Here is a 57,671-nt window from a genome sequence, read left to right as displayed (position 1 = left end):
GCTGGGCTGTTTTGTGATTACTGCTGAGTAAAATATATAGCCCCGGCTAGACCGGGGATTTCTTTGAGTAACGCTCTTCTAATCTTTTAGCCGAATTTAAAACACTATCCCTCTCTTCAGGGAAGAACGCAGAGTAAACATCGGCCGCAATTTTCATTAAAAAAACATAATCGAATACAGAAACACTTGAGGTCTCCACCTCCCCCAAAAAGAAACTAACCTCATTAAATTCTTCAGGATCATCCCAATCCTGATCAAGAGAATAGAAATACCCTTCGCCCACAGAGAAGCCGAAACCCTTCGAAGCCTCATAGATAAACGCCGGAAAATTGGTCCTCCCCCTCTCTATAGATGCCTCTATTAGCTCGTAGAGGTCTTCATAATCCAGGCCGGTGGAAGCGAATGATTTCTTGAGCTTCTCAAGCCAAAATAAAATAGTCATCAATTTGTCCTGGGCGGCATAGTGATGAAGGAGTTTGTTATTTTTCCAGTCTTGCTATTACGTGTCACCTGGAAGTAATAACCATGAATTTTAATACTAGCCTCTCTCAAGGCTGGATTAGTTTGGAAAACAGACTCAGTCTGGACTGCCGCACGACTAGACATATCAGCCACCTTACTGTCCGACAGAACCTTTGAATCGTAAGTTGGTTTCGTGGACAGCGATTTATACCCACCAATCAATTCACCCTTTGTATTAGTTCTAGGCAACCGATAGCTGTATTCAACAACCCCTGGGAAACGACTATCCGTGATTTTGTTGGAAATCTTCGCACCGGTTATCTCAACCGACTCCATGAATGCATCATTGTTGTGGGCACCAGAAATCGTACCCGCCTTACTGTTTCGCACGCCGATCTGGGCGTTATGACCGAGAACTGACTCGTTAAAGTTCTTCGGAAGTGTAGATGCTGCTTGCTCACCAGCCGTAGCAGTTCCTTTTGCACAGCTGGTAGCTTTGCCTAGTATCAGCACCGCCGCCAATTTTACTACATCATCCCGCGAAGCACCTTTATCGACAAGGCTGATGATCCCTGGCACATCCACCGGCGCCAAAGTCGAGCCGAGCAAGCCATCCTGACGTGCCCGCTCAATGATTGCCTCCTCACTTAACCCTTGCCCTCTCCACTCCGCAAACAGCTCACTCTTTCTGATCGCCTTCACATACCGATTGGCAACAACGCCCATAGGCGACCAGTCGCTGCCCGACAGCGCATAGACATCAAGGAAGCTCGCGTCGGCGTCGCTCTTCTGCGCGTCCACTCCCCCCTCATCATCGCAAAGGGCGTATTGGCTAGGTAGACCGAAAGTCGTCAGGCTGGGTACAGAAAGACTACAGAAAGGTGCAACTTGAGTGCTAACGGGTGTAGGAAGGGTGCAAGAAGGCGACAAAAAGGGGGCAGATAGGGTGCAAAAACACCGGCGCAAGGCCGGTGTCGAGGGTGTCAGATACTCCACGTCGGCGATAGGGTCATCCCCGGCATCAAGCTACGCGGCTACTGGCTGCAACGGGCCGGGTTCGAGGTCAACGAACGGATACGCATCAGGGTCATGCAGGGCTGTTTGGGATTACGACGGAGTGAAAACAAATCCCCCGGCAGTACCGGGGATTTTTTATATCACGTCTTTTGAAATAAATGATTTGACACTACCTCTATCAGCTTGCAAAAGCTGATCAGCCTCAATTAACTCGCGCAGCTTTATAACAACCGCCCTATCCGCATAGAACCCTCCCTGGCCGACCCAGGATAAAGCCAAACCAATCCAATACTCAGATTTGCTATCCAAACCCGCCAAAATTACACTTGGATAAGCAAATTCATCCCCAAGTATTGATCTGGCTTTCTTGTAGGGTATTTCAAGCAAGCTAACGACCCTCCAGAAATCTTCAGCTCCTTTAAGGTAGAAAGATTGACTCGCTCCCGCTATCCGCCATTCACCACTCACGTCACGAGACAGTTTAAGGCCATTTTCTAAGATATATTCCATCTGATCAGATCCCTGGCCTATGCTCAACCTTTACTCCGTACTTACTCATAGTCAGCTCAAACAAACTACGAACTTCTGGCACCCAGCTCTTCCAATAATAGCCACTAAACTCGTTAGTTATAAAATCTCCGCTCTTCCCGCGCCTAAACATACCGCCAACCGCAGCACTATCAGAGGCTTTAATTTAGTCTACAAGCTGCTGATGAGGAGACAGACCTGGGCGGAGGTCAGTCGGCTTACCAACAACAAAGGTTTGCGTCTTAGTATAAAAGACGAACTCTATAGAGCCAGTTTTAGTGCTGGGCTAATAGTTCTAAATGGCGTTAGAAGACAGTGAGCCAGGCTCCAAGCCTAAAACGCCCGGTGCAGGGCCAGAGCCCTTCCAGGTCGCAGCAGGTAAATTCGCAGTTCCTTTTGCACCGAAGCATTATCGATTATGGACAATATTCGACCGTATACCCCCCCTAGCTCTTGCTGTAATTTTTGGGCCAGTTGCTTCCCCTCAGCTATATGCCGTAGTTCCGCCTCAGGCGAGCTAAATCCAGAATCGGGCGGGTAGTCGCTGTTGAATGTCGCCTGATATTCACTGTCCCAGGCACTGATTTCGGCCCTCAGCTCTTGAGAAATGGGCACATCGTCAACATCAATGTGCCCCATAGCATCCGGCTCCGGGCAGAATATCGGTCCAGTCAAATATTCATTCGCTAGTCTCAATTTGATCATGGCAATGGTTTCCAACTACTGACCGGATTCGCTCGAACCACGAAACCGTTTGAGCCAACCCCAATGGCGATATTTTGCTCAACACCATTATGTGTGATGCGTTAAACATTGGCCGAGCCATTTGTGCCAACAATTTTTCCACGCTCAAGAGCACTCATTACAACTGTCGGAATCTCGTCGCGTAATATTCCTTTGTTGACGAAATCGACTTCGTGCCGTTTGTAGATATGTTGCAACCCGGCAGCATCGCTGCCAGTTTCAAGCCATACGGTCCGACCATCTGGTAATTTTCGAATGTCGACAACGCTTTCAGGAGTGATCTTGGTACCTGCAGGCAAACCAGAAATTAACTCGTCTCTCGCCAGAGTCGAATTTAGAGCCCCTTTTGCACCGCTGGTAGCTTTGCCTAGTATCAGCACCGCCGCAAATTTTACTACATCATCCCGCGAAGCACCTTTATCGACAAGGCTGATGATCCCTGGCACATCCACCGGCGACAAAGTCGAGCCGAGCAAGCCATCCTGACGTGCCCGCTCAATGATTGCCTCCTCACTTAACCCTTGCCCTCTCCACTCCGCAAACAGCTCACTCTCTCTGATCGCCTTCACATACCGATTGGCAACAACGCCCATAGGCGACCAGTCGCTGCCCGACAGCGCATAGACATCAAGGAAGCTCGCGTCGGCGTCGCTCTTCTGCGCGTCCACTACCCCCCTCATCATCGCAATGGCGTAATCCGTTACCAGAAGGTCGTATTCCGCTTTGCTCAGCCTGCCGCTCTGGTACAGCTCAACAAGCTTTTCCCCAGCCTGTTTCTCCTGCTGCCGGTATTCATCACGAATACCAACCTCGCAGTTGCCATTTCCTCCACAGGCTTTATACCGCTCGTGCAACTCATCAATGCTGCCAATACCAGCAGCCTTGAGCTTCTCGTACAACGCCCGGCTGGCTGCATCCAGCCGTTCAACGCCGTGCTTTTTAGTGATTACAGCGGAGTGAAACAAATAGCCCCGGCAGTGCCGGGGCTATTTTATTCTTCATCAATCCAAACTTTCTTAATCCAAATCGCCAAGTTTGGCCAGCTCTCACCAGAAGAACCATCATGGGACCAAAATCTTACTTCTCCAAGTTTCGTAAGGCAGTAGTAGTTACCATTATCCTCACAAAAAGGAAGCCAATCACGAGGAACGCCTAGCCTCCACGCCTCATTCGCGTTAGTAATTAATTCTCTCGGGCTATCTCTATCAAATGTAACCCTAAGGGAATCCTTCCCGTTCAAGAGACTATCGCTTGCCTCCTTCAGAAAATATCTATAATCCTCCGGAAAGATAAAGCCCAACTCTTTCTCATACGAATCCAAGAGTTCATCACTTGGCAACACCTGAGCATTGGGTAATGGCAATCGTAATTTCTTTAACTCTATGACAACGGAATTTATATCAGAAATCATATATCACCAAATCGATTAAAAATCAGATGCCCTAGCTTTCCAATAGCCTTTCTTCCACTTCTCGAACTGCGCCCTGTTAATTCCAGATGGAATATCTGAGCCAGAGTTTATATGAATAACCGCTGTATTCTTCTGATGGAAGCTCTGAGTCACTTCCGCAATAGGACCATCCTGAGTCTGCAACATATGATGGAGGTTTATTTTCTTCCCATCTGTTCCATACGGTGCCAATCCATTCTCCATAAGCTGCTTATTGGTTAATCCAGTTTGCGAATCAACCCTACCTGGGTCAATCAAGTCATTCCGCTGATAAACCTTATTCCCGTTGTACGGGATTGGCTCTTGAGACCAATATTTTCTCTGCTGCCCAAAGTAAGTGCCGGCCTCTTTTTCAAGGCTTGCAGTTGCTTTTGCACCGCTGATAGCTTTGCCTAGTATCAGCACCGCCGCAAATTTTACTACATCATCCCGCGAAGCACCTTTATCGACAAGGCTGATGATCCCTGGCACATCCACCGGCGACAAAGTCGAGCCGAGCAAGCCATCCTGACGTGCCCGCTCAATGATTGCCTCCTCACTTAACCCTTGCCCTCTCCACTCCGCAAACAGCTCACTCTCTCTGATCGCCTTCACATACCGATTGGCAACAACGCCCATAGGCGACCAGTCGCTGCCCGACAGCGCATAGACATCAAGGAAGCTCGCGTCGGCGTCGCTCTTCTGCGCGTCCACTACCCCCCTCATCATCGCAATGGCGTAATCCGTTACCAGAAGGTCGTATTCCGCTTTGCTCAGCCTGCCGCTCTGGTACAGCTCAACAAGCTTTTCCCCAGCCTGTTTCTCCTGCTGCCGGTATTCATCACGAATACCAACCTCGCAGTTGCCATTTCCTCCACAGGCTTTATACCGCTCGTGCAACTCATCAATGCTGCCAATACCAGCAGCCTTGAGCTTCTCGTACAACGCCCGGCTGGCTGCATCCAGCCGTTCAACGCCGTACTTGTTCGCCAGCAGGTTGTTTTCAACCGCGTTACGCCCCGCACCAGCACCTGCGACCGCCCCAGCGCTATTACCTTCCACCAGGCCACCCGAAAGCCCGGCTGCCAGCGTCGACAGCGCAGAAACGGTCTGTTTCTGTTCTTCGCTGAGCGAGTTGCTGTCGCTGGTGCCATACAACTGCTGAGTGATCAGGCGGGCAACCAGCTCGCCGCCGGCCGCACCCGCTGCACCGGCCGCCGCCGAGTTGCCCTGCGCCTGGGCGACAACGGCACCCAACACTGCATGGGCCATGACGTTGAGTGCTTTATTGTCGCCAGTGGATTTCTTGATTACCTGCGCGAGGTATGGTGCCGATGCGCCTGCCAGCGCAGAACCGATATCACCGCCTGCCAGACCTTGCAGTGCCGCTGTCACAGCCTGGGTCACGCGCTGGTAATCACCACTGGTGCCGTACTTACCCATGATGCGCTGGTAAGCCTCAGTGGCGACCAGTTGTTCCTGGTACGCCTTGACCGCGTCATCGCTTGCCCCTTTACCCGGCGCCGGGATGCCGCGTGCATCAAGTTCCGCACGCGCCTCCTTGTCGGCCTTCAGCTGCCCCTCGGTACGGACGATGTCCGATACCTGTGTGCCGATTTCACCAATCAGCTGCACCTGCTGCAGCCGCCGCTGTTCCTTCTCCTTGTCGAAGATCGGGCTGATGCTGTCGTTGGCATGCTCGACGTCGTGACTGAGGCTGGCCACATCCTGCTGCTGCCGGCCCGGGTCACGGATTTCCAGTGTGCCCTCGGAAACGGCCGAAGCCGTGGTGCCGCTGGCACTGCCGCTGTGGTTGTAGGCGATCAACGTGCCGCTTGGCATGTTGCTGGTGAACCTGTCAGTGCCACCGTTGCCACCGCTGATGCTGGCACTGGCCATCTGGCTCTTGAACTCCGCCTTGTTGGCGATAGCGCTCCAGCCCAGGGTGCCGGTGCTCAGGCGGTTCTTGTCGGCATCGGCGGTACTGGCAATGACGCTGCCGTCGAGCTGGGTGTGCTTGCCGACATCGACCTGATAACCGCCCTTGCCAGCGAACAGACCGGTCTGCTCCTGCACGCTCTGGTACTTGGAATCGAGCTTGGTCTTGCTGACGCTGAGACTGCCGCTCGCCCCGCCGGTACCGATGATGGTGACGCTCAGCCCACCGCTGACGTTGCTCTGCTTGGACTTGTAGTTGTCGGTGTCCTGCAGGCTTTGTAGCGTCAGGTCACGCCCCACGTCGGCGGTGATCTTCGCAGCGTTGACCTGCGCGCCTTTGAGCGCGGTATCCCGCCCGCTGCGCAGGGTCGCCTCATTACCGGCATCGAGGGTGGTTTCGGTCCAGGTCGTGCCGTTGCCTTTCTCGTTGCCGGCGCCCTTGTTGGCGTTGGCAAAGATGCTGAGGCCAACACCGTCGGGACCACCACCGATACTGGCGCCAATAGCGCCGCCGCTGCTGCTGTTCTTGCCATCGAGCTTTTGCGTATTGGCCGCAGCCTCAAGATGGATGTCGCGTTCAGCGGACAACAGCAGGTCGTTGCCGGCCTTCAGTTGACTGCCTTGGACCCGGATGTCGCCGCCGCTGCCGGCCCCGTTGCCGGTGGCCACAATGCTCAGGTCGTTGCCACTGGTCAGGCTGCTGCCCTGGCTGACGGTCTGCTCCTGGGTCTGCCGCGAGCTCGACTTTTGCCCGCCCAGCGATACGGCGATGCCCACGAACTCGCTAGCATTAGCCGCCGTCATGCCGCCGTTCTGCTGGGCAGCCTGCCAGGCCTGAACACCGGTCAGGCCGGCCTTGATGCCCTGAAGGGCAGAAAGCCGGCTGTCCTCTTCCCGGGTCGCTTGCTTGGTAATCTGGTAAGCGGTGTCGATGGCACTGCCAACCGTACCGGACAGCGCCAGGGTCAGGCCGCTGCTCTTGCTCTTGGAGGTCTGCTCGCTGCTGTTGTGGTTTTCGGCAGCAGTGATCTCGACGTTCTGCCCGACCAGGGTGATGTCCTTGCCGGCGATAACCTCCGACCCCTTGATGCCGAGGTCCTTGCCCGCCTCGATGGTGACATTGCCCAGCACACTGCCTATGGTGCTGGCCTTGGCGTTCTCACTGGTGCTGGTCGAGGTTTTTTCCAGGCTGGTCGAGCCCAACGTGAAGCCGATGCCACCGCTGCTGAGCAGGCCCGACTTCTTCTTCGAACTCGCATGGCTCTGCTCGAACGTTTCGGTCGCGCTGTCGATCTGCACGTTGCGGCCCGCCAGCAGGCTGGTGTCGTTGGTCGACACGATGCTGCTGCCCGACACGCCGATATCCTGCCCGGCGCGAACGACCACCGTGTCACCACTGACCGACGAGCCTTGCTGAGTGATGGCCGTCGAACTGTCGATGCGGGTCTTCTGGCTGCTGGATAGCCCGGAGTGGCTGGTCTTGGTCTTGCGGTAGTAGCTGTAGTCGCTGTTCTCCTGCGCGACCAGCTGCACATCGCCGCCGGCGTAAAGGTATGCCTCATCGCCTGCAGTCACGCGGCTGGCGCTCAGGGCAAGGTCGTCTCCGGCCTTCAATGCCACATTGCCGCCAGCCACCACAGTGCTGCCCACCTGCTGGACATGGTCCTCCTGGCTGGTGACTTTCCGGGTCTTGCTCGCCGAGTGCTGCTCGTTGGCGGCCGCTGCCAGCTGCAGATCGCCCGTCGCCGCCATCGCCACATCCCGCTTGGCCTCGATTGCACTGGCCACTGCGCTGATATCGCGCCCGGCGCTGACAATCAGGTCACGCCCGGCCTGCACGCTCGAGCCGTTCTGGGTCACGCTGCTGTCGGTGTGGCGTACGCCGCGGTCGTTGACCACGACCTGCTCGACCGAGGTCAGCTTCACATCGCGACCAGCCTTCAGGCTGGTGTCGGCAGCGCTGCTGAGCACGCCGCCGTGGTTGCTCAGGTCGCGCCCGGCGTTGATCGCCAGGTTGTTCGCGGCCTCCACGCGGGCGGCGTTATCGACGAAGTCGCGCTGCTGGGCGTAGCTGCCGTTGCTGCTCTGGTGCGAGGTCAGGGTGCGTTCGTTGATCACGTCCTGTACGGCGGACAGGCTGACGTCCCGCCCGGCGATGATGCCGCCGGCCTTGTTCACCAGGTTGTTGCCAGCCAGCAGGTCGAGGCGGTTGCCAGCCTCGACCAGGCCGCTGTTGACCAGGTTGTTGCCGGCCTTGGCCGAGAGGCTGTTGCTGGCGCGCAGGGTGCCGACGTTGTCGAGGTTCTGGCCGGCGATCAGGTTGACATCGTTGCCGGCGATCAGCGCGCCGTTGGGGGCCAGGCGGTTGTTGCCGTGCGCCAGGTAGAGCACCGGCACCAGCACCTGCTCGCCGTTCACCTCGGCGCTTTCCAGCCAGACGATGTCATGGGTCAGCGCCGCCATCTGTTCGGAGGTGAGGCTCACGCCCACTGCCAGGTTGAGCTGTTGCTTGCTCTGGATGGCATTGTCCATCAGGTACTTGAACAGCTGTTCGTCAGTGTTCTGGCCATCGATGTAGCGTTGCCCGGTACGGGCGAGCACGGCCTGCTGGATCAGTTTCTGCTCGTAGAAGCCATCGCCCAGGCGCTTGGCGCTTTCGTCCGGGTTGTAGCCAAGGTTCGCCAGCAGGTAGTCGGAACTCATGAACTGCTTGAGGTCGGTGAGCACCGGGTTGGTTTCGATCAGGTACTTGTGCGGGTTGCTGCGCATGCTGCTGTCGGGCAGGCCTTGTACGCGCTCGAGGGTGAGCGGGCCCTGGCCATTGAGCGTGGAGGCCTGGCTGATGCCATCGTCCACGGCCGAGCGACCTGGCAGCGCGGGGCCGCCCACGTTGCCAGGCAGGCTGGTGTCGACGACGCTGGCATTGCCGGCGACGTTCGCCTGCGTGCGGTCGGCAGTGTTCAGGGTGGTGCCGCTAGCGGTTGCCTGGTCGGCAGCACCGATGCTGAGCGTACGCCCTTGGGCCAGCGGCAACGGCTGCTGGCGCTGCGCCACACTCAGGCTCGCGCCGCCCATGCTCCAGCTTTGCGGGCCGCTGGCGGGTGTGCTGCCCGCCTCGCTGCTCAGGCGGAACAGGCCGTTCTGCCCGCTGGGCAGGCTGAAACCGGGCAGCGCCAGCGGGTTGACCTGCTGCTGGGCCAGGTCTGGCGGCAACTGCTGGTTGAGGGTGATGCGGGTGGAGAATGCCGTGCCAGGTGCCGTGGTATCGGTACGCGCACCGCTGCCGATGTAGGCGTAGCCTGGGCGCACGACGCTGTTGTCGATGCCATTGCCGGCGTTGATGCTCACTGCGCCATTGGCCTGCATCACGGCGGCGTAGCTCTGGTCGCCAGCCGCCAGTTTGCGGGTGCTGCCCAGGCTCACCAGCTCCGCTTCGGTCATGCCGATGAACCTGGCCAGGTCGGCTTGCAGGCCGCCCAGGTTGTCAGGGTTGTAACCGGGGCTTTCATACCAGTATTTGCTGGTGATCGAGCTGGCGAGCTGGTACCAGGCACCGGCGTTGCGGGTGCGCTCGGAACGGAAAATGCGCGTGGTTTCGGTCTCGCCGGTTTCCACACCGCTGTTGGTCAGGCTGCCGACCGTGGCTACCAGGTTGCCAGCAGCGCCGATGGTGCTGCTGCTGTTGAGCAAGTCACCGCCGTGGATGGTCAGGTTGCCGCCGGTGGTGATGCTGGAGGCGGCGCTGGCGTCGATCACCTCGAACTTGTCACGCTGGACGATTTCCCACACGTGGTTGCGCTTGCCACCGCAGTCGCCGGCGTTATAGCCCTCGATGCAGGCCACCTCGCCGACGCGGGCCGTGTAGATGCCCTTGTCCTCGGTCTGCAGGACCGCCCGCACGTTGTGAATGGTGCTCGCCGCCAGGCTCATCGACAGGTCGCTCTGCAGCGAGCCGGAACGGTTGACGATGCTGCTGGCCAGGCCACCCTGGCCGTCGCGGTCGATGGTCAGGCTGCCCAGGCTGTAGACGTCGGCATAGCTGTTGCTCAGGCTGGCGACCCGCAGGCCCATGTCCTTGCCGCTGAAGATCAGGCCGTGGTCGCTGTTGACCAGGGCGCCAGTGGTCACGCTCAGTGCTTCGCCAGCACCCAGGGTACCCTGGTTGTTGACGCCGCCCGCGCCGAGGTTGAGCCCGCCAGCAGAGGTCAGGCGCCCGGCATTGTTCAGCTGCCCGGCTACCGAGACGCTGGTGGCGCCACCGCCGGCAATGCTGCCGGCGCTGCCCAGGTTCACCTGTGCGGCGCTGAGGCCGAGGGTGCCACGGCTGCTCAGGCGGCCATTGCCGGCATAGGTGCCGCCAAGGTTGAGGCTGAGGCTGCCGTCACTGGCGATCAGGCCGTCGTTGCGCCAGTCGCTGCCGCTGCCGACCAGCGCTTCGCTGGCCAGCAACTGGCCGTTGGCGGTCTGGCTGAAGTTGCCGACATTGAGCGTCAGGCGCCCGGCCTGGATGACGTTGCTATTGCTCCAGCTGCCAGCGTTGAGGGTCAGGCCGCCGCGGGTGACGATACTGCCGCCGGCGCCGGTGACGTTGGCGGTGCTGATGTCGAAGTTGCCACTGCCGACGTGCAGCAGGCTGCCGCCGGCGTTGAGGAAACTGCCAACGTCGAGGCCGAGGTCACTGTTTGCGGTTTCCAGGCTGCCGTTGCGGTTGTCGAATTGCCCACCAAGCTGCAGGCGGGTAGCACCGCCGCTGCCCAGGGCGCGCAGCTGGCCGGTCTGGTTGTCGAGGCTGGCCGCCTTGATCGCCAGGGTGCTGTCACTTTCGATGATGCCCAGGCGGTTGTTCAGTGCACCGCTGAGGTCGAGGTCGATGCGTTGGCCGGCGATCTGGCCATCGTTGTCGCCGCTGTTGTCGAAATTGCCACCGCTGACCTTGACCAGCCCCTGGGCGTAGAGGCCACCGTTGCGATTGTCGAAATCGCCGGTGGTGACCAGGGCGTCGCCGGCCTGTGCCGCAATCCGCCCGCCATAGTTGTCGATGCCCCCCTGCACCTTGAGGTCTAGGGCCTGGGCCTGGGTGATGCCACCCTGGCGGTTGTTGGCCTGGTCGTAACCGTTGCTCAGCACACCGCGCAGGTCGGCGGCCAACGTGCCGTGCAGGCTGGACAGCACGCCGCCACGGTTGTTCAGGTTGCCGGCGCTGACATCGAGGTCGCCAGCGTCGGCGAGGATGCGGCCACTCTGGTTGTCGATATCCCCGCTGGCCAGGCGCAAGGCGCCCTGGCTCTGCAGGGTGCCCTTGGCATTGTCCAGGCTGGCGGCGCGCACATCGGCACCGCCGTTCTGGCTGTAGATCAGGCCATCGGCGCTGTTCAGCAGTTGGCCGTCAACGGCCAGGGTCAGCTGCTGGTTGGCGGCCAGGGTGCCACGGTTGCGGTTGTCCAGGCTGGCGGCGAACAGGCTCAGCAGGCCCTGGCTGGCGATCTGCCCAGCCTGGTTGTCGATCTGCGTGGCATTGTCGATGCGCAGGGGGCCGGCGCTGGCGAGCTTGCCGTGGTTGTTGCCAAGGGCACCGAGCAGCTTGAGGGTAACGGCGGCGTTGCCGATCAGGCTGCCGGCGCTGTTGTCCAGGCTGCCGGCATTCACTTCGAGCGCCTGCCCGGCACTGATGCTGCCGCTGCCATTGCCCAGGGCCATGGCGTTCAGGGTCAGGGCCGCGGCGCTGTCGATCAAGCCACCCTGGGCGTTGTTCAGCAGGCCGCTGACGGTCAGGCGCTGCCCACCCGCACTGGAAAGGATGCCGGCGCCACTGTTGTCCAGGTTCGCCGCTGTCACGTTCAAGGCTTGCTGGCTGACCAAGGCGCCACCGGCGCTGTTCAGCACGTCGCCGCTGACTTGGGCGTCCAGCGCGCCGTTGCGGCTGGACAAGGTGCCCTGCTGGCGATTGTCCAGGCTGCCCAGGTTGACACCCAGGCCCTGCCAGCCCGAAACCAGCCCGCCCTGGTTGTTCAGGTGCCGGGCGGTAACATTCAGTTGGCCACTGCTGATCAGTTTGCCGGCGCTGTTGTCCAGGTTGCGGCCGGCCAGGCCGAGGTCTTGGCGGGTGGAAATCTCACCACTGCGGTTGCTCAGGTCGCGCAGGTGATCGAGGGTCAGCGCACCGGCGGTGGTGATCAGGCCACTGTCGTTGTTCAGGTCGCCCGTGGCACTGCCGAAGTCGACACGAATGGCGTTGCCCAGCAGCGAGCCCGCCTGGTTATCCACGGAACGGGCGGCGATAGCCAGCAGGCCGGCGGCGCTGATCAGGCCTTGCTGGCCATTGCTCAGGCCATCGGCCAGTTGCAGGCCGAGGTCGCCACGGCTGGTCAGCGTGCCGCCGCTGTTGTCCAGGCTGGCAGCGCGGGCATCGAGCGACGCGGCGGCGATCAGGCCCTTGATGTTGCCCAGGGCCTGGTCGATGCGCAGCATGAGCGACTGGTTGCTCAGTACCTTGCCGTTGCTGTTGTCCAGGCTGCGGGCCGCCAGGGTGAAGGCCTGCGCCGAGGAGATTTCGCCGCCCTGGTTGTTCACCCCGTCAAGGTTCTTGAGCACCAGCAACGGTGCGTTGAGCAGGCCTTGGCGGTTGTCCAGCAGGCCATGGTTAAGGTCGAGGGTCAGCGCGCTGTTGCTGAACAATTGGCCGCCTTGCTGATCAAGGCCGCTGGCGTTGATGTCGAGCGCGCCGTCACTGGCGATGCGCCCGGCGTCGCGGTTGTCCAACTGCCCGGTGACCAGGCCCAGGCTGGCGCCGCTGTCGATACGGCCTTGGCGGCTGTTATCGAGGCTGTTGGCGCGAAGGGTGGCTGGCCCTTTGGCACTGATGGTGCCCTGGTCGCTGTTGCCAACCTGGGCCGCGCTGAGGTGCAGCGCGGCATCGGTGACCAGTTCGCCAGCCTGGTTGAGCACGTTGCCGGTGTGCTTGAGGGTCAAGTCACCGGCACTGGTAACACTCCCGGCGCGGTTGTCGAGCTGGTTGCTCGCCAGGCCAAGGGTGCCCTCGGCGCTGATCAGGCCCTGGCGGTTGTCCAGCGTGCCTTGCAGCGTTGCATCGAGAGCCTTGTGGCTGAGCAGCAGGCCGCCGGCGTTGTCCAGGCTATTGCCGGTCAAGCCCAGGCCGGCCTTGCCCGAGAGCACACCCTTGCTGCGGTTGATCACTTGCGCGACGGCCATCTGCAGCTTGCCATCGGCCAGCACCTTGCCGCCCTCACTGTTGTCCAGGCGTTCGCCGCCCAGGGTCACGTTCGCCTTGCTGGACAGCTCGCCGCCGCGGTTGTCCACGGCCTTGACCTGCACTTCGAGGCCTTGGCTCGCGCCCACCAGGCCAGCCTGGCGGTTGTCCAGTACCTCACCGCCGAGCTTGAGCGTGGTGGCGGCAACCAGCACGCCCGCCTGGTTGTCGAGCTTGCCGACCCGGGCCTGCAACGCGCCACCTGCCGACACCTGCCCCTGCTGGTTGACCAGGCTGGCGGCCTGCAGCTCCAGTTGCTGGTCGGCGATCAACGTACCGCCCTGGTTGAGCAGCTCACCGTCTACCGCCACGAGCTGGCCGGCACGGCTGCTGATCAGGCCTTGGCTGTTGTCCAGGCTGCCGCTGTGCAGGCCCAGGCCATCGGCCGATACCAGGCCCTTGAGGTTGTTCAGCAACTGCTCGATGCGCAGGGTCAGGCCCTGCTCGGCAATCAGCCGGCCATGGCTGTTGTCCAGGCTGCGCGCGGCCACGGTGAAGGCCTGGGCGCTGGAGATCTCGCCCTGTTGGTTATCCACCTCGGCAAGGTTGTTCAGCACCAGCAAGGGGGCGTTGATCAGGCCCTGGCGGTTGCGCAGCTGGCCGTGGTTCAGGTCGAGGGTCAAGGCACTTTTGCTGAACAGCTGGCCACCGTCCTGGGCCAGCCCGGTAATGCTGGCGACCAGGGCCTTTTCACTGGCGATGCGGCCGCCCTGGCCGTTGTTGAGCTGGCCGGTTTTCAGGTCGAGGCGATCACCGCTGAGCAGCTGTGCGCCTTGGCCGTTGTCGAAGGTCCCGGTGTCGAGCCTGGCCGCGCCCTTGCTGCTGAGCAGGCCGGCCGCGCCGTTATCGAGACTGCCGCTGGTGAGGGCCAACCCGGCGTCGGTGGTGATCGAGCCGCTGCGGTTGCGCAGTGCGCCTGCGCTGGTCAGGGTCAGGTCGGCTGCGCTGGAGAGCTTGCCACTGCTGTTGTCCAGGCTACTGACCGTGGCGCCCAGGCGCCCTTCGGCAGTGATCAGCCCCTGCTGGTTGGCCAGCCCGCCCGCCAAGCCAATGTCCAGGTCGCCGCCACTGACCAGGCGCCCGAGGCTGTTGTCCAGTTGCTGGCCAACGAGGGTCAGCGGGCCCGCAGCAGACAGCAGGCCCAGGTTACGGTTGATCAGCTCGGCCATCTGCAGTTGCAGGTTGCTACCGGCAAGGACCTTGCCACTGTCGCTGTTGTCCAGACGGCTGCCTTGCAGCGTCACGCCTTTGCTGGTGGAGATCTCCCCGCCACGGTTGTCGATGTCGGCAACATTCAGCTGCAACGCGCTGGTACCGCCGACCAGGCCGTTGCTGCGGTTGTCGAGGCTGGTGCCGGTGAGCAGCAGGTCGCCCTGCGCGACCAGTTCGCCACCCTGGTTGATGATGCGGCCAAGCTGGGCCACCAGCGCGCGCTGGCTGGAAACCCTGCCGCCGCTGTTGTCCAGGCTGGCGCCCTCCAGGCGAAGCGGCCCGGCGGCGCTGAGCAGGCCGCCACGGTTGTCCAGCTGCGTGCCCTTGTAGCTGAACGCCGCCAGGCTGTTCAGCAGCCCTTGCTGGCGATTGTCCAGCTGGTCGACCTCCAGCCGCGCCTCCTGGCCGGCGCGCAGTTTGCCGGTGCGGTTGTCGAGTTTACCGGCGTGCAGGTCGAGGCCACCCTTGACGTTGATCTCGCCTTGCTGGTTGTCCAGCAGCCCGGCGACCCGCGCAGCCAGGCCAGCGTCGCCAACCAGGCTGCCGCCCTGGCGGTTGTCGAGGCTGCCGGCCTGCAGGTCGATCGCCCCGCCAGAGCCGAGCAAGCCCTGGCGATTGTCCAAGGCATTGTCCAGGGCCACCTGCAGCGCGCCATCAGCACTCACCTGCCCTGCCTGGTTGTCCAGGCTGCCGCCCTTGAGGCTGGTGGTGCCGACGCTGGAAATCTCGCCGGCCTGGTTGTTGCTGGCACCTGCCACCTGCAGTGCCAGGTTGGCACGACTGGTCAGGGTACCTTGATGGTTGTCCAGGCTGGCAGCACGTACCTCGACGCCGCTTGCAGAAACCAGGCCGCCTGTATTGTTCAGCGCCTGTTCCAGCTGCACGGTCAGGTTCTGGTTGCCGAGCAGTTTGCCGAGGCTGTTGTCGAGGCTGCGGGCCACCAGTGCAAAGGCCTGGGCGCTGGAAATCTCGCCCTGGCGGTTATCCACGCTGTCGAGATTCGCCAGGGTCAGGCGCGGCGCATTGATCAGGCCGCCCTGGTTGTTCAGCTGGCCCTTGTTCAGGTCCAGGCTCAGTTCGCTGGCACTGGTCAGGCGGCCGCCATTGTGCTGGTCGAGCCCGGTGACACTGGCACGCAGCGCCTGGTTGCTGGCGATGCGTCCGCCATCACTGTTGTTCACCTGGCCAGCCTCGAGGCTGAGGGTCTGCAGGCTGGTGAGCTGGCCGCCACGGTTATCCACCGCAGCATTGGCCGTCAGGCCAAGGTGCTGGCCGGCGCGCAACGTGCCGGCGGTATTGTCCAGCTGGCCGACCTTGGCGTTCACGGTCGCGCCGTCGATCAGCCCGCCCTGGCCATTGAGCAGGCCGGTAGCGGTGAAGTCGGCCTGGCCGCCGGCCACCAGCCTGCCGGCATTGCGGTTGTCGAGGGTGGCGGCGCTGGCGCTCAGCTGCCGCTGGGCAGCGAGGGTGCCACCCTGGTTGTTCAGGCTTTGCCGCGCCGTGACATTCAGGTCGCGGCTGGCCACCACGGTGTGACCATGGTTGTCCACCTGCGCGGCGTTCAGGCGCAGGTCGCCGGTGGTATTGCGGCTATTGTCGGCGTTGACGCCCGCTTCGATGATGCCCTGGTTGCTCAGGCGGCCACCGCTGTCGAGGCTGATGCGCTGCCCGGCAGCAAGGGCCTGTCGGTTGTTCAGGTCGCCCTGGGTGCGCACCTGCAGTGCATTGCCGGCATACACCGTGCCCTGGGCATCGAGCTGGTCGGCCTTGATCGCCACCGAGCCGTTGGCTGCAGTGGCCTCGGCCAGGCGCAGCTGGCCGTTGGCATCGAGCTGGATGTCGCCGCCGCTGGCAATCAGCTTGCCGTCCAGCTTCACCCCCACGCCGGCCTCGGTGCCCACCAGTTTGATGGTGTTGGCGTACATGCCGCCCAATGCCGAGGAGTCAATGGCCAACTGCAGAGCCTGAGCCGGGTCGGCGCTACGGGCAGTGGCGGCCAGGCTGTGTGCATCCACGTCGTTGCTGCCGGCCACCAGCGCCAGCTGGCGGGCCTGGATCTCGGCGTTGATCCTGGCGCTGCGGGTAATGATTTCGAATTGGTCGACGTTGCTGGCGTTGAGCCCGGCACCTTCGATGGCGACACTGCCCTGTTCCACCTGGTAGCGCTGCAGTTGCCCGTTCTCGATTACCGGCTTGCCGGTGGTCAGCGTGGCCTTCGGCGTGTTGATGAAACCGCAGCCGTTGCAGGTGACGCCATAAGGGTTGGCGACGATGACATGGGCCGAGCGCCCGGCCACCTCGGTGTAGCCCTTGAGCTGGCTCGGGTTGCCACCATTGACCTCGTTGAGGATGGTGCTCGCCGCACGGCCGCCGAGGTTGCTGTTGCCGAGAATGATCCCGCCCAGCTGGGTGGCCTGGGTGCGGCCGGTGGCGTTGTTGAGGATGACGCCTTGCTGGCCGACGTTGTAGTCACTGAACTTGTTGTGCGACAGCCCGGCAGCGCTGGGCGCAGCGATATTGACGATGGGCACGCCGTTGCCGGCCTGGCCGAGTTGGGTGCCGCTGCCGTTGACCACGATGCCGTCGGCCATGGCCACCAGCGGCTGCCAGAACATCATGTTGGCCAGCATGAAAGCCAGCCCACGCTTGGACAGGCCCCAGAAGGTCTGGCGTGGTTGCAGGGCAGCCGAAGGCTGGCGGACCAGGAAGGCGAATTGACGAACGTCCATGTCGGTACTCGGGAAAAACGGTATTAAAGGAAGAAGTCCAGGCGGAAGTAGACCGGCGTTTCCCGCGCTTCGATGGCGGCGGGGCGCTCGAGCGAGTGGGCGAAGGTCACGCTGGCGGACAGGTGCTTGCCGCGGGCGAACAGCTCGACTGCATCACTGGACAGCCGGCCGCTTTGCCCGCTGTTGTAGCGATCATGGCGGATGGCACCGACGTCGTAGGCCAGGCCCAGGCCATACTCGGTCAGCACCGGCCGCAACCAGTCCCAGGCCACCGGCCGGCTCCAGCGCACATCGTTGCGCCAGTAGTAGCCACTGTCGCCATTGAGGCTCTGGTCCTTGTAACCACGGATCGACGACTGGCTGCCCAGGCTCATGCGTTGCGGGCTGAACAGCAGGTCTTCGCTGCGTTGGCCGGTGACCAGGCTGCTGAACACCAGCTGCTCACCCCATAGCGTGAACGGCTGCAGGTAGCTGACCGTGGCGGTGTACTTGCGGTAGCGGGCGTTGGGCTGGCGCTTGCCGCTACTGCTGCGCTGGTCTTCACGCTGGGCATCGAGGGCGCCGATGCCGTCCTGCATGCCCAGGTCGAAGTTGACGAAGGCGTTGCCGAGACGTCGCCCGTGGTTGATGCCAAATTGCGCTTCACTCAGGCGGTTGCTGCTGGTGTCCAGCTTGCTGTCTTCGATGAAGTTGTTGGTGCGCAGGTAACTCAGGCCGGTGTTGAGCGAGGTCTTGCTTTGGGCATCGCGGTGGATCACCCGTTCCAGGCGCAACTGGTGGTTCTGGCTGTCACCGGTCTGCTTGAAATTGAACCCCGAAGCCTCGCCCAGCGAGCGGTACTCGCTCTGGCTATAGCTGTAGCTGAGGTTCCACCAGCCGAACGGCAGGTTGTAGTAGAGCATGGCGCTGTGCGAGGTTTTCTGGTGGTCGCTGATGGCATCGTGGCTGCCACGCAGCATCAGCTGGTCGGCCAGGCCCAACGGGCTGTCCCATTCCAGGCTGCTGCCCCACTGCTGCTCACCGGTACTGCGCTGGCCGTCGTTGCTGCGCGACAGGCCCACGCGCCAAGGCTTTTGTGGGCTATTGCGCACGACCACCTCGCTGCCACCCACCGCTTTGCCCGGGGTCAACTCCATTTGCGCCTGATTGGAAGGCAGGCGGTTGAGCTGATCGACCATTTGCTCGATCTGGCGCAGGTCCAGCAGGTCGCCAACCCGGCCAGGAAAGCTCATGCCCAGTTCGCGCACCGACAGCTTGCTGCCTGCTGCCGGTTTCAGGCCTTCCAGGCGCCCCTCCACCACGATGACTCTCAGGTGGCCGCTGGACAGGTCCTGCTGGGGCAGGTAGGCGCGGCTGGTGACCAGGCCTTTGCCAATGTAGAGGTCGGTGATGTCCTTGAGCAGCGCGTTCAGCTGCGCGACACCCAGGCACTGGCCGAGATAGGGTTTGAGCAGGCGCTCGCGCTCCGAGGAAGACAGCGCATCGGCGCCGTCCAGCACGATATCGCTGATCGGAAAACATCGGCTGTCGACGGGCTTGGCCGGCGCGGCCGTTTCGGCGCCTTTGCCAGGCAGCTCCTTCAACTGTTCCAGACGCCGTTGCTGCTCTTCCAGCAGGCGGTTCTGGCGCTCACGAATCAGGTCCTGGTCGCCGGGTGTGCCCATCGGCGCTGCACTGGCGGCACCCACGAAAATGGCCAACAGGGCGCATGCGAGCCGGCCGACGGCACGCGGGCTCAGGGAGGGGGAAAGCATGTTCGATCCTTCGAAAGCAAAGCGGTAGGGCAAAAACGGCCGATGATGCTATTAGGCCTTTAATCTGATATCAACCAGACATCGACGCATGGCATGACTTTCCTGTTCCAGGGTTTTACCTGCAGCCGCAAGCCGTTCGAGCCGGTAAGATGAGCAACCTTTTGAAAAAATGCGGGTTCCCATGTCCCACGACGCACCCATAGGCCCGGGCCGGCCCAAGGACCTGGCCAAGCGCGAGGCGATTCTCGAGGCAGCCAAGGCGCTGTTTCTCAGCCTTGGTTATGCCAACACCAGCATGGATGCGGTCGCTGCGGCGGCAGGTGTTTCAAAACTCACCGTGTACAGCCACTTCACCGACAAGCAGACCCTGTTCTGCTCGGCGGTCATGGCCACTTGTCAGTTGCAGCTGCCCGACCTGCTGTTCGAATACCCCGAGGGGGCAGCAGTGGAAGAGGTGTTGTTGACTATCGCCCGCGGTTTCCAGGCGCTGGTCAGCAGCGATGAAGCCGTGAAGCTGTGCCGCCTGATCATGGCCCAGGGCAGCCTGGACCCCAGCTTCGGCGAGTATTTCTATGAGGCCGGGCCCAAGCGCGTACTGGCCGGGATGGAAGCGCTGCTGCGCGGGGCGCATGAGCGCGGGCTGCTACGTGTCGACAACCCGCGGCGCGCGGCAGAGCATTTCTTCTGCCTGGTCAAGGGCGCGCCGGACTACCGCTTGCTGCTGGGCTGTGCGGGGCCGCTGGAGGGCGACGAGGCCGAGGCCCATGTGCGCGAGGTGGTCGGGGTGTTCTTGCGGGCGTTTCGCCCCTGATACCCAGCGGAGCGGCCTGGGTCGCGAAGGGCTGCGAAGCAGCCCCGGCAATGTTTGTGGCGAAGCTGTAGGCGGGGGGCCGCTGCGCGCCCCATCGCGACGCAAGGCCGCGCCTACAGGGGTATTGCCACCCTTGGGTTCAGGCCTTCAGCGCCTTCTTCGGGTAAATGTCGTACCGGCTCGACTTACCCTCCAGGCTGTGGCTCGGCTTCGGCCCGTCGATGATCGGCGCCTTGCGCGGGCGCTTCACCACCACCCGGTGGCTGGCCAGTGCCAGGGCCGCTTCGAGCAGGGCCGGGGCGTCCAGGTCGTCGCCTACCAGTGGCCGGAACACGCGCATTTCCTTCTTCACCAAGGCGCTCTTGTCGCGGTGCGGGAACATCGGGTCGAGGTAGATCACCTGCGGCGCCTCCCCTTCCCAGGCACGCATGCGCTCGATGGCATTGCCAGTCAGCAGGCGCATACGGCCGACGATCGGCGCCACCTCTTCATCGGCCCGGGCCCGCGCCAGGCCGTCCTCCAGCAGCGCGGCAACCAGTGGCTGGCGTTCGATCAGGGTCATCTGGCAACCCAGGCTGGCCAGCACGAAGGCGTCCTTGCCCAGACCGGCCGTGGCATCGAGCACCTGCGGCCGTACCCCCTGGGCAATACCCACGGCCTTGGCGATCATCTGCCCGGTGCCACCGCCAAACTGGCGCCGGTGCGCAGCCTGGCCCTCGACGAAGTCCACCCGTACCGGGCCCGGGGCCTGCGGGCCCAACTGCTGGATCTGCAGGCCATCGACGCCGACCTGCACGGCAAAGCCGGCGGCCTCGTCGTGCAGCGGCAAGCCGAGGCGTTCGGCCCACGCCGCAGCTTGCGCCTCGAATTCCGCCGACAGTGCCTCGACCCGGATACCTGTGCCCTGCTCTTCCATCATTCACACCTGAAAATTGAACCCAGCCATTAAGGTATCGGCCATCACGGCCGATACAGGCAATATTCCGCTATTCTGCCAGAGCACAACGCGCGCGACTGCCATGACAGATACTCTTCCCATCGGCCTGACCTACCTGTCGCCTGTCGGCAACTACAGTCAGCACAATACCCAGGCACTCGGGGGCGTCAGCCACCTGTGGCAGGATTTTTTTGCCCGGGCCATGGCCGAGCAGCAGGAAGAGCCAGCGGATAGCGTCAGCCAGTCGTTCGTCCGCTACGACCAGGACAGCGGCGAACCCATCGGTGGCGCCCGCGCCCTGGCGCTGATCGACGCCCAGCGGGCCTGCCCGGTGCATGACACCGTGGTGGCACCGCCCGAGCCGTTGTTCCTGCCCAAGGCCGAACTCGAAGCCAACCTGCTGCCGCCTGCCCCCGAGCCGTTCAGCGCGGTCGAACTGATCGAGCAGCAGCGTCAGCTGGATATCAGCAACAGCTGGCTACGCCCGGTGGTGATGAGCCAGGGCCAGCCGCTTGCCGAGCCAGGCCCGGGCCCTGCCCCGCGGCCGTTGTTCCTGCCCATCGCCGAATTCGAGACCGACCTGCTGGACCCGGCGCCCGAACCGTTCGACGACAGCACCCTGGCCAAGCAGCAGACCGACCTGGCGTTCGACCTGCACTGGGCGCGCCCGGTGGTGCTGAACAACGTGCGCGTGCACGCCTGAACGCCCGAGGCTAACGGCACACCTGCCAGCGCCCCATGTCCAGGTGAAAGTGGTCACGATGCGCCGCGTTGTAGTCTGGCCCCAATACCGTGCTGAAACTGTCGCAGGCCGCCTGCTGTAGCTGGCGGAGGAAGTCCGCCTTGCGCCCGCCCGCCTGCCAGTCACGCGCCAGCACGATACGCTGACCGTTCTGCAGGCGAAAACCGCTGATATCCAGGGCGTTGGCCGTGGCGTGCTGGCTCAGGCTGCCCTGCTTGCGATGGTAAAGGTTGCGACAGGCGAAACTGCCCAGGTGATCGACCTGCGTCACCGGCTGGCCCAACACCCGCTGCGCCACCGGTTGCAAGCCGTGCTGCTCGAACAGCGCGTAGGCCACTGCCAGCGGGCAACTGGCGAGGAAGCTGCTACTGAGCCGCGCCTGGCCGCCTTCGATGCGCCATACGTTGTGCAACGGGCAGTCGGCCGACGGTGGGCTGTCGGCTTGCGCGCGGTAGCGCAGGCGGCTGGTTGCCAGCGCCTGGCGACACAGCAGCGGGTCATCCCGCAGGCGTGACAGCTTGTACGGGGTCAGCAGGTTGGGCGGCTGGCGCACGTCCAGCGGAGCCCAGGGGTTCCACACCGACGGTAGCCGCCAGCCCAACTGCCAGGCCAGCCCGACCAGCGCCAGCAGGCCGACCAGCAGCGCCAGCGCTGCCCGCATCAGCGGCGGAACAGCTCGTTGAGCTGGGCGAACGGCAATGCCTGCTCACCGTAGGCGAACGTGCCCTCTTGGCGAATTTCCAGCGCGGCCCGGTGGAACGCCCCCAGCGCGGCGCGGGCCAGCGACGAGCCGACACTGATACGGCGCACGCCCAGGTCCTGCAGCTGGTTGACGCTCAGCGGCACGCCTGGCATGCCCATCAGCACGTTCACCGGCCGTGGCGCAACGGCTTGCACCACCGCACGGATTTCCTCGACAGTGCGCAGCCCGGGCGCATAGAGCACATCGGCGCCGGCTTCGGCATAGGCCTGCAGGCGCCGGATGGTGTCGTCCAGGTCCAGGCGGCCGTGCAACAGGTTCTCGGCGCGGGCGCACAGGGTGAACGGGAACGGCAGGCTACGCGCGGCTTGCGCGGCTGCGCGCACACGTTCTACTGCCAGCCCGAGGTCATAGATCGGCATATCGCCACGGCCACTGGCATCTTCGATGGAGCCGCCCACCAGGCCCACTTCGGCAGCGCGCAGAATGGCCTGGGCGCAATCTTCCGGCAGGTCGCCGAAGCCGTTTTCAAGGTCCGCCGCCACTGGCAATGCCGTGGCGTCGACGATTTCGCCGGCATTGCCGAGCGTATCGTCCAGGCTCAAGGCGCCTTCGGCGTCGGGCCGGCCCAGGCTGAAAGCCAGGCCGGCACTGGTGGTCGCCAGCGCTTCGAAGCCCAGGCTGGCCAGCAGCTTGGCAGAGCCGGCATCCCAGGGGTTGGGGATGACGAAAGCGCTGTCACGCTCATGCAAAGCCTTGAAGGCTTCGGCTCGCAGGGTTTGCACATCCATGGTTCAACCTCCGGCAGTCAGGGAGTGCTCATAGTAGCCCCAGTTGTTCGACCTCGGGCGCACGCGGCAATTCCGGTAGCGCGGCAAGGCCTGGCAGGCGGCGCATCAGGCGCTGGTGAAAATGCTGGGCCAGGGCAGCAGCCAGGCGGTTGTCCGACGTGTGCAGGAACACGTAGGGGCTGCGGCCCTCCTCGATCCAGCTGGCCACCTTGTCCACCCAGGGGGTGAGAAACGCCTCGTTGGCCTCCAGCTGCGGATGGCCGATGAAGCGCACCTGGGGGTGCTGGCTGAACGCTGCGGGGCGTGGCGGTACCTTGGGCTTTTTCGCCTGCGCGTGCAGTACTGCCGGGTCGCGCGAGGTGCAACTGAACAGCGCACGCGGGTCCAGGCAGATGCGCTCCACGCCACGCTCGTGCAGCAGGCGGTTGAGCAGCCGCTCTTCTTCACCTTTGGCAAAGAAGGCCTGGTTGCGCACTTCCACCGCCATCGGCACCCCAGCCTGATCGAGAAACTGGCAAAGCTCAGCCAGCCGTGCGGGGCCGAACTGCGCTGGCAACTGCAGCCAGTACGGCGATACACGCTGGCCCAACGGGGCCATCAGGCGGGTGAAGTCGCAGGCAGGCTCAAGTTGCTCACGCAGGTCGCTGGCGTGGCTGATATCCCGGGGAAACTTGGCGGTGAAGCGAAAATGTGCGGGCATGACCTGCGCCCAGCGGGCGATGGTGCCGGGGGCCGGGCGTGCATAGAACGTGGTATTGCCCTCGACCGCGTTGAACACCTGGCTGTAGAAGCCAAGCATTTCATTGCTGTTGGCGTCGGCGGGGTACAGGTAGTCGCGCCAGGCGTTTTCGCTCCAGGACGGACAACCGAGAAAATAAGGCAGGGGGGATGGCGTCATCCCTCAAATGTACAGGTCCAGCCCCAGTACATCCATGTCCCAGTCGGTAAAACCGGCAGTGCTCAGGTAGCTGGCCAGCGCCGTGGCGGTGCGACGGTCGCGGGCACGGGGGAAGATCATGTCCTGCTGGCGGGCCGGCAGGCCACCGCTACGGCGGCGTGCAGTGGCGTCCTGCGGGGTGGCTTCTGCCTCCTCGACCAGCTCGGCGTCTTCGATGGCCTCGTCACGCACTGCAGCCTTGCGTGGCGTGCGCTTGAGCGGGTAGGACTGCGGGGTAAAACCGTCGATACGCATGGCATCAGCACTCAGGATCGATGATGGCAATTTAGCAGCATCAGGAATCCATCGCTAATGCTCGAGTGATAACTGGACCACAGATCGCGCAAAAGGTTTTCGGCTGTCGGCGCTAACCGACGAACAGCACTCAGATTTTTTTTGGCGTCGCCACGTTGTCGCGCAGGTACACCGGTTGCGCCTGGTCGGCGGCGATCGCCTCCCCGCGCGCCCAGGCGAAGCTGGCCAGGCTGAGGATATCCACGGCATTGGGCAAGGCACCGGCATTGCTCGCCGCCACTTGCACTGCCAGGCGCTCGGCATAGCCCCAGCCGGTACCGGCACCGAACCACTCGCCAGTGCTGCCCGCCGGCAGCGCCACCTGTTCGGGTGGCAACACCGCTTCGTGGCCGACCAGGCGCATTTCGCCCGCCGTGGCCTGGTAGCACCCCCAGTACACCTCGTCCATGCGCGCATCGATGGCGGCAGCCACCTGCTGCACGCCTTGCTCACGCAAGGCGCCCTGGGCCAGGGCGGCCAGGTTGGATACCGGCAACACCGGGCGCTGCAGGGCGAAGGCCAGGCCCTGGACCACGCCAATGGCAATACGCACACCGGTGAACGCACCCGGGCCGCGGCCAAAGGCGATGGCATCCAGCGCATTCAGGGCCACGCCAGCGTCAGCCAGCAACTGCTTGATCATCGGCAGCAGCTTCTGCGCATGCATGCGCGGGATCACCTCGTAATGGCTGGTTACCTTGCCGTCATGCAGCAGCGCGACGGAACAGGCTTCGGTGGCGGTATCCAGGGCCAGCAGGGTGGTCATCGAACAGGTATCCAGGTGCGAAGAAAAAAGAGCGGCAGTATAGAACAGTGGCGGCGTCGTGTCCCTAAAGGGCCGCCGTGCGGCCTCAGCCGAAAACGACCACGGCCCGCAAGCGGGCCGTGGTCGGGTGCGTCAGGCGCTGATCAGCTCAGGGCTGCCAGGACCTTGGCGGTGATGGCTTCGACCGAACCGACGCCTTCGATGTGGCTGTACTTCGGCTTGCCACCATTGGCAGCCGACAGCTTCTGGTAGAAGTCCACCAGCGGCTTGGTCTGGCTGTGGTAGACCGACAGGCGATGGCGAACGGTTTCTTCCTTGTCGTCGTCGCGCTGGATCAGCTCTTCGCCAGTCTCGTCGTCCTTGCCTTCCACCTTCGGCGGGTTGTACTGAATGTGGTAGGTGCGGCCCGAGGCCAGGTGCACGCGACGGCCAGCCATGCGGCCGACGATTTCCTCGTCGTCCACGGCGATTTCGACCACGGCGTCGATGTCGACACCGGCAGCGACCATGGCTTCGGCCTGCGGGATGGTACGTGGGAAGCCGTCGAACAGGCAGCCCTTGGCGCAATCAGGCTGGGCGATGCGCTCCTTGACCAGGCTGATGATCAACTCGTCGGAGACCAGCTGACCGGCATCCATGACTTTCTTCAGTTCCAGGCCCAGCGGGGTACCGGCCTTGACGGCGGCACGCAGCATGTCACCGGTGGAAATCTGGGGGATACCGAACTTTTCGGTGATGAACTTTGCCTGAGTACCTTTACCGGCCCCGGGAGCTCCCAGCAGAATTACGCGCATCTCGTGCTCCTCAAATTTTTTTATGAAATTCAATGGATTCGGCGACCAGGGCCAAGTCCGGAAAATCGGGTATGACCATAAATCGGTCAGAAGGCTGCTCAAGATACACAGCGCCCGGCAGCCAGACAAGCGTCCCAAAGTTGCAGGAATGCGCCACCTACGGCTTGCCTGGCTGGCGGTTGCGCCCGGCGCAACCGCCCTCCTCGTGCAGTTGCATGGCATGCCTGGCATTGCCCTGGGATACCCTGCGCCGGCCCTCAGCCGGTATTGCGCAGGCCCGCCGCGATGCCCGCCACCGTGACCAGCAAGGCCTGCTCCAACGGGCTGTCCAGAGCGGCTTCGCGGCTGCGCGAGCGGGCCAGCAACTCGGCCTGCAGGCGGTGCAGCGGGTCCAGGTAGGTGTTGCGCAGGCGGATGAATTCCAGCGTCTCGGGGCTGTGCGCCAGTAGCACCGGCTGCCCCGTCAGGCCGAGCACCACCTGGCACGACTGCGACAATAGGTCGCGCAGGTGCGCGCCCAACGGCAGCAAGTGCGGTTGCACTAGACGTTCGTCGTAGGCTTCGGCGATCTGCGCATCGGCCTTGGCCAGAACCATCTCGAGCATGTCGATGCGGGTGCGGAAGAACGGCCATTGCTCGCGCATCTGCGCCAGCAGTTCGCCCTGCCCGCGGGCCAGGGCGTTGCTCAGCGCGGTTTCCCAGCCCAGCCAGGCCGGCAGCATCAGGCGGGTCTGGGTCCAGCCGAAGATCCACGGGATCGCCCGCAGGCTTTCGATGCCACCGGCACGACGCTTGGCCGGGCGGCTACCCAGCGGCAGGCGCCCGAGTTCCTGCTCCGGCGTCGCCTGGCGGAAGTATTCGACGAAGTCGGGGTTGTCACGCACCACGCTGCGGTAGGCCTTGACCCCATCGGCGGCCAGCTGGTCCATCACCTCGCGCCAGGCCGGCTGCGGCGGCGGCGGTGGCAACAAGGTGGCTTCGAGCACGGCGGCCAGGTACAGGTTGAGGTTCTGCTCGGCGATGCCCGGCAAACCGAACTTGAAGCGGATCATCTCGCCCTGCTCGGTGGTGCGGAAACGCCCCGCCACCGACCCCGGCGGCTGCGACAGGATGGCCGCATGGGCCGGGCCACCGCCGCGGCCAACCGTGCCGCCGCGGCCATGGAACAGCAACAGCTCGACCTGGTGCTCGGTACAGATGCGCACCAGCTCTTCCTGGGCCCGGTACTGCGCCCAGGCCGCGGCGGTGGTACCGGCGTCCTTGGCCGAGTCGGAATAGCCGATCATCACTTCCTGGGGCCCGCGCAACCCGGCGCGATAGCCCGGCAGGCCAAGCAGGCGCTGCATCACCGGGCCGGCGTTGTCGAGGTCGGCCAGGGTCTCGAACAACGGCACCACGCGCATGGGCCGGGTGAGGCCGGCCTCCTTGAGCAGCAGTTGTACTGCCAGCACATCCGAGGCGGCACCCGCCATCGAGATGACGTAGGAGCCCAGCGAGGCCGCCGGCGCAGCGGCGATTTCCCGGCAGGTGGCCAACACCTCGGCGGTATCCGCCTGCGGCCGGAAATGTGCCGGCAGCAGTGGCCGGCGGTTGTTCAGCTCGGCCTGGAGAAACCCAATGCGCTGCTCTTCATCCCAGTCGGCATAGCGGCCCAGGCCCAGGTAGTCGGTTATTTCGCTCAGCGCATCACGGTGGCGGGCGGCGTCCTGGCGCACGTCCAGGCGGCCGAGGAACAGGCCGAAGGTAACCGCGCGGCGCAGGCAGTCGAGCAGCGGGCCTTCGGCAATCACGCCCATGCCGCATTCGTGCAGGGACTGGTAGCACAGCTCCAGCGGTGCGATCAGCTCGCGGTTGTCCACCAGCACGTCGGCACCGGCCGGCTGGCTGCCGGCCAATGCCGCATGCGCCCAGGCCCGGGTTGCCCGCAGGCGCTCGCGCAGTTGCTTGAGCACGGCCCGGTAGGGTTCGGCGCTGTCGCCGACCCGCTCGCGCAGCGCCGCATTGGCCTGCTGCATGGACAACTCCGAGGCCAGTGCATCGATGTCGCGCAGGAACAGGTCGGCAGCCATCCAGCGCGCCAGCAACAGCACCTCGCGGGTGACCGCTGCGGTCACGTTGGGGTTGCCATCGCGGTCGCCGCCCATCCACGAGGCGAAGCGGATCGGCGCGGCTTCCAGCGGCAGGCGCAGGCCGGTGGCCTCCAGCAGGGCCTTGTCGACCTTGCGCAGGTGGCTGGGGATGGCGTGCCAGAGTGAATGCTCGATCACCGCGAAGCCCCACTTGGCCTCGTCTACCGGTGTTGGCCGGGTGCGGCGGATTTCCTCGGTGTGCCAGGCTTCGGCGATCAGCCGACGCAGGCGCTCGCGCACCTGCTGGCGTTCGCCTGCGGTCAGGTCGCGGTGGTCCTGGGCGGCCAATTGGCCGGCAATGGCGTCGTACTTCTGGATCAGGGTGCGGCGCGCCACTTCGGTGGGGTGCGCGGTGAGCACCAGCTGGATATCAAGCTTGGCCAACTGCCGGGCCAGGGCATCGTCACTGTGGCCCGCCTGTTTCAGGCGCGCCAGCAACTCCGGCAGCACCCGGGCCTCGAACGGCTCGGGTTGATCGGCATCACGGCGGCGGATCAGCTGGTACTGCTCGGCCATGTTGGCCAGGTTGAGAAACTGGTTGAAGGCCCTGGCCACCGGCAACAGGTCTTCTTCGGCCAGGTCGGCCAGGGTCGAACTCAGTTGTTCGGCAGCGCCGCGGCGGTCGGCCTTGGCACTGTGGCGGATGTCCTCGATCTTCTGCAGGAACGCCTCGCCATGCTGCTGGCGAATGGTTTCGCCAAGCAGCTCACCCAGCACATGGACATCTTCTCGCAAACGCACATCGATATCGGTCATTGGCCTTTCTCCGCCGCAGCTGTGGGCACCTCTGCCGAAGAGTGCCCACAGCCGGGCGGCAATGGCAAGCCGTGGTCGGACAAAGCAAACTAAAGTGAAAGCACAGCACTCCCATGCCATGCACACCAGCAGGCGTAAACAGAGGCCATCATGAAAATCCGTGAACTTGCCCAGCACTGGGAACAGAATGCCGCCGGCCCCCTCAGCCGCACCGGCCATGTCCTGCACCTGGACCTGGAATCCGAAGCGCGCCTGGCCGCGCTGATCGACATGTACCCCAAGCGCACCGCAGAGGAACTGCTCGGTGAACTGGTCGCTGCCGCCCTCGAAGAGCTGGAAGCCAGCTTCCCCTACGTGCAAGGCCGCCAGGTCATCGCCACCGACGAAGAAGGCGACCCGTTGTACGAAGACATCGGCCCTACCCCGCGTTTCCTTTCCCTGTCACGGCAGCATCTGCACAACCTGAGCAACCCTGCGGACGACAGTGAAAAATAACCCCTGCAGCCTGTTCCGGGCCTGCTCAGGCCCGGGAAACTGCGGCCGCAACAGAAAGTTCCGGTCACACCCGCGCTGACCGATCAGTCAGAAATAGTTGCCTGAAAACGGCACTTTTTTCTGAACTATCCGAAAAACGACTCAGTCACAGCCAATAGCCATCACGCTAAAACCCTGCACACCGGCGTTGTGCACCGTTGAGCTGAAGCGCGCGGAGGTGAGGGAATAGCGATGGACTGCTACGGACAACGTCGTAAACAGGAGTGATCCAATGGAACTGACCATCAACAAATCCCGCATTAGCAAACCGTCATCCACGCAGGTGCGCGGGTTCAGGCTGGCCGCGCTGGCCCTGGGCAGTAGCCTGGTCCTGGCCGGCTGTGCAGGCAACCCGCCGACCGAGCAGTATGCGGTGACCCAGTCTGCCGTGAACGCTGCCGTCAGCGCTGGCGGCACCGAGTTCGCCGCCGTGGAAATGAAGGCGGCCCAGGACAAGTTCAAGCAGGCCGAAATCGCCATGCACGACAAGAAGTACGACGAAGCCAAGCGCCTGGCCGAGCAGGCCGAGTGGGACGCCCGCCTCGCCGAACGCAAGGCACAGGCGGCCAAGGCCCAGAAGGCCGTGCAGGATGCCCGCCAGGGCGTTCAGGACGTACGTGAGGAAGGCCTGCGCAGCGCTCAGTGAGCCCTGCCCCGCCAACCTCTGCCTTCGCACACGATCAAAGGATGAACACTATGCGCAACCACGTCATGATTCCCGCCCTGCTGGCCCTGAGCGTCGGCCTCGCTGCCTGCTCGCACGACCCGAATGCCAACCTGGAAGCGGCCCGCAGCAACTTCTCCGCGCTGCAGAGCGACCCACAGTCGAGCAAGGTCGCGGCGCTGGAAACCAAGGACGCCCAGGATTGGCTGAACAAGGCCGACAAGGCCTACATGGAGCGTGAAGACGAGCAGAAGGTCGACCAGCTGGCCTACCTGACCAACCAGCGCGTCGAGGTGGCCAAGCAGACCATCGCCCTGCGTACTGCCGAAGGTGAGCTGAAGAACGCCTCGGCGCAGCGTGCCCAGGCCAAGCTGGATGCCCGCGATGCGCAGATCGCCAAGCTGCAGGAAAGCCTCAACGCCAAGCAGACCGATCGCGGCACCCTGGTCACCTTCGGCGACGTGCTGTTCGACTTCAACAAGGCCGAACTCAAGAGCAACGCCTACCCGAACATCACCAAGCTGGCGCAGTTCCTCCAGGAAAACCCGGAGCGCAAGGTGATTGTCGAGGGGTATACCGACAGCGTTGGCTCGGCCAGCTATAACCAGAGCCTGTCCGAACGCCGCGCCAACAGCGTGCGCATGGCGCTGGTGCGTGCCGGCGTCGACCCGGCGCGCATCGTTTCCCAGGGTTATGGCAAGGAGTACCCGGTAGCGGACAACTCGAGCAACTCGGGGCGTGCGCAGAACCGTCGGGTGGAGGTGACCATCTCCAACGACAACCAGCCGGTGGCCCCGCGTTCGGTGAGCCAGGTGCAGCAGTAAGGCTGGCTGGCTGAACTGAAAAGCCCCGCGATCGAAGCGGGGCTTTCTTTTGCCTGAACTGGCCTGTTCGCGGGCACGCCCGCTCCCACAGGTACGGCGCCAGTTTCGAGCTTTGCGCGATCCCAGTGGGAGCGGGCGTGCCCGCGAAGAGGCCAGCACAGGCAATGAAGATCGAGGATCACTGCACCTGCTGCGGGGTTTCTTCGCCCATGCAACGCACCGCGCGCTTGCGGTTGTCGACCAGCACGCCGGTCAGGCCTTTCTGCTGGGTGTCGAACAGCACCAGCACCCCGTCCACGCACTGCGCCACCTGCGCTGCCGGGTCCAGCGAAACCTTGTAGTCCTCGCCGGGGACGGTCTTGAGCATGGTGAAGTCCTGCAGCAACAGGGCATCTTCGGGCTTGGCGAAATGCAGGTAACCGTAATACCACAGGGCCCCCACCGTCACGATGATGCTGCCGATGCCGGTCAGGATCAGCGGGATGGCGTTGCGTTCTTCACTCATTGCTTGTTTTTCTCGTCAGGGTAGTTGGGCACTTCGGCCAGCCGCCGCAGGCCGTTGAAATGGGCAGGGTCGTCGAGGAAACGCAGCATCACCTGGCGCCAGGTCGGGTCGGCGAAGGTCTGCACGTGGCCGCCGCGGGTCAGTTGCAGCACCCGTGGCGGTGGCGCGTGCTGGTACAGGCGAATGCCGTTGTCCAGCGGCACCAGGGTGTCGTCGATACTGTGGAAGAACAGCTTGGGCGGGCTGCTCAGCTGCTCGATCGAGTGGATCGCGCTGTCGCCATCCGGCACCAGCCACGACAGCGGCACCTGCAACGGCCAGGTCATCCAGGAAGTGCCAAGGGCAAAGCGCCCCACCGCGCGATAGCTGGCCGGCACCCCGTCGAACACCAGGGCGCTGAAGCGCTGGCGCTGCTCGGGGTGCGCCGCCAGATAGTGGATGGCTATCGCCCCGCCAAGGCTCTGCCCCAGCAGCACCAGCGGCTTGCCCTTGACCTCGGGCGCCTGGTCCAGCCAGGCCATGGCCGCCGCAATGTCCTGGTACACCTCAGGCAGGCTCGGCTCGCCCTGGGACAGGCCATAGCCGCGATAGTCGATCATCAGCACCTGGTAGCCCTGCTCCGGCAGCCAGTAGCTGCCGCCCAGGTGCCCCGGCAGGTTGCCACCGTTGCCATGCAGGTGCAGCACCGTGCCCTTGACCGCGACCCCGGCCTTGGCCGGCAACCACCAACCGTGCAAGCGGATACCGTCGGCCGTGGTCAGGGTGACATCGCGGTACTCGAGCCTGGCCCGCTCCGGCGTGAACGGCTGGCCAGGCTCGGGATAGAACAGCAAGCTGCTGCAACCGGCCACGGCCAGTGCGGCCAAGCCCAGGGCCAGCAGGCGGCAGCGCTCAGAGAATGTTCGCGTAGTCGGCTTCAATACGGTCCAGGCTCAGGTGGTTGAGGAAGTTGGAGAAACACATCCAGGCTGACAGCGCGTTGAGGTCACGGAACTGTTCAGGCAGGTACTTGGGCGGCTCGACCAGGCCCTCCTCGACCAGTTGGCGCAGGGTGCGCATGTCTTCCAGGGTGGTCTTGCCGCAGAACAACAGCGGGATCTGTTCGAGCTTGCCCTTCTTCACGGCCAACTGAATGTAGTTGTAAACCATGATGAAGCCCTTGAGGTAGGACAAGTCCTTGGTGAATGGCAGGCCGTTGGGCACCGAGCCACGGAATACCCGGCTGGCGTTGCTGTAGCTTTGCGCCATTTCGAAGCCCTGCTCGCGGAAGAAGCCGTACACCTGCATGAAATCGGCGCCCTCCTCGACCATGTGGATGGCGCGGGTGCGGTTGGTGAGCTTGCGCAGGCGGCTGGGGTACGACGCGAAGGCGATCACTTCCATGAGGATGGCCAGGCCTTCCTGGGTCACCGTCGACGAGGGTGGGCCCTTGGCCAGGAAGGTGCAGATCGGCTGGTTCAGGCCATTGAGCGTGGTGCCCACGTGCACCAGCCCTTCGTGCACCTCCAGGGCGCGTACGTCACGGGCGTTGAACATGGCGTCGGCACGCACCTTGATGTAGTCCGCCCCGGCCGCGGCGTCCGCGACGATACCGTCGGACTCGAACACGCGGATGGTTTCCTCCGCTTCGCCGAACACTGTGTTCAGCCGGCGCTGGAGAATGGCCACGGCCTCCTTGGCAGTGAGGTTCTTCGGTTCGTCCTTGAGGTCGCCACGGCCATCGATGTTGTTCAGGTAGTCCGACAGCATCAGGCCCAGGTCGGCCAGGGTCGGGTCACCGGCGTGGAAGGCATCCGAGGCCGCGCCGTACAGTTCCTGGGAAATCAGGCCGAAGTCCTCGGTGCCGCGCGCCTCGAGCATGCGGATCACCATGCGGTATTCGCGGCACATGCGCTTCATGATCTGCCCGACCGGGTTGAACTGGCCAAGCTGGCGGATGATGTCGCGCTCGATGCCCTGGAACTCGGCCTTGACCGCACTGGAATCGAACGATAGCGGGCGCGACTGGTAGTAGGCATGGTCGACCGCCGGCGGCTCCTTGCCCTTGGCCTTGAGGAAGCCCTGGCGAATGTTGTCGTCCCACTTCACCGCGTCCAGGACCCGGATCGGGGTCTGTGCCGCGACGATGCGGTCGGACAGGGCACGGATGGTTTGCTGGTATTCGTCCACCGGGGACTCCTTTCTAGTACAAGAAACCTGTGCCGGCCTCTTCGCGGGCTTGCCCGCTCCCACAGGAACGGCGCCACAGTCGAGAGCAGCGCTGTACCTGTGGGAGCGGGCAAGCCCGCGAAGAGGCCGGCACAGGTAATTACTTGCCCGAGCGCTGGAACCGCGCCACTTCGACGAACAGGTCGGAGTTGGCCGGGTCGTCCAGGTAGGCCAGCACCCGCGCCGCCGGGCTGTCGATCAGCACGCCGTCACCGTTGTCTTCCGGCACTTCGGTACTGCGCCCGATCAGCTCCTTGTTGTCCACCGCCTGCTGCACCTGCTCGACATCCAGGTTGTAGATCACCAGTTCCTTGCCATCGACGATATCGAAACCGCCGATCAGGAAGTTGCCACCCAGGCGCTTGGGCACGCCAGCCGACAGGTACCAGCGGTTGCCGTGGCGCGACACGGTGAACACGTATTCCTCGGGAGCCTTGCCCTTGGCCGTGGCCACCGCCTTGTAGGCATCGCCGCCACTGCGGCTGATCACCAGCTTCAGCGGCTCGCCCCAGGCATCCTTGCTGCTCCACTTGCCCAGCAGCGCCTTGGGCGCCGCCTGGTTGCTGGGCAACGGCTCGTGGAAGGTCACCAGACAACCGCCCAGCAGCAGGAATGACAGAGTCAACAGCACCACACGCCAGGCTTTCATCCGGTTCTCCTTGAAAAGTCAGTCTCGGCTCACGCCGATGCCAGCACCAGCTGCAGGTATCGGGTAAGCATAGCGAGCATCTGCCCATCGGCTTGCGCGTTCGCGTCCTTGAGCAGGCCCTGATATTCCATCTGCTCGATAATCGCCGTCAACATTTGGGCGTCCTGTTCCGGTTGCCGAGAGCCGACCACTTGCAGCAATTGCCGGGTGCCATGCAACAGGATCTGGTCGTGGGCGCACACCAGTTCGGCCAGTCGCGGGCACAGCAGCGCCTCCTGGCGGAAGGCCTGCTCGGCGATCAGGTAGTCGCGGCGATTCAACAGCTGGCGTTGCACGTAGTCGGCGGTCATGCGCGCCACTTCGTCGGCCAGCCGTGCCCGCGCCTGCGGGCTGCCGTCGCCCTGGGCGAGCAACTGGCGCAACACCACCTCGGTGTTGGCCCACAGCTTGGCCATGTAGGCGGCGCTGCGCTCGACGTATTGGGCGAAGGTATCGGTGAGCAGGTCCTCGATATCCTTGAAGTAATAGGTGGTGGCCGACAATGGCACGCCAGCCTCGGCGGCCACGGCGCGGTGGCGCACCCCGCGCACGCCATCGCGCACGACGATGCGCATGGCGGCGTCGAGGATCAGCTGGCGGCGCTGTTCGCTGCCTTGGCGGGCAGTCTTGCGGCCCTGGTATTGCACGCTTTCGGCGACGGCGGTGGCGATGCCGGCGGCGCCCTGGTGAGGCATTGCGGGTGTCACGGGGGTACCTCATGGACAGTGTTTCGTCTGTGCCGGCCTCTTCGCGGGCGCGCCCGCTCCCACAGGGGCCCCACAACAGTCACGAGCTGTGGGAGCGGGCGCGCCCGCGAAGAGGCCGGCACTGACAACATAAAGCTTCAGGCAAGAAAAAGCCGCCTCGAAAGGCGGCTCATTCAATTCACTCAGGCCTGCGGACGCATGTGCGGGAACAGGATCACGTCGCGGATCGATGGCGAGTTGGTCAGCAACATCACCAGGCGGTCGATACCAATGCCTTCACCTGCGGTCGGCGGCATGCCGTATTCCAGGGCACGTACGAAATCGGCGTCGTAGTGCATGGCTTCGTCGTCACCGGCGTCCTTCTCGGCCACCTGGGCCAGGAAGCGCTCGGCCTGGTCTTCGGCATCGTTCAGCTCGGAATAGGCGTTGGCGATCTCGCGGCCACCGATGAACAGCTCGAAACGGTCGGTGACCGCCGGGTTGTCATCGTTGCGACGGGCCAGCGGCGACACTTCGAACGGGTACTCGGTAATGAAGTGCGGCTGCTCCAGCTTGTGCTCGACCAGCTCTTCGAAAATCATCACCTGCAGCTTGCCCAGGCCTTCGTGGCCCAGCACCTTGGCGCCGGCCTTCTTGGCGATCTCGCGGGCACGGTCGACGTCCTGCAGGTCGGCAGCGGTCAGTTCCGGGTTGTACTTGAGGATGGAGTCGAACACCGACAGGCGGGCGAACGGCTCGCCGAAGTGGAACACCTTGTCGCCGTACGGCACGTCGGTGCTGCCCAGTACCAGCTGGGCCAGTTCGCGGAACAGTTCCTCGGTGAGGTCCATGTTGTCGCGGTAGTCGGCGTAGGCCTGGTAGAACTCGAGCATGGTGAACTCAGGGTTGTGCCGGGTCGAAACGCCTTCGTTACGGAAGTTGCGGTTGATCTCGAAGACTTTTTCGAAGCCACCAACCACCAGTCGCTTGAGGTACAGCTCCGGCGCGATACGCAGGAACATGGCCATGTCCAGGGCGTTGTGGTGGGTTTCGAACGGCTTGGCCGCGGCACCGCCAGGGATGGTCTGCAGCATCGGCGTCTCGACTTCGAGGAAGTCGCGCTCGATGAGGAACTTGCGGATGTGCGAGATCACCTGCGAACGCACACGGAAGGTGTGGCGGGTTTCTTCGTTGACCATCAGGTCGACGTAACGCTGGCGGTAGCGCTGCTCGGTGTCGGTCAGGCCGTGGTGCTTGTCGGGCAGCGGGCGCAGCGACTTGGTCAGCAGGCGCACGTTGGTCATTTCGACGTACAGGTCGCCCTTGCCGGAACGGGCCAGGGTACCTTCGGCGCTGATGATGTCGCCCAGGTCCCAGGTCTTGACCGCGGCCAGGGTTTCTTCGGGCAGGGTCTTGCGGTTGACATAGACCTGGATGCGCCCGGTCATGTCCTGGATAACCATGAACGAGCCACGGTTGAGCATGATGCGACCAGCGACCTTGACCGGAATCGCTGCAGCTTCCAGTTCTTCCTTGGTCTTGTCCGCGTACTGTTTCTGCAGGTCGTTGCAGTAGCTGTCGCGACGGAAGTCATTGGGGAAGGCATTGCCCTTGGCGCGCTCGGCGGCAAGCTTTTCCTTGCGCAGGGCGATCAGGGCGTTTTCTTCCTGTTGCAGGTCTTGCACGTCGGTCTTGAGGTCGCTCATTTCGTCATTCTTTCCATCAGGTGTTCGGTGCCCCTGTCGGGCAGGGCACGCGGTACTGGCCCCAGGCCGGGTACCGCGGCAGTTGTGTGCGGTTTACAGCCCCTGCTTGAGGCTCGCTTCCAGGTACTGGTCGAGGTCGCCGTCCAGGACCTTCTGGCAGTCGCTGCGCTCGACACCGGTGCGCAGGTCCTTGATACGCGAGTCGTCCAGCACGTAGGAGCGGATCTGGTGGCCCCAGCCGATGTCCGACTTGCTGTCTTCCAGCGCCTGCGAGGCGGCGTTGCGCTTCTGCATTTCCAGCTCGTACAGCTTGGCCCGCAACATTTTCATGGCGGTGTCCTTGTTGGCGTGCTGGGAGCGTTCGTTCTGGCACGCCACCACGGTGTTGGTCGGCACGTGGGTGATACGTACCGCCGAGTCGGTGGTGTTCACGTGCTGGCCACCGGCACCGGAGGAGCGGTAGGTGTCGATGCGCAGGTCGGCCGGGTTGATCTCGATCTCGACCTTGTCGTCGATCTCGGGCGACACGAATACCGCCGAGAACGAGGTGTGGCGACGGGCACCGGAGTCGAACGGGCTCTTGCGCACCAGGCGGTGCACACCGATTTCGGTGCGCAGCCAGCCGAAGGCGTACTCGCCCTTGACGTGCACGGTGGCGCCCTTGATCCCGGCGACTTCACCCTCGGAAAGCTCGATGATGGTGGCGTCGAAACCACGCTTGTCGGCCCAGCGCAGGTACATGCGCAGCAGGATGTTGGCCCAGTCCTGCGCCTCGGTACCACCGGAGCCGGCCTGGATGTCCAGGTAGGCGTTGTTCATGTCCATCTCGCCGCTGAACATGCGACGGAACTCAAGCTGGGCCAGTTTTTCTTCCAGGCCTTCCAGCTCGGTCACGACGTCGCCGACGGCGCCTTCGTCATTTTCCTCGACGGCCATGTCGAGCAGGTCCTGGCAGTCGGCCAGGCCGCCGGACAGCTTGTCCAGGGTCTCGACGACCTGGGCCAGCATGGCCCGTTCGCGGCCCAGGGCCTGGGCGTACTCGGGCTTGTTCCAGACGTTGGGGTCTTCCAGTTCGCGGTTGACTTCGATCAGGCGGTCATGCTTGTGATCGTAGTCAAAGATACCCCCGAATGGACTGGGAACGCTCGGTGAGGTCCTTGATGGTGTTCAGGATCGGTTGGATTTCCATGGGCGGGCGGCTCTCGTGCGAATTCGGTGAAAAGCCTGCGAGTATAACCGAGTCCGCCGCAGGGCGGCAGACCCGCCGGGCAGCCGAATAGGCGCAAATATCGTTGCAGCAGCGGCCTGGTGTCGCGATGGGGCGCTCAGCGGCCCAAGGATTTCAGTTTTGCAGCAGATATCGCAGGGGGCCGCTGCGCGCCCCATCGCAACACCAGGCCGCTCCTATAGGGTATGGTGCTCAGGCGATACCCACCTGGTTGCGCCCGCCATTCTTGGCCAGGTACAGGCCCTTGTCGGCGGCAGAGATCAACTGCCGGCTATGGCTGCCGATGGCCGGGGTCTGGGTTGCCAGGCCGATGCTCACGGTCAGGTAGGAGTCGGCCGTCGGCGCGGTGTGCGGGATACCCAGGCCCAATATGGTCTGGCGCAGCTTCTCGGCCACCAGGCGCGCTCCACCCTGCGAGGTGTTGGGCAGCACCAGGACGAACTCCTCGCCGCCATAGCGCGCCGGCAGGTCGGTCGGCCGCGAGCACACGCCGCGGATCGCCTCGGCCACTTGGCGCAAGGCCTCGTCCCCGGCCAGGTGGCCGAAGCTGTCGTTGTAGGCCTTGAAGAAGTCCACGTCGATCATCAGCAGCGACAACTGCTGCAGCTCACGCATGGCGCGGCGCCATTCCAGCTCCAGGTATTCGTCGAAGTGGCGGCGGTTGGACAACCCGGTCAGGCCATCGGAGTTCATCAGCCGCTGCAGCATCAGGTTGGAATCGAGCAATTGCTGCTGGCTGACGCGCAAGGCACGGTAGGCCTCGTCGCGCTGCAGCAGGGTCAGGTAGGAGCGTGAGTGGTAGCGAATGCGCGCCACCAGCTCGATGGTGTCCGGCAGCTTGACCAGGTAGTCGTTGGCCCCGGCCGCAAAGGCCGCGCTCTTGACCAGCGGGTCTTCCTTGGTCGACAGGACGATGATCGGGATGTCCTGGGTCGCCGGGTTGTTGCGGTATTCGCGTACCAGGGTCAGCCCGTCCAGGCCAGGCATGATCAGGTCCTGGAGAATCACCGTAGGCTTGATGCGCACCGCCTGGGCCACCGCCTGGTGCGGGTCGGCGCAGAAGTGGAAGTCGATGTTGTCCTCGTTGGCCAGGCCACGCCGCACCGCCTCGCCGATCATGGCCTGGTCGTCGACCAGCAGTACCATCGCCGCGTTTTCGTTGGTGGTGGTGAAACCTTCGATCGGTAAGTCATTCATGGCTGTTCACCCGATCACTACCGACCTGGCGGCGTGATTCAATACACTTCGTCATTTTGCAAAAATTTCCATCAAGCGCCCGGCGATGCGTTCCAGCGGGCGGACTTCCACCGCGGCATCGATGGCCACGGCAGCTTTGGGCATTCCATACACCGCACTGCTGGCCTGGTCCTGGGCAATAGTCAGGAAGCCCTGCTGGCGCATCAGTTTCAGGCCTTGGGCGCCATCGCGGCCCATGCCGGTGAGCAGCACGCCGACCGCATCGCCGGTCCAGTAGCGCGCCACGCTTTCGAAGAACACATCGATCGAGGGCCGGTAAATCTCATTGACCGGTTCGGCAGTGTAGGCCAGTTGGCCGTTCTGTAGCAGGCGGATGTGGTGGTTGGTGCCGGCCAGCAACACTTGGCCGGGCTGCGGTGGTTCACCTTCGCGGGCCAGGCGCACCGGCAGGCCGGCTGCGCTGCTGAGCCATTCGGCCATGCCTGCGGCAAACACCTGGTCCACATGCTGGACCAGCACGATGGCCGCAGGAAACGCCGCCGGCAGGCCCTTCAGCAGCACCTCGAGGGCCGCCGGGCCGCCGGCGGACGAGCCGATCGCCACAAGCCCGCGATGCTGCGACAGCGCCCGTACAGGCGCGGCGACCGGGCGTGCGGCCGGGGCATTCTGCTGGCCGATCAGCCAGCTTATGTTGAGGATCTTGCGCAACAGTGGCGCTGCCGCTTCGCGCGGGTCGCCCGCCCCCAGCGCCGGCGTGTCGACCACGTCGAGTGCGCCGTGGCCCATGGCCTCGAACACCCGGTGCATGTTCTGCTTGCGGTCGACCGTGACGATGACGATGGCGCAGGGGGTTTCGGCCATGATCCTGCGGGTGGCCTCGACGCCGTCCATCACCGGCATGATCAGGTCCATGAGGATCAGGTCTGGCAATGCTTCAGCGCACAGCCGCACCGCCTCGGCACCATTGCCGGCCACCCATATCACCTCGTGCGCCGGTTCGAAGGCGACCGCCCGGCGCAGTGCCTCGACCGCCATGGGCATGTCGTTGACGATGGCGATTTTCATCCCTGCGCCCCCCCGATCAGCTCCACCACAGCATCCAGCAACGCATCGTCGTGGAAACTGGCCTTTGCCAAATAGTAGTCGGCGCCGGCGTCCAGGCCACGCCGCCGGTCTTCCTCGCGGTCCTTGTAGGACACCACCATCACCGGCAGCGACTGCAGGCGCTGGTCGCGGCGCACCAGGGTGACCAGCTCGATGCCGTCCATGCGCGGCATGTCGATGTCGGTGATCAGCAGGTCGAAGTCCTCGCCACGCAAGGCGTTCCAGCCATCCATGCCATCCACTGCCACGGCCACGTCGTAGCCACGGTTGCCGAGCAACTTGCGCTGCAGTTCACGCACGGTCAGCGAGTCGTCGACCACCAGGATGCGCTTGCGCACCACGCCGCGGGCGCCGCCGCTGCCGCGCGCGATGCGTTCCAGGCTGCCGGTGCTGAGCAGTTTGTCCAGTGAGCGCAACAAGTCCTCGACATCGATGATCAGCACCACCGAGCCATCGTCGAGCAGCGCGCCGGAAGAAATGTCCTGCACCTTGCCCAGCCGCGGGTCGAGTGGCATCACCACCAGCACGCGTTCGCCCACCAGCCGCTCCACGGCCACGCCGTACAGTTGCTCGTGCTCACGAATCACCACCACCCGCAGCCGGCTTTCCTCTGCCTGCCCGGCCGGGCGGTTGAGCAACTGGCTGGCTGCGACCAGGCCGATGTGCCGGCCTTCGTGCCAGAAGTGCTGGCGCCCTTCGATCTGCACGATCTCGTCGGCAGCCACGTCCAGCGTGCGTTCGATGTGGGCGAGCGGGAAGGCGTAGGCCTCGCCACCCACCTCGACCACCAGGCTGCGCACCACCGACAGGGTCAACGGTACCTGCAGGTGGAAACGGCAGCCCTGCCCGGCGGCCTGGGTCAGTTCGATCGAGCCGCGCAGCTCACGGATCATGTGCTGCACCGCATCCAGGCCGACCCCGCGCCCGGACACCTCGGTGACCGTGTCGCGCAGGCTGAACCCAGGCAGGAACAGGAACGTCAGCAACTCCGCCTCGCTCATCCGCGCCACGGTGTCGGCCGGTGACAGGGCACGCTCGACGATGCTGCTGCGCAGGCGTTCGAGGTCGATGCCGGCGCCATCGTCGATCAGCTCCAGGCTGAGCATGCCGGCCTGGTGCGAGGCGCGCAGGCGGATCACGCCCTCCTCCGGCTTGCCCGCCAACTGGCGCCGCTCGGGCAGTTCGATGCCATGGTCGACGGCGTTGCGCAACAGGTGGGTCAGCGGTGCTTCGAGCTTTTCCAGCACATCACGGTCGACCTGGGTCTTTTCCCCTTCCACCAGCAACCGCACCGGCTTGCCCAGCGACCGCCCAAGGTCGCGGACCATGCGGCTCTGGCCGGCCAATACATCGGCAAACGGCCGCATCCGGCAAGCCAGCGCCGTGTCGTACAGCAGTTGTGCGCGCTGGCTGGCCTGCCAGCCGAACTCATCCAGGTCGGCAGCCTGCTGCTGCAGGATCTGCTGGGTTTCCGCCAGCAGGCGCTGGGTCTGCGCCAGGGCTTCGAGCACCTCGCTGCTCTGGCCACTGTCCTCCAGTTGCATGCGCAGGCCGTCGAGCGCCTGCATGCCTTGGCCGTGCATGCGTTTGAGGCGCTGCAAGGTGGCCAGGTAAGGCTTGAGCCGCTGGGTTTCCACCAGCGACTTGCTGGACAGGTCGAGCAGGCTGTTGAGGCGGTCGGCAGTGACCCGCAGCACCCGCTCCGCACCATCGCCGGCACGCTTGCCCGCCTTGCGCCGCGCCAGCGGTTCGGGCTCGGCCTCGAGGTCTGGCTCGAGGGGCGCGGCGGGCAGCGGCTCGCTCTGCTGGGCAGGCGCAGGCGCCTGCAGCAGTGCCGGGGCGGCGGGCGCTATGGCAGGCATGGCTGCGCCCCCCGGATCGAGCAGGCAGGCCATTTGCGCCAGGAACACCGGCAGGATCGCCTGCGCCCCGGTATCCCCAGGCGTGGCGATGCGCATCAGCAGGTCGGTGCCTTGCAGCAAGGCATCGATATGCTCGGCGCTCAGTTGCAGGCGGCCCTCCTGCGCGGCTACCAGGCAGTCTTCCATGACATGGGCGACGCTGACGCCCGCGTCCACCCCAACGATCCGCGCCGCCCCCTTCAGCGAATGCGCCGCACGCATGCAAGCCTCGAGCTGGTCGGCCTGCTTAGGGTTGCGCTCCAGCGCCATCAGGCCGGCACTGAGTATCTGGGTCTGCGCCTCGGCTTCCAGGCTGAACAGTTCGAGCAACGATGCGTCGCGCATTTGCTCTGGGGTCATGACAGGCTCCGCTGCACGGCAGACAGTAAATGTTGATCGTCCAGCACCCGCACACTGCGGCCCCGCCATTGCAGGACCGCAGCGGTGAAGCGGGTGGCATCCTGGCCGCTGCCGAACAGCTGCGGGTCGAGCCGGTGAATACCGTCGATTTCCTCGACCGCCATCACCACCGGCCTGCCATCGGCGGCCAGGATCAGCATGCGTGGCATCGCCCGGCCGCTGCGTTGCTCGGTGCTGCCGGGCTGCACGCCCAGCAGGTCGGCCAGCGACAGGCAGGGCACCAGCGCACCGCGCACGTTGGCCACGCCCTGCAGCACCCGCGAGCGCTGGTGCGGCAGCGAATGCACCGCCTGCAACGGGGCGATCTCGGCCAGGCAGGCAGTGGCCAGCGCCAGCCACTCCTCCCCCAGGCGGAACAGCAGCATCGAACAACCCGAGGTTTCCTCGGCCGGCGCTGCCTGCACGGCATGCTGCTCATCCATCAACGCGTAGCGATCGAGCAGGCGTGTGGCGGCGGCGGCATACACCTCACAATTTCGACAGTGCACGTGCCGTGCCAGCAGCGGGCATTGCTTGTCGCCATGCACGCCTATGCGGTTCCAGCAGTCGTCGATGTGCGCATCGTCTTCGGCGAGCAGTTGCATCGCGGACTCACCTTTCATCGTTCAGACTCCCGTCCCGCCCGCGCGGCCCGCTCCTGCAGGCGCCGGGCACCGGCCAGGTCGCCCTGGGCCGCCAGCAAGGCCGCCAGGTGCACCAGCGCCTCGGGGTGCTGCGGCTCCAGGTACAGCGCTTTGCGATAGTGGCTCAGCGCCTGCTGCGCATCGCCCTCGGTATCGCTGAGCAGCCCCAGCCAGTAGTAAACCTGCGCCGACGGCGCGAACTGGGCAAGGTAACGCTGGCATTCGGCGCGGGCCTGCTCGCTGGCGCCGGCATTGGCCAGGCGGGCAATGTTGGCCAGCACTTCACTTGCCTGCTCGCCCTGGTGCTCGCGCACCGGCGCGGGCCTGGCCGCTGCGGGCAGCACGCGCACGGGCCGTGGCAGCGCGGCACTCGGCAACGAATAGCCTGGCGTCGGCTGCGCTGGCAACCGGCGGCGCGGCGGCGGCGCCGGTGCGGCAACCGGTGCAGAGTCAGCGCCGTCCTGGCGCACATAGGCGAATGACTGGGCAATGCCCAGTGGGCGCATACCCAGGCGCGCCAGCAGGCTGCCTTCGGCCGGGCCGATGAACAACACGCCCTGCGGATGCAGCAGGCGCTTGAGCACCTCGAACACCCGTTGCTGGGTGGCCAGGTCGAAATAGATCAGCAGGTTGCGGCAAAACACGAAGTCGTAGAGGCCATCGCGGCTGCTCAGCGCCGGGTCGAGCACGTTGCCCACCTGCAGGCTGACCTGCTCACGCACCCGTTGATGCAGTTGGTGGCCCTCATCGACGGCATCGAAGTAGCGCTCGCGAAAGCTCAGGTCGCTGCCACGGAAGGCATTGCGCCCGTACACCGCCTGCCCGGCCTTGGCCACCGAACTGGGGCTGATGTCCATGCCGTCGATCAGGAACGCAGCGGGTGCGATACCGGCGTCGAGCAAGGCCATGGCCAGCGAATAGGGTTCCTCGCCGGTCGAGCATGGCAGGCTGAGCAAGCGCAGTGGGCGTGCCCCGGCAAGCTCGGCCAGGCGCTTCTGCGCCAGGCTGGCCAAGGCGCTGAAGGACTCCGGATAACGGAAGAACCAGGTTTCCGGGACGATGACGGCCTCGATCAGTGCCTGCTGCTCGTCCATCGATTGCTGCAGGCGCAGCCAGTAGTCGTCCAGGTCGGTGGCGTTCACGGCCACGCAACGCTGACGCAGCGCTCGCTCGACCATGGACGCCCCTACCGACTCCACGTCGAGGCCGATACGTTCGCGCAGGAAACGGAAGAAATGCTGTTCGTTCATGTCGGCATCCCTGTCGGCTCGCCCGGGTACAACAACTGGTGTACCACGTCGGGCAGCAGGTCGTTGACCTCGATGCGCTGCAGCAAGCCCTGCTCATCCTGGCGTACCGGCCCCAGGTACGGCGCTTCGCCGCTGTCCACGCCATAGGGCTGGAACTCGTCGGGGTGGCAGCGCAGGGTTTCGGTCGCCTGCTCCAGGATCAGGCCAAGCTGCAGGTCGCCTCGATAGTGCACCAGCACCAGCCGGGTACTGGTGCGTTGCGCCGCCGGCTGGCCAAAGCTCAATGCCGCCAGGTCGACCACCGGCACCAGCTGGCCACGGTGGGCAAGCACGCCCGCGACCCAGCCAGGCGCCTGGGCTATCGGCTTCAGCGGCTGGCGCGGCAGCACTTCGATCACCTCGTGCACGCTCAGGGCAAAGCGCTGTTCCTGAATGCGAAACTGCAGGTACAACACCCCCTTGGCATTGTCCTCCCGCGCCGCGCGCGGTTGCATGTCGATCATCGCCGTCAGACTTTGAAGCGCGACACGCCGCCACGCAGGCCAGCGGCCACCTGGCTCAGCTCATCGATGGCGAAACTGGCCTGGCGCAGCGACTCGACCGTCTGGGTGCTGGCATCGCTGAGCTGGGCCAACGCCTGGTTGATCTGCTCGGCACCGGTGGCCTGGGCCTGCATGCCTTCGTTGACCATCAGCACGCGCGGCGCCAGGGCCTGCACCTGGTGGATGATCTGGCTCAGCTGCTCGCCCACCTGCTGCACCTCGAACATGCCGCGGCGCACTTCTTCGGAGAACTTGTCCATGCCCATGACTCCAGCCGACACGGCCGACTGGATCTCGCGCACCATCTGCTCGATGTCGTAGGTGGCCACGGCGGTCTGGTCGGCCAGGCGACGCACTTCGGTGGCGACCACGGCGAAGCCACGGCCGTATTCACCGGCCTTTTCCGCCTCGATGGCCGCGTTCAGCGACAGCAGGTTAGTCTGGTCGGCGACCTTGACGATAGTCACCACCATCTGGGTGATGTTGCTGGCCTTTTCATTGAGGATGGCCAGCTTGGCGTTGACCAGGTCGGCGGCGCCCATTACCTGGTGCATGGTTTCTTCCATCCGCGCCAGGCCCTGCTGACCGGAACCGGCCAGGCTGGAGGCCTGGTCGGCCGCCGAGGTCACTTCGGTCATGGTGCGCACCAGGTCACGCGAGGTGGCGGCGATTTCCCGCGAAGTGGCACCAATTTCCGTGGTGGTGGCGGCCGTTTCGGTGGCAGTGGCCTGTTGTTGCTTGGAGGTGGCGGCAATTTCGGTCACCGAGGTGGTCACCTGTACCGACGAGCGCTGGGCCTGGGCCACCAGGTTGGCCAGGGCCTCGGCCATTTCGTTGAAGCCGCCTTCGATGGCGCCGAATTCGTCCTTGCGCTCCAGGTTCAGGCGCATGCTCAGGTCGCCTGAGCGCAGCTTGTCCAGGGCATGCACAATGCGCTGCATGGGCGCAGAGATGGCACGCATCAGCAGCAAGCCGCACACGCCCGCGGCGATGATGGCCAGCAACAGCGAAGCCACCATGCTGCTTTTGGTCGTGTTCACGGCATTGACGATGTCGTTGGTGGCGGCTTCGGCTGAGGCTCGATTTTCCTCGATGACTTCGGTCAGGTGCTTGCGCCCATCGACCCAGGTCGGGGTGAGCACCTCATTGATCAGCCGCTGGGCGCCGTCGTAGTCATGCTGACGATAGGCGTCCAGTACCTGGCCGACGATCTTCATGTAGTTTTCTTCGAGTTGCACGAAGGAATCGAAGCGAGTCTGGTCGTCCTTGGTCTTGATCGTGGCCTGGTAACTCGCCATGTGCTGCTTCAGACGCTCCTCGAAACCTCTGAACAGCTCCATGTCGGCCGAGGTGATCGCGCGGTGGTTGGACAGGCCCACCAGTTGTTGGCTGGTGACATAGCTGTCGACCCAGGCGCTGCGGATCATCGAGCTGTAGTAAACCCCTGGAATGCTGTCGCTGCCCACCGCTTCTTCGGCGGTTTCGATGGCCCCCAACCGCGAGTAGGCGGCCACGATCATCAGCAGCATGATGGCGATGATCACGGCGAAACTTGCCAGGATCCGTTGGCGCAAGGTCCAGTTCTTCACATTCAGCCCTCAGGAATTCGCAACGAGCGGGAAAAATCGCCGAAGTATAGCTCAGGCGCCTAACGCTTTTGCGGCTGAATGGAAGGCTGCGGTAGACAGGCCGTTGGCGGGGCGTGCATGCAGCCCCATCCGCTCGATATCAGCCTGCTGCAAGCCTTGCCTGGCTTTCCAGTTCCTGACGCAGGCCCGGGTCCAGGCGCAGCTGGCGGGCCAGCTCGTCCAGGTAGGCGCGCTCCATGAAGTTTTCCTGGTCGACCATCATCACGCTGGCCAGGTACATCTCGGCCGCCATTTCCGGCGTTTGCGCGGCTCGGGCCACTTCGGCCGGGTCCAGCGGCTTGTTCAATTCATCGTGCAGCCAGTGCTGCAGTTCGCGGTCGCTGTCCAGGCGGCTGAACTCGCCCTCGATCAGGGCCCGCTCGCGCTCGTCGATATGGCCATCGGACTTGGCCGCTGCCACCAATGCCCGCAGCACGGCCTGGCTGTGCTGTTCGGCCTGGGCCGGCGGCAGGCGGTCGACGGTACGGGGCTCGCTGGCGGCCAGCCGCTGGTTGGCCTGCCAGTTGCCATAGGCTTTGTAGGCCAGCACGCCCAGGGCGGCCAGGCCACCATAGGTCAGCGCCTTGCCGCCGTATTTGCGGGCCTTCTTGCTGCCCAGCAACAGCCCCAGGGCGCCGCCGCCCAACAAGCCACCACCGGCACCGGACAACAGCCCGCCAAGCCCACCGGCAGCGCTGCCGGGCTTAGCGGTAGCGCCCTGTTTGTCGAGCAGTTGCTGGCCGGACTTGAGGAGCTGATCGAGCAGGTTGCGGGTGTTCATTCGCGGCTCTCCACGCAAGAAAATTCATACGCCAGAGTAAGGCTTGGGCAAACGTACGCCACCGTGGATTTGCTTCCGGATGTTGCATTGGCTGGCAAAAAGCCAACTAGACTCGATATCGCCAATACCCCGCGCACGCGCACTACGCTTATAACAAATGCTTCACGGCTTGCTTGATGACTGCCCCGAACAAGATCTCCAAGAAGAGGGAACACCATGTCAGTGCACAAGACCGCATTGCTCGGCGCCATCACCGGTGCCGTGCTCGCCAGCGCCAGCCTGCAGGCTGCCGAACCGCCCAAGGCCCTGGGCCCTGGCGAAGGGCGCCTGGACATCGTCGCCTGGCCGGGCTACATCGAGCGCGGTGAAAGCGACAAGGCCTACGACTGGGTCAGCGGTTTCGAGAAGGAAACCGGCTGCAAGGTCAGCGTCAAGACCGCCGCTACGTCGGACGAGATGGTCAGCCTGATGACCAAGGGCGGCTATGACCTGGTCACCGCTTCCGGTGATGCCTCGCTCCGGCTGATCGCAGGCAAGCGGGTACAGCCGATCAATACCGCGTTGATCCCCAACTGGAAGCACATCGACCCGCGCTTGCAGAACGGTGGCTGGTACGTGGTCGACAAGCAGGTCTACGGCACGCCATACCAGTGGGGACCGAACGTGCTGCTGTACAACACCGAGGTGTTCAAGCAGGCGCCCACCAGCTGGGGGGTGCTGTTCGAGCCGCAGAACCTGCCCGACGGCAAGCCGAACAAGGGGCGCGTGCAGGCCTACGACGGGCCGATCTACATCGCCGATGCGGCGCTGTACCTGAAAACCGCCAAGCCGGAGCTGGGCATCCACGACCCGTACGAACTGAACGAAGCCCAGTACAAGGCCGTGCTCGAGCTGCTGCGCCAGCAGCAACCGTTAGTACACCGCTACTGGCATGACGCCACGGTGCAGATGAGCGACGTGAAGAACGAAGGCGTGGTCGCGACCAGCTCCTGGGGCTACATGGTCAATGGCCTGAAGGCCGAGAAACAGCCGGTGGCGTCGACCATTCCCAAGGAAGGGGCGACCGGCTGGGCGGATACCACCATGCTGCACAGCGAGGCCAAGCACCCCAATTGTGCCTACAAGTGGATGGACTGGTCGCTGCAACCGAAGGTGCAGGGTGACGTGGCGGCCTGGTTCGGCTCGTTGCCGGCGGTACCGGCCGCCTGCAGTGGCAACGAGCTGCTGGGGGCGGACGGCTGCAAGACCAACGGCTTCGACAACTTCGACAAGATCGCCTTCTGGAAAACCCCGCAGGCCCAGGGCGGCAAGTTCGTGCCTTACAGCCGCTGGACCCAGGATTACATTGCGATCATGGGTGGCCGCTGAGGTTGCCTGAATGTCAGGGCCGACCTCTTCGCGGGCATGCCCGCTCCCACAGGTAGGGCACCGGCCTTGAAGGCTGTGTAATACCTGTGGGAGCGGGCGTGCCCGCGAAGAGGCCGGCACAGGAGAAACTTTGATGCCTGGAGCCCACGCATGCCCCTAGCCGTCCAGTTCACCCAGGTTTCCCGTACTTTCGGCGAGGTCAAGGCCGTCGACCAGGTCAGCATCGACATCATCGATGGCGAGTTCTTCTCCATGCTCGGCCCGTCAGGCTCGGGCAAGACCACCTGCCTGCGCCTGATCGCCGGTTTCGAGCAGCCCACCAGCGGCTCGATCCGCATCCACGGCGTCGAGGCCGCTGGCGTGCCGCCGTACCTGCGTGATGTCAACACGGTGTTCCAGGACTACGCACTGTTCCCGCACATGAACGTACTGGACAACGTCGCCTACGGCCTGAAGGTGAAAGGCATGGCCAAGGCCGAACGCCACGCTCGCGCCGAACAAGCGCTGGCGATGGTAGCCCTGGCCGGCTACGGCGCACGCAAGCCGGCACAACTGTCCGGCGGGCAACGCCAGCGCGTGGCCCTGGCCCGCGCGCTGGTCAACCGGCCACGGGTGTTGCTGCTGGACGAACCCCTGGGTGCGCTGGACCTGAAACTGCGTGAGCAGATGCAGGGCGAACTGAAAAAGCTGCAGCGCCAGCTGGGTATCACCTTCATCTTCGTCACCCACGACCAGACCGAGGCACTGTCGATGTCCGACCGGGTGGCGGTGTTCAACCGCGGCCGTATCGAGCAGGTCGACACACCGCGCAACCTGTACATGCAACCGGCCACGCCCTTCGTCGCCGAATTCGTCGGTTCCTCCAACGTGCTGCGCGGCGAACTGGCGATGGCGCTCAACGGCAGCCCGGCGCCGTTCTCCATCCGTCCCGAGCACATCCGCCTGGGTGACCCGGTTGCAGGCGAGCAGGCGGTGCAGGTCAGTGGCGTGCTGCGCGATATCCAGTACCAGGGCAGCGCCACCCGTTACGAACTGCAGCTCGACAGTGGCCAGCTGTTGGCGGTCAGCCAGGCCAATGACCGCTGGCAGGTGCAGGCACAGGCCTGGCAACCCGGGCAACGGCTACAGGCGCACTGGCCACGGCAAGCCATGACCGTGCTGCAGGAAAGCGGGAGCCGCTGACATGGGTACGCTACGCGAGCTGTCCAACCTGCTATACCGCCGCCCCAACCTGTACCTGGCGTTGCTGCTGGTGCCGCCACTGACCTGGTTCGGCGCGATCTACCTGGGCTCGCTGCTCAACCTGCTGTGGCAGGGTTTCTATACCTTCGACGACTTCACCATGGCGGTGAGCCCGGAGCTGACCCTGGGCAATTTCGCCGCCCTGTTCAACCCGTCGAACTTCGACATCATCCTGCGCACCCTGGGCATGGCGCTGGCGGTGTCGCTGGCCAGCGCGGTGCTGGCCTTCCCCATCGCCTATTACATGGCGCGCTACACCAGCGGCAAGACCAAGGCATTTTTCTACATCGCGGTGATGATGCCGATGTGGGCCAGCTACATCGTCAAGACCTACGCCTGGACCCTGCTGCTGGCCAAGGGTGGCGTGGCCCAGTGGTTCGTCCAGCAGTTGCACCTGGATGCCCTGTTGCAAACCGTGCTGGCGGTGCCAGGGGTGGGCGGCAGCACCCTGTCGACATCACACCTGGGGCGCTTCATGGTGTTCGTCTATATCTGGCTGCCATTCATGATCCTGCCCATCCAGGCCTCGCTGGAACGCTTGCCACCTTCCCTGCTGCAGGCCTCGGCAGACCTCGGCGCCCGGCCTCGGCAAACCTTCGTGCAGGTAGTCCTGCCGCTGTCGATCCCGGGCATCGCTGCCGGCTCGATCTTCACCTTTTCGCTGACCCTGGGCGACTTCATCGTGCCGCAGCTGGTCGGCCCGCCTGGCTATTTCATCGGCAGCATGGTCTATGCCCAGCAAGGGGCGATCGGCAACATGCCGATGGCCGCCGCCTTCACCCTGGTGCCGATCGTGCTGATCGCGGTATACCTGGCCTTGGTCAAGCGCCTGGGAGCCTTCGATGCACTCTGAAAAAGCTTCGATCGGGCTGCGCCTGGCCGCCTGGGGCGGCCTGCTGTTCCTGCACTTTCCGATCCTGATCATCTTCCTCTATGCCTTCAACACCGAGGATGCGGCGTTCAGCTTTCCGCCCAAGGGCTTTACCCTGAAGTGGTTCGCCGTGGCGTTTGCCCGGCCCGATGTGCTGGAGGCGATCCAGCTGTCGCTGCAGGTGGCCTGCCTGGCCACGCTGATCGCCCTGGTGCTGGGCACGCTGGCCTCGGCGGCGCTGTATCGGCGCAGCTTTTTCGGCAAGGAGAGCATTTCGCTGCTGCTGATCCTGCCCATCGCCCTGCCCGGCATCATCACCGGTATCGCCCTGCTCTCGGCGTTCAAGAGCCTGGGCCTGGAACCCGGGGTGTTCACCATCGTGGTCGGCCACGCCACCTTTTGCGTGGTGATCGTCTACAACAACGTCATCGCCCGCCTGCGGCGCACTTCGCAGAGCTTGATCGAAGCCTCGATGGACCTGGGCGCCGATGGCTGGCAGACCTTCCGCTACATCATCCTGCCCAACCTCGGCTCGGCGCTTTTGGCCGGCGGCATGCTGGCCTTTGCCCTGTCGTTCGACGAGATCATCGTCACCACCTTTACCGCCGGCCACGAACGCACCCTGCCGATCTGGCTGCTCAACCAGCTCAGCCGCCCGCGTGACGTGCCGGTGACCAATGTGGTCGCCATGCTGGTGATGCTGGTGACCATGCTGCCAATCCTTGGCGCCTATTACCTGACCCGTGGCGGCGAAAGCGTCGCGGGCAGCGGCAAATGACCCTGGAGGAGTCCCCCGATGCAAACGCAGATGCTGATCAATGGCCAGCTGGTCGCTGGCGAAGGCCCGGCCTGGACCGTACTCAACCCGGCGCTGGGCAGCGCCCTGGCGCAGATCAACGAAGCCACCGAGGCGCAGGTGGACAGCGCCGTACGCGCCGCCGACCAGGCCTTCGACAGTTGGTCGCAAACCAGCCCCAAGGAGCGTTCGCAGGCGTTGCTGGCGCTGGCCGACGCGATCGAAGCGCATGGCGATGAACTGGCCCGGCTGGAATCGCAGAACTGCGGCAAGCCGTTGAGCGCGGCGCTGAATGACGAGATCCCGGCAATCGCCGATGTGTTTCGCTATTTCGCCGGTGCCGCGCGTTGCCTGGGCGGTTCGGCAGCTGGCGAATACCTGCCGGGGCACACCTCGATGATCCGCCGTGACCCACTGGGCGTGGTCGCCTCGATCGCGCCGTGGAACTACCCTTTGATGATGCTGGCATGGAAGATCGCCCCGGCCCTGGCCGCGGGCAACACGGTGGTGATCAAGCCCTCCGAGGTGACCCCGCTGACCGCCCTGCGCCTGGGCGAACTGGCCCGGGACCTGTTGCCGCCGGGGGTGTTGAACATCCTCTTCGGCCGCGGCCAGACCGTCGGCACCCCGTTGGTCACCCACCCCAAGGTACGCATGGTATCGCTGACCGGCTCGATTCCCACCGGCGCGCGCATCATCAGTGCCACCGCCGACAGCGTGAAACGCATGCACATGGAACTGGGCGGCAAGGCGCCGGTGCTGGTGTTCGACGATGCCGACCTCGACGCGGCCGTCGACGGCATCCGCACCTTCGGCTTCTACAACGCCGGCCAGGACTGCACGGCCGCGTGCCGGTTGTATGTGCAGGACGGCATCTACGAGCGCTTCGTCGAGCGCCTGGGTGAAGCGGTGGCCAGCCTCAAGCCCGGCCTGCAGGAAGCCGAAGATACCGAGCTGGGGCCATTGATCAGTGCCCAGCACCGCGACAAGGTCGCTGGCCTGGTACAGCGGGCCATCGCCCAGCCGCATATTCGCCTGGTGACCGGCGGCAAGGCGATCGAGGGTGATGGTTTCTTCTTCGAGCCGACGGTGTTGGCCGATGCCCTGCAGGACGACGAGATCGTGCGTAACGAAGTGTTCGGCCCGGTGGTCTCGGTCACCCGCTTCAGCGACGAAGCGCAGGCGCTGGAATGGGCCAACGACTCCGACTACGGCCTGGCCTCATCGGTATGGACCCGCGACACCGGCCGCGCCCACCGCCTGGCGGCGCGCCTGCAGTATGGCTGCACCTGGGTGAACACCCACTTCATGCTGGTCAGCGAAATGCCCCATGGCGGGCAGAAGCATTCGGGGTATGGCAAGGACATGTCGATGTATGGGCTGGAAGACTACACCTGCGTGCGGCATGTGATGATCAAGCATTGAGGGAAGTTTGGGGTAGGTCGCTGGATTCTTGGCGCCTGCGAGATCGAGCGCCGCCCGCGCGGCGCTCGATATCAGCCCTACCGATTATTTCCGCCCACCACCACACTCCGACGATGCTAATCCCGTAAATCCGACTCGTGAATCGGGTTGGCCCGGCTGGTCGCGCGCTGGTACTGCGCGGGCCAGGTGGCCTTGTTGCCGCCCAGGTCATCATCGGCATGCAACGGCCAATACGGGTCGCGCAGCAGTTCGCGGGCAAGGAAGATGATGTCGGCCTGGCCAGTGCGCAGAATGTGCTCGGCCTGGGCCGGTTCGGTGATCATGCCCACGGTGCCGGTGGCGATTTCCGACTCCTTGCGCACACGCTCGGCGAAACGGGTCTGGTAGCCGGGGCCGGTGGGGATCTCGGCATTGACCGAGGTGCCGCCGGAGGACACGTCGATCAGGTCGACACCCAGGCCACGCAGACGGCGCGCCAGTTCGACGGTTTCATCCGGGTTCCAGCCATCCTCGACCCAATCGGTCGCCGACACCCGCACGAACAGCGGCAGCTCGGCCGGCCACACCTTGCGCACGGCCTCGACCACCTGCAAGGTCAGGCGGATGCGGTTTTCGAAACAGCTGCCGTACTCGTCACGGCGCTGGTTGCTCAGTGGTGACAGGAACTGATGCAGCAGGTAGCCATGCGCGGCGTGGATTTCCACGACCTTGAATCCGGCTTTCAGGGCACGCTCGGTCGAGGCGACGAAAGCGTCGATCACCCCCTGGATTTCGTCCTGGTTCAACTCGCGAGGCGTGGTGTGCTGCGGGTCGAAGGCAATCCTCGAGGGCCCCACCGGCTGCCAGCCACCCTCTTCCGGCTTGACGCTGCCTTGCTTGCCCAGCCATGGCCGATAGGTACTGGCCTTGCGCCCGGCATGGGCCAGCTGGATGCCGGGCACCACGCCCTGGGCCGTGATGAAGCGGGTGATGCGCTGCAACGGGGCGATCTGTGCATCGTCCCACAGGCCGAGGTCTTCGGCGGTGATACGGCCATCGGCGGTCACCGCCACGGCTTCGGTGATGACCAGGCCCGCGCCACCCACGGCGCGGCTGCCAAGATGGACAAGGTGCCAATCGTTGGCCAGGCCATCGACAGCGGAATACTGGCACATCGGCGAAACCGCGATGCGGTTGGGCAGGGTCAGCTGACGCAGGGTGTAAGGCTCGAGCAGCAGGCTCATGAGGGCACCTCCCAAGGACTCCAATGGTGATCCGGCCCGGACACTCAATTGCACGTCCCTGGCCCGGGTCCGGTCAATATTCAGACTAGACCAGAATGCTTGGGGGGAAGGTTCAGTGGGATGGCGAGGTGTTTGCCGAAAGGTTTGCAGCGCCTGTGAGATCGAGCGCCGCCCGCGCGGCGCATCGCGGATAAATACGCTCCTACCGTTTGTCCAGGGCCAATCTCTCCTGTGCCGCCAACAACCTCGATATCGAAAGGAACAAACAAGGCGAACCGCGCTGACCTCACAGCAGTGACTGGCCCGAAACAAACTGGAGGAGCGGATTTATCCGCGATGCGCCGCGCCGGCGGCGCTCGATTTGCGCCCCACCACAAAAACCGAGGCGGGCACCTGCGACAAACTCAGCGCGGCTCCATGTGGGCAATCATCAACTGCACGCTTTCATTGCCACGAAACTCGTTCACGTCCAGCTTGTAGGCCAGTTCAACCCAACGCACCGTCGGGTTCGGCCACACTTCGCGGTCGATACCAAAGGCGATGCCATCCAGCCGCACCGAGCCGCACTCGCTCTTGAGCACCACCTTCAGGTGCCGCTCGCCCACCACGCGCTGCTCCACCAGCTGGAACACGCCATGGAACAGCGGCTCGGGGAAATGCTGGCCCCAAGGGCCGGCATGGCGCAGGGCCTTGGCCAGGTCGAGGTGGAATTCCTCCACTGCCAGGCTGCCATCCGACAACAGGCGGCCGGTCAGGTCGTCCTCAACCAGGTGACGCCGCACTTCTTCGTCGAACGCCTGGGCAAATGCCGGGAAATTCGCCTCGGGCAACGACAACCCGGCGGCCATGGCGTGGCCGCCGAACTTGCTGATCAATTGCGGATGGCGCGCGGCCACGGCATCCAGCGCATCACGAATATGGAAGCCCGGCACCGAACGCGCCGAGCCCTTGAGCATGCCTTCACCGGCATCGGCGAAGGCAATGGTCGGGCGGTGATAACGTTCCTTCAGGCGCGAGGCCAGGATACCGATCACCCCCTGGTGCCAGTCCGCATCGAACAGGCACAAACCGTAGGGCATCGACTCGACCGGCAGGTCCTTGAGCTGGGCCAGGGCCTCGCGCTGCATGCCCTGCTCGATGGACTTGCGGTCCTGGTTCAGGTCGTCCAGCTGCTGGGCCATGTCCTTGGCCAGGGCGGCGTCCTCGCACAGCAGGCATTCGATGCCCAGGCTCATGTCGTCCAGGCGCCCGGCAGCGTTGAGCCGTGGGCCGAGGATGAAGCCGAGGTCGGTCGAGGTGATACGCCGGTGGTCGCGGCGGGCCACTTCGAGAATGGCCTTGAGCCCCGGGCGGGCACGGCCGGCGCGGATACGCTCGAGGCCCTGGTGCACCAGGATGCGGTTGTTGGCGTCCAGCGGCACCACGTCGGCGACGCTGCCCAGGGCGACCAGGTCGAGCAGTTCGCCGATGTTCGGCTGTGGCTGCGTCTCGTAGCGCCCAAGGCTCCGCAGGCGTGCACGCAGGGCCATCAGCACGTAGAAGATCACCCCGACCCCGGCCAGCGCCTTGCTCGGGAAGCTGCAGCCCGGCTGGTTGGGATTGATGATGGCGTCGGCCGCGGGCAACTGCTCGCCCGGCAGGTGGTGGTCGGTGACCAGCACCTTGAGCCCCGCCGCCTTGGCCGCCGCTACTCCGTCGACACTGGAAATACCGTTGTCCACGGTAATCAGCAGTTGCGGCTGGCGTTGCAGCGCCACCGCGACGATTTCCGGGGTCAGCCCGTAGCCATACTCGAAGCGGTTGGGTACCAGATAATCGACATGCGCCGCGCCCAGCAGGCGCAGGCCCAGCACGCCGACCGTACTGGCGGTGGCGCCATCGGCATCGAAGTCGCCAACGATCAGGATGCGCTGGCGCTGGTCGATGGCCTCGACCAGCAAATCGACACCGGCTTCGATACCCTTGAGCTGCTGGAACGGCAGCAGGCGCGCCAGGCTTTTGTCCAGTTCGGCCTCGCTCTGCACACCACGGGCGGCGTACAGGCGGGTCAGCAAGGGTGGCAGGTTACCGAGAAATGGCAGGCTCGGCGGCAGCGGGCGAGGTTCGATACGCATGGAGTGCTTCAGCCACGCTCACCCAGCAACCACTCCAGCTGCACTTCGTGCTGGCCGCGGTCATCGGTGACGAACACCGTGCCCTCGCTGATCATCACGTCCCACTTGATGGTGCGCGGCATGTCGGTGGCGAGGGTTGCCAACACCTCCTGCGGAACGGCGGCGATGCTCAGGTTCTTCAAGCCCTTGACCGCGTCCACCACCTTGTTCTGCCACACCCGCAGGCTGCCGTAGGCCAGCAGGCTGGTACGCTCGGTGCGGCGCGAGCACCAGGTCAGGCGCTCGGCATCCGGCTGGCCCACTTCGATCCAGTGCAGGATGCGATCGTCCAGGCTCTTTTCCCACAGGGCCGCTTCGTCGACGTCGGACAGGCCGCGGCCGAAGGCCAGATTCTCGTTGTACCACAGCGCATAGGCCAGCAGGCGCACGGCCATGCGCTCTTCGGTTTCCGAAGGGTGGCGGGCGATGGTCTGGCGGACGTTCTCGTATACGCCACGATCGAGGTCGGTCAGGTTCAGTTCGAATTTGTAGGTGGTAGACGGCTGGGCCATGGTCGACGGGCTTCTTGCGCAAGAAAAGTGGCACAGTCTAACCGATCCTGCCCTTGGTTGCGCCGCGGCAGTATCTGCCGCTTGCGACCTATGATAAAACCACGGCTCTGCCCAGTTGCCACGGATGCCCCATGCCTACGCCCAGCAAACCCCTCGCCGGCCTCAAAGTCATCGAACTTGGCACCCTGATCGCCGGGCCGTTCGCCTCGCGCATCTGCGCCGAATTCGGCGCCGAGGTGATCAAGGTCGAATCGCCCGATGGCGGCGACCCGCTGCGCAAATGGCGCAAGTTGTACGAGGGCACCTCGCTGTGGTGGTTCGTACAGGCCCGCAACAAGCAGTCGCTCACCCTCAACCTCAAGCACCCCGAGGGCCGCGAGATTCTCAAGCGGCTGCTGGCCGAGGCTGACATCCTGATCGAGAACTTCCGCCCGGGCGTGCTGGAAAAACTCGGCCTGGGCTGGGACGTGCTGCATGCCCTCAACCCACGCCTGGTGATGGTGCGGTTGTCGGGTTTTGGCCAGACCGGGCCGATGAAGGACCAGCCAGGCTTCGGCGCCGTCGGCGAGTCGATGGGCGGCCTGCGCTATATAACCGGTTTCGACGATCGCCCACCGGTGCGCACCGGCATTTCCATCGGTGACTCGATTGCTGCCTTGTGGGGCGTGATCGGCGCGCTGATGGCCCTGCGCCACCGAGAGGTCAACGGCGGTGACGGCCAGGTGGTGGATGTGGCACTGTACGAGGCGATCTTCGCCATGATGGAAAGCATGGTCCCAGAATTCGATGTGTTCGGCTTCATCCGCGAACGTACCGGCAACATCATGCCGGGCATCACGCCCTCCTCCATCCATA

General features: G+C 64.1%; 45 protein-coding genes and 1 pseudogene (1 of these 46 only partly in view). 12 read left to right on the top strand and 34 right to left on the bottom strand.

The annotated features are described in order from the left end of the window. Window positions 1-46: 46 nt before the first annotated feature. Entirely contained in the window at window positions 47-442 is a 396-nt protein-coding gene (locus HG549_RS05790) for a hypothetical protein (protein WP_170028607.1), read from the bottom strand. Beyond that, window positions 442-1,263 carry a CdiA family toxin C-terminal domain-containing protein gene (locus tag HG549_RS05785; protein WP_170028605.1) on the bottom strand — a complete coding sequence of 274 codons (822 nt, stop codon included), beginning with the start codon at window positions 1,261-1,263 and terminating at the stop codon, window positions 442-444. The genes HG549_RS05790 and HG549_RS05785 overlap by 1 nt, the downstream gene beginning before the upstream one ends. Before the next feature lie 186 nt (window positions 1,264-1,449). Here HG549_RS05785 and HG549_RS05780 point away from each other — a divergent pair, with 186 nt between their 5' ends. Then, complete coding sequence (locus tag HG549_RS05780) at window positions 1,450-1,632, top strand: SymE family type I addiction module toxin (RefSeq protein ID WP_170034066.1); 183 nt, start codon at window positions 1,450-1,452, stop codon at window positions 1,630-1,632. Here HG549_RS05780 and HG549_RS05775 read toward each other — a convergent pair. The 6 genes and pseudogenes from HG549_RS05775 to HG549_RS05725 all read right to left on the bottom strand — a co-directional run bounded on the left by HG549_RS05775 (window position 1,615) and on the right by HG549_RS05725 (window position 19,080). Continuing rightward, window positions 1,615-1,989, bottom strand: coding sequence for a hypothetical protein (locus HG549_RS05775; RefSeq protein ID WP_170028603.1), 375 nt, complete (start codon window positions 1,987-1,989; stop codon window positions 1,615-1,617). The two genes, HG549_RS05780 and HG549_RS05775, sit on opposite strands and share 18 nt — an antisense overlap. A 351-nt stretch (window positions 1,990-2,340) precedes the next feature. Beyond that, window positions 2,341-2,712: a hypothetical protein gene (locus HG549_RS05770; RefSeq protein WP_170028601.1), complete on the bottom strand. Its 372-nt coding sequence runs from the start codon at window positions 2,710-2,712 to the stop codon at window positions 2,341-2,343. A 101-nt stretch (window positions 2,713-2,813) separates the two neighbouring features. Then, entirely contained in the window at window positions 2,814-3,716 is a 903-nt protein-coding gene (locus HG549_RS05765; RefSeq protein WP_170028599.1) for a hypothetical protein, read from the bottom strand. 26 nt (window positions 3,717-3,742) lie between these two features. After that, entirely contained in the window at window positions 3,743-4,162 is a 420-nt protein-coding gene (locus HG549_RS05760; RefSeq protein ID WP_170028597.1) for an SMI1/KNR4 family protein, read from the bottom strand. A gap of 84 nt (window positions 4,163-4,246) precedes the next feature. Continuing rightward, window positions 4,247-17,326, bottom strand: a pseudogene (locus HG549_RS05735) (hemagglutinin repeat-containing protein); the annotation flags it as partial. Window positions 17,327-17,349: 23 nt separating this feature from the next. After that, window positions 17,350-19,080 carry a ShlB/FhaC/HecB family hemolysin secretion/activation protein gene (locus HG549_RS05725; protein ID WP_170028595.1) on the bottom strand — a complete coding sequence of 577 codons (1,731 nt, stop codon included), beginning with the start codon at window positions 19,078-19,080 and terminating at the stop codon, window positions 17,350-17,352. A gap of 169 nt (window positions 19,081-19,249) precedes the next feature. On the opposite strand from HG549_RS05725, the gene HG549_RS05720 reads away from it, so the two are divergent. Beyond that, the gene (locus HG549_RS05720) at window positions 19,250-19,891 is read left to right on the top strand and encodes a TetR/AcrR family transcriptional regulator (RefSeq protein ID WP_170028593.1); all 642 of its coding nucleotides are present in this window, start codon (window positions 19,250-19,252) and stop codon (window positions 19,889-19,891) included. A 139-nt stretch (window positions 19,892-20,030) separates the two neighbouring features. Here HG549_RS05720 and HG549_RS05715 read toward each other — a convergent pair whose 3' ends face one another. Beyond that, window positions 20,031-20,807: a class I SAM-dependent methyltransferase gene (locus HG549_RS05715; protein ID WP_170034062.1), complete on the bottom strand. Its 777-nt coding sequence runs from the start codon at window positions 20,805-20,807 to the stop codon at window positions 20,031-20,033. 103 nt (window positions 20,808-20,910) lie between these two features. On the opposite strand from HG549_RS05715, the gene HG549_RS05710 reads away from it, so the two are divergent. Continuing rightward, window positions 20,911-21,531, top strand: coding sequence for an energy transducer TonB (locus tag HG549_RS05710; RefSeq protein ID WP_170028591.1), 621 nt, complete (start codon window positions 20,911-20,913; stop codon window positions 21,529-21,531). Between the two features lie 10 nt (window positions 21,532-21,541). Here HG549_RS05710 and HG549_RS05705 read toward each other — a convergent pair whose 3' ends face one another. The 7 genes from HG549_RS05705 to ppc form a co-directional block, all read right to left on the bottom strand. Continuing rightward, window positions 21,542-22,231, bottom strand: coding sequence for an extensin family protein (locus tag HG549_RS05705; RefSeq protein ID WP_170028589.1), 690 nt, complete (start codon window positions 22,229-22,231; stop codon window positions 21,542-21,544). Next, a complete protein-coding gene (locus HG549_RS05700) occupies window positions 22,231-23,061 on the bottom strand; it encodes an oxaloacetate decarboxylase (protein WP_170028587.1) in 831 nt (276 codons plus the stop codon). Before HG549_RS05700 ends, HG549_RS05705 begins: the two co-directional genes overlap by 1 nt. Window positions 23,062-23,089: 28 nt before the next feature. After that, window positions 23,090-23,959: a DUF72 domain-containing protein gene (locus HG549_RS05695; protein WP_170028585.1), complete on the bottom strand. Its 870-nt coding sequence runs from the start codon at window positions 23,957-23,959 to the stop codon at window positions 23,090-23,092. A 3-nt stretch (window positions 23,960-23,962) separates the two neighbouring features. Continuing rightward, window positions 23,963-24,253, bottom strand: a complete 291-nt coding sequence (locus HG549_RS05690) for a hypothetical protein (RefSeq protein ID WP_170028583.1) — start codon at window positions 24,251-24,253, stop codon at window positions 23,963-23,965. Between the two features lie 130 nt (window positions 24,254-24,383). Next, the gene (tsaB, locus tag HG549_RS05685; RefSeq protein ID WP_170028581.1) at window positions 24,384-25,058 is read right to left on the bottom strand and encodes a tRNA (adenosine(37)-N6)-threonylcarbamoyltransferase complex dimerization subunit type 1 TsaB; all 675 of its coding nucleotides are present in this window, start codon (window positions 25,056-25,058) and stop codon (window positions 24,384-24,386) included. 143 nt (window positions 25,059-25,201) lie between these two features. Beyond that, complete coding sequence (gene adk, locus HG549_RS05680; protein ID WP_170028579.1) at window positions 25,202-25,852, bottom strand: adenylate kinase; 651 nt, start codon at window positions 25,850-25,852, stop codon at window positions 25,202-25,204. Between the two features lie 257 nt (window positions 25,853-26,109). Beyond that, a complete protein-coding gene (gene ppc, locus HG549_RS05675; RefSeq protein ID WP_170028577.1) occupies window positions 26,110-28,737 on the bottom strand; it encodes a phosphoenolpyruvate carboxylase in 2,628 nt (875 codons plus the stop codon). 150 nt (window positions 28,738-28,887) lie between these two features. Here ppc and HG549_RS05670 point away from each other — a divergent pair, with 150 nt between their 5' ends. From HG549_RS05670 to HG549_RS05660, 3 genes are all read left to right on the top strand, one after another. Beyond that, on the top strand, window positions 28,888-29,232 hold the full coding sequence (locus tag HG549_RS05670; RefSeq protein WP_170028575.1) for a pilin assembly protein: 345 nt from the start codon (window positions 28,888-28,890) through the stop codon (window positions 29,230-29,232). 271 nt (window positions 29,233-29,503) lie between these two features. Beyond that, the gene (locus HG549_RS05665) at window positions 29,504-29,917 is read left to right on the top strand and encodes a DUF4398 domain-containing protein (protein WP_170028573.1); all 414 of its coding nucleotides are present in this window, start codon (window positions 29,504-29,506) and stop codon (window positions 29,915-29,917) included. Between the two features lie 50 nt (window positions 29,918-29,967). Further along, window positions 29,968-30,759, top strand: a complete 792-nt coding sequence (locus tag HG549_RS05660) for an OmpA family protein (protein ID WP_170028571.1) — start codon at window positions 29,968-29,970, stop codon at window positions 30,757-30,759. 178 nt (window positions 30,760-30,937) lie between these two features. Here the strand turns inward: HG549_RS05660 and HG549_RS05655 are convergent, their stop codons facing one another. The 15 genes from HG549_RS05655 to HG549_RS05585 all read right to left on the bottom strand — a co-directional run bounded on the left by HG549_RS05655 (window position 30,938) and on the right by HG549_RS05585 (window position 47,226). Beyond that, the gene (locus tag HG549_RS05655; RefSeq protein ID WP_170028569.1) at window positions 30,938-31,264 is read right to left on the bottom strand and encodes a hypothetical protein; all 327 of its coding nucleotides are present in this window, start codon (window positions 31,262-31,264) and stop codon (window positions 30,938-30,940) included. Further along, window positions 31,261-32,184 carry an alpha/beta hydrolase gene (locus HG549_RS05650; RefSeq protein WP_170028567.1) on the bottom strand — a complete coding sequence of 308 codons (924 nt, stop codon included), beginning with the start codon at window positions 32,182-32,184 and terminating at the stop codon, window positions 31,261-31,263. The genes HG549_RS05655 and HG549_RS05650 overlap by 4 nt, the downstream gene beginning before the upstream one ends. Then, window positions 32,156-33,433: a flavohemoglobin expression-modulating QEGLA motif protein gene (locus tag HG549_RS05645; protein ID WP_170028565.1), complete on the bottom strand. Its 1,278-nt coding sequence runs from the start codon at window positions 33,431-33,433 to the stop codon at window positions 32,156-32,158. Before HG549_RS05645 ends, HG549_RS05650 begins: the two co-directional genes overlap by 29 nt. 139 nt (window positions 33,434-33,572) lie before the next feature. Then, complete coding sequence (locus HG549_RS05640; RefSeq protein WP_170028563.1) at window positions 33,573-34,121, bottom strand: hypothetical protein; 549 nt, start codon at window positions 34,119-34,121, stop codon at window positions 33,573-33,575. Window positions 34,122-34,150: 29 nt separating this feature from the next. After that, the gene (locus HG549_RS05635; protein WP_170034060.1) at window positions 34,151-34,855 is read right to left on the bottom strand and encodes a TetR/AcrR family transcriptional regulator; all 705 of its coding nucleotides are present in this window, start codon (window positions 34,853-34,855) and stop codon (window positions 34,151-34,153) included. Between the two features lie 194 nt (window positions 34,856-35,049). After that, window positions 35,050-36,552 (bottom strand): lysine--tRNA ligase, encoded by a 1,503-nt coding sequence (gene lysS, locus HG549_RS05630; protein ID WP_170028561.1) that lies wholly within the window; start codon window positions 36,550-36,552, stop codon window positions 35,050-35,052. A gap of 93 nt (window positions 36,553-36,645) precedes the next feature. Beyond that, window positions 36,646-37,741 (bottom strand): peptide chain release factor 2 gene (gene prfB / locus HG549_RS05625; RefSeq protein WP_123084286.1). Its coding sequence is split into 2 segments (ribosomal slippage): window positions 36,646-37,668 and window positions 37,670-37,741, totalling 1,095 coding nucleotides; the frame shifts between segments, so codons are not numbered across the junction. Window positions 37,742-37,972: 231 nt separating this feature from the next. Then, entirely contained in the window at window positions 37,973-38,977 is a 1,005-nt protein-coding gene (wspR, locus tag HG549_RS05620) for a Wsp signal transduction system regulator diguanylate cyclase WspR (RefSeq protein ID WP_170028559.1), read from the bottom strand. A 51-nt stretch (window positions 38,978-39,028) separates the two neighbouring features. Next, window positions 39,029-40,042, bottom strand: coding sequence for a chemotaxis response regulator protein-glutamate methylesterase (locus HG549_RS05615; RefSeq protein WP_170028558.1), 1,014 nt, complete (start codon window positions 40,040-40,042; stop codon window positions 39,029-39,031). Then, window positions 40,039-42,342: a hybrid sensor histidine kinase/response regulator gene (locus HG549_RS05610; RefSeq protein ID WP_170028557.1), complete on the bottom strand. Its 2,304-nt coding sequence runs from the start codon at window positions 42,340-42,342 to the stop codon at window positions 40,039-40,041. The genes HG549_RS05615 and HG549_RS05610 overlap by 4 nt, the downstream gene beginning before the upstream one ends. Next, window positions 42,339-43,004, bottom strand: a complete 666-nt coding sequence (locus HG549_RS05605) for a chemotaxis protein CheW (protein WP_170028555.1) — start codon at window positions 43,002-43,004, stop codon at window positions 42,339-42,341. Before HG549_RS05605 ends, HG549_RS05610 begins: the two co-directional genes overlap by 4 nt. Further along, window positions 43,001-44,275 carry a protein-glutamate O-methyltransferase CheR gene (locus HG549_RS05600; protein WP_170028553.1) on the bottom strand — a complete coding sequence of 425 codons (1,275 nt, stop codon included), beginning with the start codon at window positions 44,273-44,275 and terminating at the stop codon, window positions 43,001-43,003. Before HG549_RS05600 ends, HG549_RS05605 begins: the two co-directional genes overlap by 4 nt. Further along, on the bottom strand, window positions 44,272-44,778 hold the full coding sequence (locus HG549_RS05595; RefSeq protein WP_170028551.1) for a chemotaxis protein CheW: 507 nt from the start codon (window positions 44,776-44,778) through the stop codon (window positions 44,272-44,274). Before HG549_RS05595 ends, HG549_RS05600 begins: the two co-directional genes overlap by 4 nt. Window positions 44,779-44,783: 5 nt before the next feature. Next, on the bottom strand, window positions 44,784-46,406 hold the full coding sequence (locus HG549_RS05590) for a methyl-accepting chemotaxis protein (protein ID WP_170028549.1): 1,623 nt from the start codon (window positions 46,404-46,406) through the stop codon (window positions 44,784-44,786). A 139-nt stretch (window positions 46,407-46,545) separates the two neighbouring features. Beyond that, window positions 46,546-47,226 carry a tellurite resistance TerB family protein gene (locus HG549_RS05585; RefSeq protein ID WP_170028547.1) on the bottom strand — a complete coding sequence of 227 codons (681 nt, stop codon included), beginning with the start codon at window positions 47,224-47,226 and terminating at the stop codon, window positions 46,546-46,548. Window positions 47,227-47,442: 216 nt separating this feature from the next. On the opposite strand from HG549_RS05585, the gene ydcS reads away from it, so the two are divergent. From ydcS to HG549_RS05560, 5 genes are all read left to right on the top strand, one after another. Next, window positions 47,443-48,594: a putative ABC transporter substrate-binding protein YdcS gene (gene ydcS, locus HG549_RS05580; protein WP_170028545.1), complete on the top strand. Its 1,152-nt coding sequence runs from the start codon at window positions 47,443-47,445 to the stop codon at window positions 48,592-48,594. Between the two features lie 150 nt (window positions 48,595-48,744). Next, entirely contained in the window at window positions 48,745-49,776 is a 1,032-nt protein-coding gene (locus tag HG549_RS05575) for an ABC transporter ATP-binding protein (RefSeq protein WP_170028543.1), read from the top strand. A 1-nt stretch (window position 49,777) separates the two neighbouring features. Then, entirely contained in the window at window positions 49,778-50,689 is a 912-nt protein-coding gene (locus HG549_RS05570; RefSeq protein WP_170028541.1) for an ABC transporter permease, read from the top strand. Beyond that, window positions 50,679-51,485 carry an ABC transporter permease gene (locus HG549_RS05565; protein ID WP_170028539.1) on the top strand — a complete coding sequence of 269 codons (807 nt, stop codon included), beginning with the start codon at window positions 50,679-50,681 and terminating at the stop codon, window positions 51,483-51,485. Before HG549_RS05570 ends, HG549_RS05565 begins: the two co-directional genes overlap by 11 nt. Before the next feature lie 18 nt (window positions 51,486-51,503). Further along, window positions 51,504-52,928 (top strand): gamma-aminobutyraldehyde dehydrogenase, encoded by a 1,425-nt coding sequence (locus HG549_RS05560; protein ID WP_170028537.1) that lies wholly within the window; start codon window positions 51,504-51,506, stop codon window positions 52,926-52,928. Window positions 52,929-53,044: 116 nt separating this feature from the next. Here HG549_RS05560 and HG549_RS05555 read toward each other — a convergent pair whose 3' ends face one another. From HG549_RS05555 to HG549_RS05545, 3 genes are all read right to left on the bottom strand, one after another. Continuing rightward, window positions 53,045-54,151: an NADH:flavin oxidoreductase/NADH oxidase gene (locus tag HG549_RS05555; RefSeq protein ID WP_170028535.1), complete on the bottom strand. Its 1,107-nt coding sequence runs from the start codon at window positions 54,149-54,151 to the stop codon at window positions 53,045-53,047. A gap of 404 nt (window positions 54,152-54,555) precedes the next feature. Further along, window positions 54,556-56,265, bottom strand: coding sequence for a single-stranded-DNA-specific exonuclease RecJ (gene recJ, locus HG549_RS05550; protein ID WP_170028533.1), 1,710 nt, complete (start codon window positions 56,263-56,265; stop codon window positions 54,556-54,558). A gap of 8 nt (window positions 56,266-56,273) precedes the next feature. Then, window positions 56,274-56,816, bottom strand: coding sequence for a YaeQ family protein (locus HG549_RS05545; RefSeq protein ID WP_170028531.1), 543 nt, complete (start codon window positions 56,814-56,816; stop codon window positions 56,274-56,276). 131 nt (window positions 56,817-56,947) lie between these two features. On the opposite strand from HG549_RS05545, the gene HG549_RS05540 reads away from it, so the two are divergent. Then, a protein-coding gene (locus HG549_RS05540) for a CaiB/BaiF CoA-transferase family protein (protein ID WP_170028529.1) crosses the window boundary here: on the top strand, window positions 56,948-57,671 show its 5' portion. The gene runs 476 nt beyond the window's last position; only the first 724 of its 1,200 coding nucleotides appear in the window; its start codon is at window positions 56,948-56,950; its stop codon lies beyond the right edge, outside the window.

The sequence above is a fragment of the Pseudomonas sp. SK genome, from assembly GCF_012975065.1.
GTDB classification, from domain to species: domain Bacteria; phylum Pseudomonadota; class Gammaproteobacteria; order Pseudomonadales; family Pseudomonadaceae; genus Aquipseudomonas; species Aquipseudomonas anuradhapurensis.
Note: the sequence above shows the minus strand (reverse complement) of the source record. Positions and strands in the feature narration are given on the sequence as shown.

Coding starts and splice junctions, on each gene's coding strand:
- HG549_RS05615 (WP_170028558.1), bottom strand. CDS start 40,042: ATGAAAATCGCCATCGTCAACGACATGCCCATGGCGGTCGAGGCACTG.
- HG549_RS05545 (WP_170028531.1), bottom strand. CDS start 56,816: ATGGCCCAGCCGTCTACCACCTACAAATTCGAACTGAACCTGACCGAC.
- HG549_RS05560 (WP_170028537.1), top strand. CDS start 51,504: ATGCAAACGCAGATGCTGATCAATGGCCAGCTGGTCGCTGGCGAAGGC.
- ppc (WP_170028577.1), bottom strand. CDS start 28,737: ATGACCGATATCGATGTGCGTTTGCGAGAAGATGTCCATGTGCTGGGT.
- HG549_RS05655 (WP_170028569.1), bottom strand. CDS start 31,264: ATGAGTGAAGAACGCAACGCCATCCCGCTGATCCTGACCGGCATCGGC.
- HG549_RS05575 (WP_170028543.1), top strand. CDS start 48,745: ATGCCCCTAGCCGTCCAGTTCACCCAGGTTTCCCGTACTTTCGGCGAG.
- HG549_RS05790 (WP_170028607.1), bottom strand. CDS start 442: ATGACTATTTTATTTTGGCTTGAGAAGCTCAAGAAATCATTCGCTTCC.
- HG549_RS05635 (WP_170034060.1), bottom strand. CDS start 34,855: ATGCCTCACCAGGGCGCCGCCGGCATCGCCACCGCCGTCGCCGAAAGC.
- wspR (WP_170028559.1), bottom strand. CDS start 38,977: ATGAATGACTTACCGATCGAAGGTTTCACCACCACCAACGAAAACGCG.
- lysS (WP_170028561.1), bottom strand. CDS start 36,552: ATGAGCGACCTCAAGACCGACGTGCAAGACCTGCAACAGGAAGAAAAC.
- HG549_RS05605 (WP_170028555.1), bottom strand. CDS start 43,004: ATGAAAGGTGAGTCCGCGATGCAACTGCTCGCCGAAGACGATGCGCAC.
- HG549_RS05555 (WP_170028535.1), bottom strand. CDS start 54,151: ATGAGCCTGCTGCTCGAGCCTTACACCCTGCGTCAGCTGACCCTGCCC.
- HG549_RS05595 (WP_170028551.1), bottom strand. CDS start 44,778: ATGATCGACATGCAACCGCGCGCGGCGCGGGAGGACAATGCCAAGGGG.
- HG549_RS05660 (WP_170028571.1), top strand. CDS start 29,968: ATGCGCAACCACGTCATGATTCCCGCCCTGCTGGCCCTGAGCGTCGGC.
- HG549_RS05760 (WP_170028597.1), bottom strand. CDS start 4,162: ATGATTTCTGATATAAATTCCGTTGTCATAGAGTTAAAGAAATTACGA.
- HG549_RS05695 (WP_170028585.1), bottom strand. CDS start 23,959: ATGACGCCATCCCCCCTGCCTTATTTTCTCGGTTGTCCGTCCTGGAGC.
- HG549_RS05610 (WP_170028557.1), bottom strand. CDS start 42,342: ATGACCCCAGAGCAAATGCGCGACGCATCGTTGCTCGAACTGTTCAGC.
- tsaB (WP_170028581.1), bottom strand. CDS start 25,058: ATGACCACCCTGCTGGCCCTGGATACCGCCACCGAAGCCTGTTCCGTC.
- HG549_RS05705 (WP_170028589.1), bottom strand. CDS start 22,231: ATGCGGGCAGCGCTGGCGCTGCTGGTCGGCCTGCTGGCGCTGGTCGGG.
- HG549_RS05720 (WP_170028593.1), top strand. CDS start 19,250: ATGCGGGTTCCCATGTCCCACGACGCACCCATAGGCCCGGGCCGGCCC.
- HG549_RS05715 (WP_170034062.1), bottom strand. CDS start 20,807: ATGGAAGAGCAGGGCACAGGTATCCGGGTCGAGGCACTGTCGGCGGAA.
- recJ (WP_170028533.1), bottom strand. CDS start 56,265: ATGCGTATCGAACCTCGCCCGCTGCCGCCGAGCCTGCCATTTCTCGGT.
- HG549_RS05670 (WP_170028575.1), top strand. CDS start 28,888: ATGAAAATCCGTGAACTTGCCCAGCACTGGGAACAGAATGCCGCCGGC.
- HG549_RS05770 (WP_170028601.1), bottom strand. CDS start 2,712: ATGATCAAATTGAGACTAGCGAATGAATATTTGACTGGACCGATATTC.
- HG549_RS05725 (WP_170028595.1), bottom strand. CDS start 19,080: ATGCTTTCCCCCTCCCTGAGCCCGCGTGCCGTCGGCCGGCTCGCATGC.
- HG549_RS05570 (WP_170028541.1), top strand. CDS start 49,778: ATGGGTACGCTACGCGAGCTGTCCAACCTGCTATACCGCCGCCCCAAC.
- HG549_RS05640 (WP_170028563.1), bottom strand. CDS start 34,121: ATGAAAGCCTGGCGTGTGGTGCTGTTGACTCTGTCATTCCTGCTGCTG.
- HG549_RS05565 (WP_170028539.1), top strand. CDS start 50,679: ATGCACTCTGAAAAAGCTTCGATCGGGCTGCGCCTGGCCGCCTGGGGC.
- HG549_RS05700 (WP_170028587.1), bottom strand. CDS start 23,061: ATGGATGTGCAAACCCTGCGAGCCGAAGCCTTCAAGGCTTTGCATGAG.
- HG549_RS05600 (WP_170028553.1), bottom strand. CDS start 44,275: ATGAACGAACAGCATTTCTTCCGTTTCCTGCGCGAACGTATCGGCCTC.
- HG549_RS05775 (WP_170028603.1), bottom strand. CDS start 1,989: ATGGAATATATCTTAGAAAATGGCCTTAAACTGTCTCGTGACGTGAGT.
- HG549_RS05665 (WP_170028573.1), top strand. CDS start 29,504: ATGGAACTGACCATCAACAAATCCCGCATTAGCAAACCGTCATCCACG.
- ydcS (WP_170028545.1), top strand. CDS start 47,443: ATGTCAGTGCACAAGACCGCATTGCTCGGCGCCATCACCGGTGCCGTG.
- adk (WP_170028579.1), bottom strand. CDS start 25,852: ATGCGCGTAATTCTGCTGGGAGCTCCCGGGGCCGGTAAAGGTACTCAG.
- HG549_RS05690 (WP_170028583.1), bottom strand. CDS start 24,253: ATGCGTATCGACGGTTTTACCCCGCAGTCCTACCCGCTCAAGCGCACG.
- HG549_RS05585 (WP_170028547.1), bottom strand. CDS start 47,226: ATGAACACCCGCAACCTGCTCGATCAGCTCCTCAAGTCCGGCCAGCAA.
- HG549_RS05710 (WP_170028591.1), top strand. CDS start 20,911: ATGACAGATACTCTTCCCATCGGCCTGACCTACCTGTCGCCTGTCGGC.